This window comes from Massilia sp. S19_KUP03_FR1 (assembly GCF_036688685.1).
Lineage (GTDB): Bacteria > Pseudomonadota > Gammaproteobacteria > Burkholderiales > Burkholderiaceae_D > JALYUM01.
In genome coordinates this window covers 171,547-226,304 of record NZ_JAQQPS010000010.1, presented here as the reverse complement: position 1 = coordinate 226,304, position 54,758 = coordinate 171,547, and the positions used below count along the sequence as shown (strand labels likewise).

Annotated in this window: 48 protein-coding genes and 3 pseudogenes (1 of these 51 running past the window's edge); 25 read left to right on the top strand and 26 right to left on the bottom strand. The window is 63.1% G+C overall.

Annotated features, from left to right (window positions below; all coding sequences use genetic code 11):
• Positions 1-731 precede the first annotated feature (731 nt).
• A pseudogene (locus V6M87_RS13385) lies at positions 732-1,186 on the bottom strand (IS6 family transposase); the annotation flags it as partial.
• Between the two features lie 379 nt (positions 1,187-1,565).
• Here V6M87_RS13385 and V6M87_RS13380 point away from each other — a divergent pair.
• Both V6M87_RS13380 and galK read left to right on the top strand, forming a co-directional pair.
• Positions 1,566-2,624: a UDP-glucose--hexose-1-phosphate uridylyltransferase gene (locus tag V6M87_RS13380; protein ID WP_332877124.1), complete on the top strand. Its 1,059-nt coding sequence runs from the start codon at positions 1,566-1,568 to the stop codon at positions 2,622-2,624.
• Between the two features lie 2 nt (positions 2,625-2,626).
• Positions 2,627-3,787 (top strand): galactokinase, encoded by a 1,161-nt coding sequence (gene galK, locus V6M87_RS13375; RefSeq protein ID WP_332877123.1) that lies wholly within the window; start codon positions 2,627-2,629, stop codon positions 3,785-3,787.
• 446 nt (positions 3,788-4,233) lie between these two features.
• Here the strand turns inward: galK and V6M87_RS13370 are convergent, their stop codons facing one another.
• Positions 4,234-4,425 (bottom strand): hypothetical protein, encoded by a 192-nt coding sequence (locus V6M87_RS13370; RefSeq protein WP_332877122.1) that lies wholly within the window; start codon positions 4,423-4,425, stop codon positions 4,234-4,236.
• A gap of 229 nt (positions 4,426-4,654) precedes the next feature.
• Between V6M87_RS13370 and V6M87_RS13365 the strand changes: the two genes are divergently transcribed.
• The 14 genes from V6M87_RS13365 (at position 4,655) to V6M87_RS13300 (ending at position 21,984) form a co-directional block, all read left to right on the top strand.
• A complete protein-coding gene (locus V6M87_RS13365) occupies positions 4,655-5,437 on the top strand; it encodes a hypothetical protein (protein WP_332877121.1) in 783 nt (260 codons plus the stop codon).
• 47 nt (positions 5,438-5,484) lie between these two features.
• Entirely contained in the window at positions 5,485-5,712 is a 228-nt protein-coding gene (locus tag V6M87_RS13360; RefSeq protein WP_332877120.1) for a hypothetical protein, read from the top strand.
• A gap of 66 nt (positions 5,713-5,778) precedes the next feature.
• Positions 5,779-6,606, top strand: a complete 828-nt coding sequence (locus V6M87_RS13355) for a hypothetical protein (protein WP_332877119.1) — start codon at positions 5,779-5,781, stop codon at positions 6,604-6,606.
• An 18-nt stretch (positions 6,607-6,624) separates the two neighbouring features.
• Entirely contained in the window at positions 6,625-7,707 is a 1,083-nt protein-coding gene (locus V6M87_RS13350) for a hypothetical protein (RefSeq protein WP_332877118.1), read from the top strand.
• Positions 7,704-10,139: a hypothetical protein gene (locus V6M87_RS13345; protein WP_332877117.1), complete on the top strand. Its 2,436-nt coding sequence runs from the start codon at positions 7,704-7,706 to the stop codon at positions 10,137-10,139. The genes V6M87_RS13350 and V6M87_RS13345 overlap by 4 nt, the downstream gene beginning before the upstream one ends.
• A 272-nt stretch (positions 10,140-10,411) precedes the next feature.
• Entirely contained in the window at positions 10,412-11,545 is a 1,134-nt protein-coding gene (locus V6M87_RS13340) for an alkene reductase (RefSeq protein ID WP_332877116.1), read from the top strand.
• Complete coding sequence (locus V6M87_RS13335; protein ID WP_332877115.1) at positions 11,542-12,405, top strand: oxidoreductase; 864 nt, start codon at positions 11,542-11,544, stop codon at positions 12,403-12,405. The genes V6M87_RS13340 and V6M87_RS13335 overlap by 4 nt, the downstream gene beginning before the upstream one ends.
• 353 nt (positions 12,406-12,758) lie before the next feature.
• Positions 12,759-13,613 (top strand): Crp/Fnr family transcriptional regulator, encoded by an 855-nt coding sequence (locus tag V6M87_RS13330; protein ID WP_332877114.1) that lies wholly within the window; start codon positions 12,759-12,761, stop codon positions 13,611-13,613.
• Positions 13,614-13,694: 81 nt separating this feature from the next.
• On the top strand, positions 13,695-16,301 hold the full coding sequence (gene clpB, locus V6M87_RS13325) for an ATP-dependent chaperone ClpB (protein WP_332877113.1): 2,607 nt from the start codon (positions 13,695-13,697) through the stop codon (positions 16,299-16,301).
• Positions 16,291-17,952 (top strand): L,D-transpeptidase family protein, encoded by a 1,662-nt coding sequence (locus V6M87_RS13320; RefSeq protein ID WP_332877112.1) that lies wholly within the window; start codon positions 16,291-16,293, stop codon positions 17,950-17,952. Before clpB ends, V6M87_RS13320 begins: the two co-directional genes overlap by 11 nt.
• 27 nt (positions 17,953-17,979) lie before the next feature.
• Positions 17,980-18,345, top strand: coding sequence for a PepSY domain-containing protein (locus tag V6M87_RS13315; RefSeq protein WP_332877111.1), 366 nt, complete (start codon positions 17,980-17,982; stop codon positions 18,343-18,345).
• A complete protein-coding gene (locus tag V6M87_RS13310) occupies positions 18,342-18,812 on the top strand; it encodes a DUF2271 domain-containing protein (RefSeq protein WP_332877110.1) in 471 nt (156 codons plus the stop codon). The genes V6M87_RS13315 and V6M87_RS13310 overlap by 4 nt, the downstream gene beginning before the upstream one ends.
• A 12-nt stretch (positions 18,813-18,824) precedes the next feature.
• The gene (locus V6M87_RS13305) at positions 18,825-21,044 is read left to right on the top strand and encodes a PepSY domain-containing protein (RefSeq protein WP_332877109.1); all 2,220 of its coding nucleotides are present in this window, start codon (positions 18,825-18,827) and stop codon (positions 21,042-21,044) included.
• Complete coding sequence (locus V6M87_RS13300) at positions 21,028-21,984, top strand: FAD:protein FMN transferase (protein WP_332877108.1); 957 nt, start codon at positions 21,028-21,030, stop codon at positions 21,982-21,984. Before V6M87_RS13305 ends, V6M87_RS13300 begins: the two co-directional genes overlap by 17 nt.
• A gap of 12 nt (positions 21,985-21,996) precedes the next feature.
• Here the strand turns inward: V6M87_RS13300 and V6M87_RS13295 are convergent, their stop codons facing one another.
• The 8 genes and pseudogenes from V6M87_RS13295 to V6M87_RS13260 form a co-directional block, all read right to left on the bottom strand.
• Positions 21,997-24,564 (bottom strand): cation-translocating P-type ATPase, encoded by a 2,568-nt coding sequence (locus V6M87_RS13295; RefSeq protein WP_332877106.1) that lies wholly within the window; start codon positions 24,562-24,564, stop codon positions 21,997-21,999.
• A complete protein-coding gene (locus V6M87_RS13290) occupies positions 24,561-25,538 on the bottom strand; it encodes a cation diffusion facilitator family transporter (RefSeq protein WP_332877105.1) in 978 nt (325 codons plus the stop codon). The genes V6M87_RS13295 and V6M87_RS13290 overlap by 4 nt, the downstream gene beginning before the upstream one ends.
• A gap of 130 nt (positions 25,539-25,668) precedes the next feature.
• On the bottom strand, positions 25,669-26,430 hold the full coding sequence (locus V6M87_RS13285; RefSeq protein ID WP_332877104.1) for an MBL fold metallo-hydrolase: 762 nt from the start codon (positions 26,428-26,430) through the stop codon (positions 25,669-25,671).
• Between the two features lie 83 nt (positions 26,431-26,513).
• A complete protein-coding gene (locus tag V6M87_RS13280; RefSeq protein ID WP_442920587.1) occupies positions 26,514-27,215 on the bottom strand; it encodes an NAD(P)H-binding protein in 702 nt (233 codons plus the stop codon).
• A gap of 22 nt (positions 27,216-27,237) precedes the next feature.
• Positions 27,238-27,360: pseudogene (locus V6M87_RS13275) on the bottom strand (IS3-like element ISPsy37 family transposase); the annotation flags it as partial.
• 157 nt (positions 27,361-27,517) lie between these two features.
• The gene (locus V6M87_RS13270) at positions 27,518-28,957 is read right to left on the bottom strand and encodes a hypothetical protein (RefSeq protein WP_332877103.1); all 1,440 of its coding nucleotides are present in this window, start codon (positions 28,955-28,957) and stop codon (positions 27,518-27,520) included.
• Between the two features lie 157 nt (positions 28,958-29,114).
• The gene (locus V6M87_RS13265; RefSeq protein ID WP_332877102.1) at positions 29,115-29,543 is read right to left on the bottom strand and encodes a hypothetical protein; all 429 of its coding nucleotides are present in this window, start codon (positions 29,541-29,543) and stop codon (positions 29,115-29,117) included.
• A 276-nt stretch (positions 29,544-29,819) separates the two neighbouring features.
• A pseudogene (locus tag V6M87_RS13260) lies at positions 29,820-29,951 on the bottom strand (IS5/IS1182 family transposase); the annotation flags it as partial.
• A 331-nt stretch (positions 29,952-30,282) separates the two neighbouring features.
• On the opposite strand from V6M87_RS13260, the gene V6M87_RS13255 reads away from it, so the two are divergent.
• Complete coding sequence (locus tag V6M87_RS13255) at positions 30,283-30,726, top strand: hypothetical protein (RefSeq protein ID WP_332877101.1); 444 nt, start codon at positions 30,283-30,285, stop codon at positions 30,724-30,726.
• A gap of 32 nt (positions 30,727-30,758) precedes the next feature.
• Here the strand turns inward: V6M87_RS13255 and guaA are convergent, their stop codons facing one another.
• Together guaA and guaB are read right to left on the bottom strand one after the other, a co-directional pair.
• Complete coding sequence (gene guaA / locus V6M87_RS13250) at positions 30,759-32,369, bottom strand: glutamine-hydrolyzing GMP synthase (protein ID WP_332877100.1); 1,611 nt, start codon at positions 32,367-32,369, stop codon at positions 30,759-30,761.
• A gap of 57 nt (positions 32,370-32,426) precedes the next feature.
• Positions 32,427-33,887, bottom strand: coding sequence for an IMP dehydrogenase (gene guaB / locus V6M87_RS13245; protein ID WP_332877099.1), 1,461 nt, complete (start codon positions 33,885-33,887; stop codon positions 32,427-32,429).
• Between the two features lie 240 nt (positions 33,888-34,127).
• Between guaB and V6M87_RS13240 the strand changes: the two genes are divergently transcribed.
• Both V6M87_RS13240 and V6M87_RS13235 read left to right on the top strand, forming a co-directional pair.
• On the top strand, positions 34,128-35,018 hold the full coding sequence (locus V6M87_RS13240; RefSeq protein WP_332877098.1) for a PilZ domain-containing protein: 891 nt from the start codon (positions 34,128-34,130) through the stop codon (positions 35,016-35,018).
• A 39-nt stretch (positions 35,019-35,057) separates the two neighbouring features.
• Positions 35,058-35,537: a DUF4124 domain-containing protein gene (locus V6M87_RS13235; protein ID WP_332877097.1), complete on the top strand. Its 480-nt coding sequence runs from the start codon at positions 35,058-35,060 to the stop codon at positions 35,535-35,537.
• 11 nt (positions 35,538-35,548) lie between these two features.
• Here the strand turns inward: V6M87_RS13235 and V6M87_RS13230 are convergent, their stop codons facing one another.
• Entirely contained in the window at positions 35,549-35,848 is a 300-nt protein-coding gene (locus V6M87_RS13230) for an RnfH family protein (RefSeq protein ID WP_332877096.1), read from the bottom strand.
• Positions 35,841-36,272 (bottom strand): type II toxin-antitoxin system RatA family toxin, encoded by a 432-nt coding sequence (locus V6M87_RS13225; RefSeq protein ID WP_332877095.1) that lies wholly within the window; start codon positions 36,270-36,272, stop codon positions 35,841-35,843. Before V6M87_RS13225 ends, V6M87_RS13230 begins: the two co-directional genes overlap by 8 nt.
• A 112-nt stretch (positions 36,273-36,384) precedes the next feature.
• Between V6M87_RS13225 and smpB the strand changes: the two genes are divergently transcribed.
• Positions 36,385-36,834: an SsrA-binding protein SmpB gene (gene smpB, locus V6M87_RS13220; protein WP_332877094.1), complete on the top strand. Its 450-nt coding sequence runs from the start codon at positions 36,385-36,387 to the stop codon at positions 36,832-36,834.
• Here smpB and V6M87_RS13215 read toward each other — a convergent pair whose 3' ends face one another.
• Positions 36,835-38,010 carry a multidrug effflux MFS transporter gene (locus tag V6M87_RS13215; protein WP_332877093.1) on the bottom strand — a complete coding sequence of 392 codons (1,176 nt, stop codon included), beginning with the start codon at positions 38,008-38,010 and terminating at the stop codon, positions 36,835-36,837.
• A 183-nt stretch (positions 38,011-38,193) separates the two neighbouring features.
• Between V6M87_RS13215 and V6M87_RS13210 the strand changes: the two genes are divergently transcribed.
• Positions 38,194-38,586, top strand: a complete 393-nt coding sequence (locus V6M87_RS13210; protein ID WP_332877092.1) for a VOC family protein — start codon at positions 38,194-38,196, stop codon at positions 38,584-38,586.
• Here V6M87_RS13210 and lepB read toward each other — a convergent pair whose 3' ends face one another.
• The 3 genes from lepB to V6M87_RS13195 form a co-directional block, all read right to left on the bottom strand.
• Entirely contained in the window at positions 38,587-39,264 is a 678-nt protein-coding gene (lepB, locus tag V6M87_RS13205; protein WP_332877091.1) for a signal peptidase I, read from the bottom strand. It abuts the gene before it with no gap.
• Between the two features lie 70 nt (positions 39,265-39,334).
• The gene (locus V6M87_RS13200) at positions 39,335-39,505 is read right to left on the bottom strand and encodes a hypothetical protein (protein WP_332877090.1); all 171 of its coding nucleotides are present in this window, start codon (positions 39,503-39,505) and stop codon (positions 39,335-39,337) included.
• Positions 39,502-40,635: a PepSY-associated TM helix domain-containing protein gene (locus V6M87_RS13195; RefSeq protein ID WP_332877089.1), complete on the bottom strand. Its 1,134-nt coding sequence runs from the start codon at positions 40,633-40,635 to the stop codon at positions 39,502-39,504. Before V6M87_RS13195 ends, V6M87_RS13200 begins: the two co-directional genes overlap by 4 nt.
• A 113-nt stretch (positions 40,636-40,748) precedes the next feature.
• Here V6M87_RS13195 and V6M87_RS13190 point away from each other — a divergent pair, with 113 nt between their 5' ends.
• Positions 40,749-42,950, top strand: coding sequence for a TonB-dependent receptor (locus V6M87_RS13190; protein WP_332877088.1), 2,202 nt, complete (start codon positions 40,749-40,751; stop codon positions 42,948-42,950).
• Between the two features lie 54 nt (positions 42,951-43,004).
• On the opposite strand, the gene V6M87_RS13185 is transcribed toward V6M87_RS13190, so the two are convergent.
• The 5 genes from V6M87_RS13185 to ppsA form a co-directional block, all read right to left on the bottom strand.
• A complete protein-coding gene (locus V6M87_RS13185; protein WP_332877087.1) occupies positions 43,005-43,592 on the bottom strand; it encodes a hypothetical protein in 588 nt (195 codons plus the stop codon).
• Between the two features lie 105 nt (positions 43,593-43,697).
• Complete coding sequence (locus V6M87_RS13180) at positions 43,698-44,096, bottom strand: hypothetical protein (protein ID WP_332877086.1); 399 nt, start codon at positions 44,094-44,096, stop codon at positions 43,698-43,700.
• A gap of 20 nt (positions 44,097-44,116) precedes the next feature.
• Complete coding sequence (locus V6M87_RS13175) at positions 44,117-45,037, bottom strand: SPFH domain-containing protein (protein ID WP_332877085.1); 921 nt, start codon at positions 45,035-45,037, stop codon at positions 44,117-44,119.
• Between the two features lie 30 nt (positions 45,038-45,067).
• A complete protein-coding gene (locus tag V6M87_RS13170) occupies positions 45,068-45,490 on the bottom strand; it encodes an NfeD family protein (RefSeq protein ID WP_332877084.1) in 423 nt (140 codons plus the stop codon).
• A gap of 162 nt (positions 45,491-45,652) precedes the next feature.
• Complete coding sequence (gene ppsA, locus V6M87_RS13165; protein ID WP_332877083.1) at positions 45,653-48,100, bottom strand: phosphoenolpyruvate synthase; 2,448 nt, start codon at positions 48,098-48,100, stop codon at positions 45,653-45,655.
• A 187-nt stretch (positions 48,101-48,287) separates the two neighbouring features.
• Here ppsA and ppsR point away from each other — a divergent pair, with 187 nt between their 5' ends.
• The gene (ppsR, locus tag V6M87_RS13160) at positions 48,288-49,136 is read left to right on the top strand and encodes a posphoenolpyruvate synthetase regulatory kinase/phosphorylase PpsR (RefSeq protein WP_332877082.1); all 849 of its coding nucleotides are present in this window, start codon (positions 48,288-48,290) and stop codon (positions 49,134-49,136) included.
• Between the two features lie 41 nt (positions 49,137-49,177).
• Here ppsR and V6M87_RS13155 read toward each other — a convergent pair whose 3' ends face one another.
• Positions 49,178-50,338: a multidrug effflux MFS transporter gene (locus tag V6M87_RS13155; RefSeq protein WP_332877081.1), complete on the bottom strand. Its 1,161-nt coding sequence runs from the start codon at positions 50,336-50,338 to the stop codon at positions 49,178-49,180.
• Between the two features lie 38 nt (positions 50,339-50,376).
• Entirely contained in the window at positions 50,377-50,844 is a 468-nt protein-coding gene (locus V6M87_RS13150; RefSeq protein WP_332877080.1) for a hypothetical protein, read from the bottom strand.
• 90 nt (positions 50,845-50,934) lie between these two features.
• On the opposite strand from V6M87_RS13150, the gene pdxR reads away from it, so the two are divergent.
• A complete protein-coding gene (gene pdxR / locus V6M87_RS13145; RefSeq protein ID WP_332877079.1) occupies positions 50,935-52,458 on the top strand; it encodes a MocR-like pyridoxine biosynthesis transcription factor PdxR in 1,524 nt (507 codons plus the stop codon).
• A gap of 83 nt (positions 52,459-52,541) precedes the next feature.
• Here pdxR and V6M87_RS13140 read toward each other — a convergent pair whose 3' ends face one another.
• Positions 52,542-53,561 (bottom strand): LacI family DNA-binding transcriptional regulator, encoded by a 1,020-nt coding sequence (locus V6M87_RS13140; protein ID WP_332877078.1) that lies wholly within the window; start codon positions 53,559-53,561, stop codon positions 52,542-52,544.
• 323 nt (positions 53,562-53,884) lie between these two features.
• Here V6M87_RS13140 and V6M87_RS13135 point away from each other — a divergent pair, with 323 nt between their 5' ends.
• Positions 53,885-54,758 carry the beginning of a TonB-dependent receptor gene (locus V6M87_RS13135; protein ID WP_332877077.1) on the top strand. The gene runs 1,565 nt beyond the window's last position, so the window shows 874 of its 2,439 coding nt (coding positions 1-874); its start codon is at positions 53,885-53,887; the stop codon falls past the right edge of the window.

The following is a 54,758-nucleotide window of genomic DNA, read 5'->3' as shown; positions in this document are numbered from 1 at the left end:
TCAAGCGCTCAAGGAGTGGCAGCATAAGAAACCAGAGTTATTCGTCAAACGCGTTTATGACCAGGCGAGACTTGACACTTAAGCGGCGGTAGTTTTCTCCTAAAAGTGTAAGCTGACAACTAGCCTGACACAGGGGGCCGCTTACCTGTCCGGCCCACCCGCGTTTGCCAATGCGACAGAAGCGTTCCGGGTGTGTGTCTCGCACATTGCCGACTTTACAAATTTGTCAGATCAGTTATGATTCAGTTGGATGTATCATCAAATCAATTTTTCGGGGTTTTGTATATGAACAAGCCGTGGTTTGTTCCAAAGAAGTTCGGCTTTGGCTGGACGCCCGTAAGCTGGCAAGGCTGGGTTGTCACGTTTGTCTTGGCGTTTACATTTGTAGGTTCCTTCGTTTTTCTCTCCTGAACTTACTTAGAGAAGCACGCCGTCCACGCCTTTAACCCACCTCGTTATACACAAGTCCGCACCGCCGCCCGGCCGGCGTGAAAACATGTTTATATTCGGGGACTTAACGCGTCCCTTGTAAACTTGCCGCGATTCAGGTTTGCTCTCGCCTTTTGCGTGGACGAATTTGCGACAGTACCGAGACAGAATCTGGACAACTCGACCTGGGCGATGCGCGGTGCTGTCGCGTTGTAGATCAAACCGCGGACTTCCCCTGAACGGCAATGTGCCGCTTAAACTGGACGGACCATTCCTGCCAACGCAGAACATTGTTCGGCGAATTACATTTCATCGGCGCCGTCGACTGCGAACTGGCCCTTGCGAATCATGTGGATCAAATCGATGCGGGCGAGCATCGGCCTGGTCACCCGCTTGATGGCGCGATGGTCCTGATCGACGATATTGTTGAGATATTTGACTTGGCGCACCACGATCGGCACGGCTCGGCCGGCGTTGATCGCATCGATCGCCGCCTTATCCGGATCGCCGTTCTCTGCCACGGCCTTGTCGAAGAATCGCTGCGCCGCGGCCATGCCGCGCTTCGCCGTCAGCAGGAAACGACGGTCTTGCCTTGCTTGTCGACGGCGCGGTAGGGGTGTTTCCAGACGCCCTTGATCTTGATGTACCTCTCGTCCATGCGCCAGCTGCCGCCCACCGGGCGTTTGTGTTTCCGGGCCATCTTCTCGATGAGCGGCAGGAAACGAATCGCCCACCGGTTGATCGATGAATCGTCGACCGGCCCGCAGGCGTTCGCTAATGCGTCAGGCGGCACTTGCCGGGCAGTCGCAACGGTGAGGCTGTCGTCGCAGTAAAGCGAACACGCCGTTTTCAGGTCAGGCGCGGCCGCCTGCACGCGGCCGTTTGGCAGTACACACAGCAACAATAAGGCAGTACGGGCAAGCTCTGTGGCAGTTATGGAAACGCCGTTGGCGCCATGGCGTTGCCAGTCCAGGCAGACGCGGCGCCCCGGCACAAGTAATATAGCGGGCCGGCGCACTATTCCGCCCAAACAATCAGTGCCTTGAGCGTTTTGGGAAATCGCCGGCGCCAGGCCGTGATCCGTGCAAAGATCCGGCCGCGGCCAGCCCCTTTTGCTTATCGCCGACAAGGAAACCATGTTCGACCCATCGGAACACCCCCATCGCCGCCACAACCCGCTCATGGATGAGTGGGTACTGGTGTCGCCCCACCGCAGCAAGCGCCCCTGGCAAGGCCAGCAGGAAGCCGTCGACCGCACCGTGCAGCCCGCGCACGACCCGGCCTGCTATCTGTGCGCCGGCAACACACGCGTCAACGGTGAACAAAATCCCGCGTATGCCGGAACCTATGTGTTCACCAACGACTTCGCCGCGCTGACCCCCGACGCGCCCACTACGCCCATCGCGCCGCCCGACGCCGATCCTTTGTTCCGCGCCATGGGCGTGCATGGGACCAGCCGCGTGATCTGTTTTTCTCCCGACCACAGCAAATCGCTGGCGCTGCTCGAGCTGCCGGCGCTGGAAGGTGTCATCGACACCTGGTGCGACCAGGCGGCCGAACTCGGTGCGACGCACCGCTGGGTGCAGGTATTCGAAAACAAGGGTGCCGCGATGGGTTGCTCCAACCCGCATCCGCACGGACAAGTCTGGGCCACCAGTTTTCTGCCCGACCTGCCCGCCACGGAAGACGCGTGCCAGCGCGCGTACTTTGCCGCCCATGGCACATCGCTCCTGCTCGACTATGCCGAACGCGAAGCGCAGTCCGGCGAGCGCGTCGTGATCCAGACCGCGTACTGGCTGGCGGTGGTTCCGTACTGGGCCGCCTGGCCGTTCGAGACCTTGCTGCTGCCGCGTTTCCCGGTGCAGCGCCTGGAACAGCTGACCGATGTCCAGCGCGCCGACCTGGCGCTGGCCCTGCATGGCCTGACGGTCCGTTACGACAACCTGTTCCAGTGCGCCTTTCCGTATTCGATGGGCTGGCACGGCGCCCCGTATGGATCCGATGACGCCGCGCCGTGGCAACTGCATGCCCATTTCTACCCCCCCCTGCTGCGCTCGGCGTCGGTGCGCAAATTCATGGTGGGCTTCGAAATGCTGGCCGAAACCCAGCGCGACCTGACCCCCGAGCAGGCGGCGGCGCAACTGCGCGCGACCGGCGACGTACACTACCTTCACACCCCCTCTACCGGCAATTGAACATGACGCAATCCCCTATGGCCCGCGCGGCCACCCAATTCGAGGCCGCGTTCGGCGCCGCCCCATCCATCCAGGTCCAGGCACCCGGCCGGGTCAACCTGATCGGCGAACACACCGATTACAACGACGGCCTGGTGCTACCGTGCGCGATCAATTTCGGCACGGCGATCGTGGCCCGCCGGCGCGATGACCGCACGGTGCGCGTGATTGCCGCCGACTACGACGACGCTGCCGACACCTATTCACTGGACGCGCCGATTGCGCGCCTCGAAGCGCCCATGTGGGCCAACTACGTGCGCGGCGTGATCGACGACATGGTGCGGCGCGGCCTGCCCGTGTGCGGCATGGACATGGTCATCGCCGGCGACGTGCCGCAGGGTGCCGGCCTGTCCTCGTCGGCCTCGCTGTCGGTTGCCGTGTGCACGCTGTTCGCGACCCTGCCGGGCTTCGGGCACCTGACGCCGATCGACCTGGCGCTGGCCGCCCAGCGCGCCGAAAACGACTTCGTCGGCTGCAAGTGCGGCAACATGGACCAGATCAGTTCTGCGGCCGGCGTCGCCGGCCACGCCTTGATGATCGACTGCCGCTCGCTGGACGTGACGCCGGTGCCGATCCCATCGAACGTCGCCATCATGATTTTTAATTCCCAGGTCACGCGCGGACTGGTCGACAGTGAATACAACACCCGGCGCCTGCAGTGCGAAGCGGCCGCGCGTCACTTCGGCGTGCCGGCCCTGCGCGACGTCGACCTGGCCATGCTCGAAGCGCGCGGCGCCGAGCTCGATCCGGTGGTGCTGCGGCGCGCCCGTCACATCGTCACGGACAGCGCCCGGGTTGCCGACGCTGCAGTGGCGTTGGCGGCCGGCGATCTGGCCCGCATGGGCGAACTCATGGCTGCCTCGCATGCATCGATGCGCGACGATTTCGAGATCACCGTGCCGGCCGTCGACGAGCTGGTGGCCATCGTCAAGGCGGCGATCGGATTGCAGGGCGGCGTGCGCATGACCGGTGGCGGTTTCGGTGGCTGCGTGGTGGCACTGGTGCCCCATGCGCTGGTCGATGCAGCCCGTGCGGCGGTGGCGCAGCATTACCGCGCGCCGAACGGCGAGCAGGCAACGGTGTACGTCTGCAGCGCTGCCGCCGGCGCCGGCGCCTGCCCGTAACGCCACAGGCAGGCTTCCAGGCCGCATCCGGCCGGCGCGCATGCGGCCACGTCAAGATGCGCTGCCTGGTCGTGCTGTTCAAGCCGGGCTGGCGCATCGTGCGCGCCGGCTACGTCCTGCATGTCAGGCCCGCGCGGCGGGTCAGATGGCCGGTGTGACGGTCAGCAGCAGGGCGGCCGCCATGTTGACAGACAAGGCGACGTCGCCTTGCCGGTCCACCCGCGCCACCACGACACGAAACGCGGAGGTACTTCGGATTTCCAGGACAGTTAATCAGGCACACGAAACGCTGCGTCGACGGCGCCAGGCGTTTGGTAGTCCAATGTTTGATACGGGACAACGGTACTTGTGCAGCTTCCCGTGTCGATGACAGCTTGCAGCGCGGATGCCAGCACACCGTCGACCGGCCCCGTATAGACAAGCGCGTTCCGCGCGGGTTCAGGGCGCTAGATCCCGCGCAACTTGCTACCGCTGCCGGACTTTTCTCGTGCCACGAGAGGCCTCGTCGCATACATCTGGAATTCGCGCACGGCCAATGAAAACCAGCGTGCTGCCGCTGCACTACCGTCGGGGTCAAACAACACATTGAACCCGAAGCTGATCAGGTCTGCTTTCGCTGCAGTAAGTTGGTCGCTCATGGCAGACGACGGACAGGCTGTTCAGAGCAGGCGCCGCGCACAATACCGTCATCGCGCCACCGTAAAATCTTAACGATAAAATTTATACCAAAAGTAAATATATTTTTGTAATCGTTCAAAAAATACAACATCGGGTATCAGCGCGGTCCGCGCGCAGATAAGATGAGTGGCAAGCTGCAAAACGATCTGTCCCGGCCCAGAACCCAAGCAAGTGAAAACAGCTGCAAACATGACACTTTCGACCACGCCCGCAGCAACGCCGAGCCCATTTCAGGCGCTCCTTGACGAAGTGCGCAGCGACGACACGCTGCTTGAACATCTGCAGAATGACGATGAGGCGGCGTACGGTCCTTTTCAAGACGATGAAGACGAGAAATCGAAAACGGTCACTCCTCCCATCTCGAACGCCGCCATCGATCTCATCGTCACCTTCGAAGTGAGCAGCCGCGAAGTCTACAAACGCAAATACCGACATCCGATCTGGCCGCGCGGCCGCTCCGGGATCACCATTGGCATCGGCTACGACGTCGGCTACGTCACGCAGGCCGTGCTTGCGCGCGACTGGTCGAAAGTTCTGACGCAGGCGGACCTGAACGCGCTCAACCAGGCCTGCGGCGTGACCGGCGCCAGCGCCAGCGCGCTGGTGCAGCCGCTTGCCCATATCGACATTCCCTACAGCGACGCATTCAAGGTATTCACCGATGTCTCGGTCGTGAGCTATACGGGTCTGACCACGCGTTCGCTGGCCAACACTGAAGCCCTGCACCCCGACAGCCTGGGCGCGCTGGTCTCACTGGTCTATAACCGCGGCGCGTCGTTCCAGCGCGAGGGCGAGCGCTATCGAGAGATGCGCGCCATTCGCGCCGCCATGCAGGCGCAGGATTTCGCCGCCATTCCCGCCCAGATCCGAAGCATGAAACGGATCTGGGCGGGCGAGCCCGATTCGGCGGGCCTTGTCAAACGGCGCGAGCTGGAAGCGCGCTTGTTCGAACGGGGACTGGTGCAGGGCTGAGTGATCGCTTCATTTCTGCGCATTGCACAGCATTCGCGAGGATATCGATGAACGACGTGGACTTGGTGGTGCCGGTCATGCTGCTGGCAGGGGCACTGGGCGGCAAGTTCTCATCGCGCGCCATCCGTTCCCTGTCCGACCGCATCGGCTGGGGTGGATCGAAGCCCCCAGCGAGCTATCGCTGGTGCGACCGTGTATCGGCCACGCGCAGTGCTGGCGGCGCGCCAGCGGACTCAAGGGAATGCGGTCTGGCCAGGCGCCGGTCTTGTATATAGAATGGAACGACCTTCAAATATGCGGGCCGCGCGATGGATAAAGGACTGTCTGCCGTAAGAAGCCGGATGGCCGGCGCCCTGCTTTCCATGGCGCTTGCGATGTCCGCTTGTATCACTGCCGGCGCATCTTCCGACCTTCCACCGGTGGTGGTAGGCCTTCCTTCCTTGATCGAGCATCCCAGCCGTTTCGTTTCGCAACCCGTCTGCGTGCTTTTCTATGTCGGCGCGCCTGTCGCCAGCATCATAAACGCGACCTCGACCGGCTTCAACGGCGCTCACCTGGCGCTGGGCAAGACTGGCGAGCAGGTGAACTGCGACGGCGTTTCTAAGGCGGGCCGGGCTGTGATTGCTTTTCAAACCCGCCCCGGCACGTGGCAGCCCTTGTGGCTGGCGCTGCCGGATGCCGCCTTTCCCGATGCGTCGGCGGGCACCAATGGCAAGCTGTTGTTGTTACGACACGACTTGCCCCCGTTCGAGGTTGCAATTTCAATCCGGCGAGAGGAATATGGAACCGTATGGCGGGCAATCTCGTGGTTCTTCGGGATTGCCCTGCCGGCGCTGGTCACGGCCGGCCTGGGTCTGATGGTCTACCGGGCGCAGAAGTTCTTCGATGTGCGTAGCGGCGAGCAGGCGTCATTGGACCGGTTGCGCAGGGATGAGAACGGCCAGTTGCGTAAGTTCTTTGCGGAGACGTTCAAGCACATCGTGGCCCTCCAGGACAATCATCAGTTCACCTCGATGATGGCGCACGAACTGACGCAGAGCCGCATTCTCTTCGACTTGCCCGGGCGGACACGTGATCCGTTGCTGGTCGCGCTGCGCGAAGCCGATCGCGAACGTGTGAAGAGCCTGCTGAAAGCGGCGTTTCCCGATTTCGAGCAGTTCATTATCTGACTACCGGAGCGTGCGAACATGCCCGAGGTATGCGAAACCGTATGGTCACTACGGACCGATCCGTTCTATCCGCAGATCGATGTGGACGGCAACTGTATCCGTGCCGAGGCGGTGGACACGGACCTGCGGCCCCACGTCGACGAGCGCGTGCTACCGCTGTACTTCGACGTATACGATTGGAGCAGGAGCAATATCGGCACGCTGTCGGAACAGCCGATACTGGCCGGCTTTCCTACGCCGCGTACGCTGTCGAGCAAGGGCCTGATGGTGTTGATCTCCGGGCCCAGCGAGACGGGACGGGACTCGCTGGCCAACCTGGTGTTGCACCGCATCGCCAAGACAACGGCCAGCCGCAAGGCGGTGGTTGCGGAACTGGAGCTGCATGGCTACGACAAGAGCGCCAACGTCGCGGCCGTTGCCAACCGCATCATTTCAAAGATCGAATACGGCGAGCCTTCTATCGCCGAAGCGGATAAGGTCGCAGCAAGGATGCGGACGGCGTTCGATCAATTCGTTCCGAAGCAGCCGCTCGCCGTTCGGGACATCTCGTACACCGGCCTGTTCGAGACATTCCGCGACATTCTCGCGGCGATCGACATAACCCTTGTCGTCATGATCCGTGATGGCGGCGACCATCGCAGCTGGGCCAGCATCCACGATTCAGTAAAGAGCTGCTGCTCGTACGTGATTGTGATGACGGCGAAGGGAGCCGACGCGGACGTCTGCTATAACACGATGCTGAGTAGCCGGCTACACGTGGCATGGATCCGCTCAAAGCCGCTGGATCTGGACCGCGCGAAGGAGTATGTCCGGCACCGCGTGGCGGCCGAGCGGCTAGCGACCGCGCCACAAGGGGATCCCCTATTTCCTTTCGCAGCGGATGCAATCGACGCGTTGTACCAACCCGGCAGCACCGCGCAGCCGGGAACCCGATTGGATCACACGATCAGCGCCTTGCGCAAGACGTGCGGGTTGGCGTTCGCCGAGCGGCTGCGCGCCGTACCGGCCGGTGCCGCCATTGCGGATCCGCTGGCCTTGCGCATCGACCGAGACGACATCATCCGCGCTCGCCAGAAACTGAACCTGGGGTGGAAGCCATGAGCGAAGACCATGCCATCCGCAATCCGTTTCCCTCCGAAGCCGTCGCCAGCTACGGCGTCACGCGCTCGACCTGCACATCGCTACCATACATGCGCGAGCTGCAGGGCGAGCTGATCCAATACCTGAAGGACTACCAGGCGGAGCCGGAACGTGCCGGCATGGCCATCGGGGTGCGCGGGGTGTACGGGTCGGGCAAGACCCACGTGCTGTCGTGGCTTGCGGCGCTGATGAGCGAGACGCGCACGATCCGCGGCACCGTGGCATACGGCATCTGCAACACAAACCGCTTCGCCGACCTGTGCTACCAGCTCACGCAGTCCTTCGGCCGCGGACTCGTCATCGAGCTTATCCAGCTGGCGCTGCTGAACCTCGCGCGCACCAAGGTGCAGTCGCTGAAGGTAACGGAGGAGCTAATTTACCGGCTGGGCACGATCGACGGCCTGCAGGCGTTGCAGGAAGAAGGCAACATCGACCTGGAACAGCTGCGCCAGCAACTGCTGATGAAGCTCCAGACGAACGCCAAGTATAGCGACATTCCCCGCGTGCTTTTGGACGTGACGGATCCGCTGTTCGGCGACGATGCGCATCGCTGGCTGATGGGGGATGATGTCGTCAACCTGGCACGGCTTGGCGTGTCGGCCGGGCTCCACGGCGCTGGCGACGACGGCAACGCCGAGCGCTCATCGGAAGGGGATACGCGGGCGATCGCCGCGCTGGAGTCCATCGCCGCGCTGCACCGGATTGCTGGCGTGCCGCTGGTGGTGCTGGTCGATCAGTTGCAGGTACTGCTCGGCCAGCCCTACTACCTCAGCTATGACAATGCGAATGCGTTGCTGAACCAGTTCGTCGAACAGCTTAAGCGTCAGTCGACCATGGTGGTAGTGGCCGGGACGCACGAGGCATGGCAGTCGTTGAAGCCGGACGTGCCGGCCCGCTTCAAGCAGCGTGAGCAGATCGTGGTGGGGGTCCTGCCGTTGGCGGAAACACAGTTGCTACTCGATGCCTATACGGCGGAGCTGCCGCTGTGGCAGCGCTTCGGCACCGATGCGATCGCCGTGCTGCACGAACTGTCGGGGGGACTCCCGCGTGAAATCCTGCGTATTGCCCACCATGCTTTCGAGACAGCACGGGGCGAACTGGCCCGTCTTGATGGCAGCGAGATCCTGGAAAGCGCACGCACGGCCGGCACGATCGCCGACCGGGCAAGGAAGGCGCTGGCCATTGCTGATGCTCTTTTCCCGGAGTATGGCACGCTGTCACGCGAGGTCTTGGTTGCCGGTCAGCTGGTCGATCGCCTGCTGTTGAGTAAGGGAGGCGTCGTCATCGCGGCGCTGGTGCTCGTCAAGGCAACCGATTCGCTGGACGAGATCGATTCGGCGCGGCGCGTGCTCGAGATACAGCAGTACCGCCATGTGCACTGGTCCCAAGCGAAATTGCTGATCGTATCGGTGGGGTATGCAAGCGACGACGCATTCCCGCTGCTCGGCCTGTCAACGCCTGCCATCCGCTTTGCCGAGAAGACGTTTGAAAGTGAGCTGCGGGCTCGGCTGCTAGCAATACACGGCGGTGATACCGCATGGCCTGTCATGGCAGAGGACCAGCGTGCGGCACCGCAGCCTGCGCCAGCGCTGTTCCCGTTCTCGCTGCCCGCCGGGGAGACCGTGCCTTCGCCGGACGTCGACGAGAGGATCAGCGGCATCACCGCGCGCCTGCAGGAGCTGGAACAAATGCGCGATGCGGAGCACCAGCGCATCCAGGAGCGTTTCAGCACGCAGGCCGATGCGTTGTCCGCGCCAACGATCCGCGACCGGCAGATGAGCACGCGCCGCGAAGTGCTGGACGCGCTCGATGCGCTGCTCGATGCCCTGCTCCGGCATGACACCGATGCGGAGCGGCACCTGATCCGCACGATCCTGATCGCCAACGAGACGTCCCTGCACAATGCCGGTGTGGAAGACATCGGCGATCTTTATATCGAATTGCTGATGGTAGACCGCCAGCGCCCGGATAACCAATCCACGTCTAGCGAACGAGGCTATCTGGTCAGCCACATGCGCCGCAGCCTGCGCAACAAGTCCACGTCCCCAAGCTTGGTGAGCGACCAGCGCCTGGTGTTTCTGGCGCTCGGTGCTCTGGCGGTCGCGTTCCTCGTCTCCGGCTACTTCTCCAGCACCTGGGTCGCCGCCCGGTTTTCGGGCTCGCGGGCAGAATCGACGCTGTTGCTTCTGCCATACCCGGTGGATTTCATTTCCACGATACCGTTCGTCATCCTCTCCATCGCAGTTGCCCTGGCCTATGCTCACGTCATGTACTTGGCCAGTACGTGGCGCGAGCGGCGCATCTACCGCGAGCATGTTGCGCGCGTGCGGGATAGGTACGGGCCGTCCGGAGCCGTCTCCACAATGGCGGAACGCTATCCACAATCAAAATGAGGTTGGCGCGCCAGTTTGCCGTGCTTCGACATTTACATAGTGTCGATCACGTGATTTATGCTATTGCCTGCGCCGATGTGGCTTTCGTCACGTGCACATTACCTGGCATGACCTTGCCGCCCTTCGCGGTCACGGTGAGGTCGCTGCTATCGATTCAAAGCGCCCGGCTAGCGCTTAAGCGCGCATCCACACAGTCCTGCCGGGATGCGCCCGATAAGGTTGGTTCAGGCCAGTTCCAGGTCACCCATCCATCCTCACCGGACAGCGCAACCATGCAAACCCACACCCCCCCACCAGCTTCTGCCAGCGACCTGTTTCTACCAGTTCAATTCGGCGCCTGTCATCTGCGCAACCGCATCGTCATGGCGCCCCTGACGCGTAGCCGCGCCGAAGCCGATGGCGTGCCCGGCAAGTACGCCGCCGACTATTATCGCCAGCGCGCCACAGCCGGCCTGATCATCGCAGAAGCCGCCCAGATTTCGGCCCAGGGCAAAGGCTACGCGGGCACGCCAGGCATTTACAACAGCGCCCATGTCAAGGCCTGGGCAACCGTCACGCGTGCCGTGCACGCAGCCGGCGGGCGCATTTTCCTGCAACTGTGGCACGTCGGACGGATCTCTCACCCATCCTTGCAGCCACACGGAGAATTACCCGTCGCCCCGTCCGCCATCCAGCCCGCCGGTCAGGCCTTTACCGAAAACGGCTTTCAGCCCTTTGTCACGCCACGAGAATTGACGCTGGACGAAATCGCCGGGGTCGTCGAGCAATACCGCAGCGCCGCAGAGCGAGCCCTCGACGCCGGCTTCGACGGCGTGGAAATCCATGCCGCCAACGGCTACCTGCTCGACCAGTTCTTGCGCGACAGTACCAACCACCGGACCGACGCTTATGGCGGCGCGCTGGAAAACCGCAGCCGCCTGTTGATGGAAGTAACGGCCGCCGTGACCGGTGTCTGGGGCAGCAACCGGGTCGGGGTACGACTCTCGCCCCTCAGCCCGATGAACGACATCAGCGACAGCAACCCGCAGGCGCTGTTTACCCACGTGGTACAGCAACTGAACCTCTTCAAACTGTTATATCTGCACGTGATCGAGGGCGTTACCGGCGGTCCACGCGACGTCGAACATGGTTTCGACCTGCAGTCCCTGCGGCGCCTGTTCAACGGCCTGTATATTGCCAACAACGGCTACGACCTGGCGCTGGCCGAGCAAAGGCGCGCCGCCGGCCAGCTCGACCTGGTGGCCTTCGGCCGCCCGTTCATCGCCAATCCCGATCTGGTGCACCGCCTGCAATCGCATGCGGCGCTGGCCACGTTCGACCAGGCCACGCTGTATGGCGGCGGCGAGCATGGCTACACGGATTATCCGGCCATGCCCACCAACATCGATGCCGAGGTGCCGGCATGAACCCCGGCCAGCCATCCACGCCAGCGCTGGCGCCGCCGGTCTGGCTGATCACGGGATGTTCATCCGGCTTCGGCCTTGAACTGGCGACCCAGGCGCTCGCGCGCGGCCACCAGGTTGCCGTCACGGCCCGCAACGTCGACCAGATCCGCGCACTGGCCGGCCATTCGCGTGCCATGATCTTGCCGCTGGACGTGACCGATGCGGCCCAGGTCGACGCGGCCGTCAGCGCGACCATGAACCGCTTCGGGAAGATCGACGTCCTGGTCAACAACGCCGGCATCGGTTACTTTGCCGCCGTCGAGGAAAGCGAACCGGCCGCCATTGCCAGGCTGTTCGATATCAACGTCTTTGGCATGGGCCGCATGATCCGCGCCGTGCTGCCCGGCATGCGCCAGCGCCGCACCGGCTGCATCGTCAACATGTCCTCGGCCGGCGGTCTGCGCGCCATGCCCGCCCTTGGTTACTACTGCGCGACCAAGTTCGCCGTGGAAGGCCTGTCCGGCGCCTTGCGCGAAGAACTCAAGCCATTGGGCATCGACGTGATGGTGGTCGAGCCGAGCGGCTTTCGGACCGACTGGGCCGGGCGCTCGGCCGGCGAGAGCAAGACGCAGATCGCCGACTACGCCGCCACCGCCGGCGCCACGCGTGTGGCCTTGCGCGCGGTGTCGGGCCGCCAGCGCGGGGACCCGGCGCGCGCTGCCGGCGCCATGCTCGATGCGATCGCCGCGGGCCACCCGCCTGCCCATCTATTGCTGGGCAATGATGCTTTCGATGGCGCCATGGCGCAACTCGATGCGTTGCGTGCGCAATTTGCCGCGGTTGAAACGATTGCCCGCGCAGCCGATTTCCCTGCGCGCTAAGCCGCCGGTCGCGCCCGAATCGAAGGTCGTGTATCCAGATCGACAGGCGTGCCACGACGCAGCGCAGGCGTCCCAGCGCGCAATGCATACACCGGAAATCTGCACATCCCCGTTTTTGATCCACATCAACGTTTTTTGACTTGGGTTTTTGTACACTCGCGGCCATCGATGCAGGAACGATGTCATCCTGGAAATCAATTATCTATGCCGCATCAAGGAGAACGCAAAAAACTGGCCCTTACGCAGCAATACCTGCCGGCGTCCTGCGCATGCCGACCCGGCAGGCCCGGACCACAAAAAATCACTGCGCTCACTTCCCTGCGCAGCCTGCGTACTCACAAGGCGTTCACATCATGCTCAATCCCCTCGATCCACTCAAAAACCGTTTGCTGGCCGAACTCGACCGGGAGGAATTTCACCGCCTGTCGCCGTTCCTGGAACTGATCTCGCTGGCCCACGGCGACGTGCTGTACCAGGCCAATGGCAAGATGCCGTACGTGTACTTCCCGGTCACGGCCACCATCTCGATCGATTACCTGCTTGAAGACGGCGGCACCTCGGAAATTACCCGGATCGGCAACGAAGGCATGCTGGGCGTCTCGCTGTTCATGGGCGGCCAACGCTCGGCCGGACGCGCCGCCGTGCAGGCGGCAGGCTACGCGTTCCGACTCAGTTCGGCACGCCTGATGGAAGAGTTTTATCACAAGGGGCCCCTGCTGCGCCTGCTGTTGCGCTATACGCAGTCGCGCCTGCTGCAGGTGTCGCAACTGGCGGCGTGCAACAGTCACCACAGCACCAAGCAACGGCTATGCCGCTATCTGCTGCAAATGCTCGACCGTTCTTCGTGCAACGAGATGGCCGTCACCCAGGAAGAAATCGGCGCCATCATCGGCGTGCGCCGGGAGGGCGTCACCGACGCCGCCCGCTGGCTGCAGCAGCTTGGCGCCATCAGCTGGCGCCGCGGGCATGTCACGATTCACAGCCGCACTGCCCTGCTCGAGCACGTGTGCGAATGTTACGACGTGGTTTGCCACGCGACCGCGCAATTGCTGCCCGAACTCGCGCCAGCACCCGTGGCCATGAAAAACGCCTGGCGCACCAGCGGCGCGCTGCCGCCGTTTCATTTTAGCGGCGATGTTACCCGTGCGCAGCCGCGCGAGGATGCACAGGACGCCGAAGAGAGGCAGTCGGAACTCGCCTTTGCATAGGCGCGCCACACTTATTCTGCACCACACCAGCCTGTCCCTGGCAGGCCGCAAACAATCTTGCACGATCACCGGAGTGACCCCATGCGACACGAAAAAATGACCACCAAACTGCAGGAAGCGCTGTCCGATGCGCAAAGCCTGGCCGTAGGCAACGAGAACCAGTACATCGAGCCGCTCCACCTGCTCACTGCCCTGCTGAACCAGGACGACGGCGGCGCCCGCTCCTTGCTGGCGCGCGCGGGTGTCAATCTCGGCGCCATGACGAGTGCACTGAAAAGCGCCATCGAGCGCCTGCCCAAGGTGTCTGGCAGCGGCGGCGAAACCCAGGCTGGACGCGAACTGATGTCGATGCTGAACCTGGCCGACAAGGAAGCCCAGAAACGTGGCGACCAGTTCGTGTCAAGCGAGATGGTCCTGGTGGCGCTCACCGAGGACAAGTCCGACTGCGGCCGGCTGGCGCGCGAGGCGGGCCTGTCGCGCAAATCGATCGACAGCGCGATCGACGCCGTGCGCGGCGGCGAGGCGGTCGGGTCGGCGGACGCCGAAGGCCAGCGCGAAGCGCTCAAAAAATACACGCTGGACCTGACCGAACGGGCGCGCCAGGGCAAGCTCGACCCGGTGATTGGACGCGACGAAGAAATCCGCCGCACCATCCAGATCCTGCAGCGGCGCACCAAGAACAACCCGGTGCTGATCGGCGAGCCGGGCGTGGGCAAGACCGCCATCGTCGAAGGCCTGGCGCAGCGCATCGTCAATGGCGAGGTGCCCGATACGCTCAAGGGCAAGCGCGTGCTCTCGCTCGACATGGCAGCTCTGGTGGCCGGCGCCAAGTTCCGCGGCGAATTCGAAGAGCGCCTGAAAAGCGTGCTCAAGGAACTGGCGCTGGACGAAGGCGGCACCATCGTCTTCATCGACGAGTTGCACACCATGGTCGGCGCCGGCAAGGGCGAAGGCGCGATGGACGCCGGCAACATGCTGAAACCGGCGCTGGCGCGCGGCGAACTCCATTGCGTCGGCGCCACCACGCTCGACGAGTACCGCAAGTACATCGAAAAAGACGCTGCGCTCGAGCGCCGCTTCCAGAAAGTACTGGTCGACGAACCGAGCGTGGAAGACACCATCGCGATCCTGCGCGGGCTGCAGGAAAAGTACGAGCTGCACCACAAGGTCGAGATCACCGATGCCGCCATCATCGCCGCAGCCGAGCTGTCGCACCGCTACATCACCGACCGCTTCCTGCCCGACAAGGCAATTGACCTGATCGACGAGGCGGCCGCCAAGATCAAGATCGAAATCGATTCGAAGCCGGAAGTGATGGACCGGCTCGACCGCCGCATCATCCAGCTGAAGATCGAAAAGGAAGCGGTCAGGAAGGAGAAGGATGAAGCGTCGCAGCGCCGGCTCGGCCTGATCGATGACGAGATCGCCCGCCTCGGCCGCGAATACAACGACTTCGAGGAAATCCTCAAGGCCGAAAAGGCGGTCGTGCAGGGCACCACCCACATCAAGGAAGAAATCGAGCGGCTGCGCCACCAGATGGACCAGGCGACGCGCGCGAGCAACTGGCAGAAAGTGTCGGAACTCCAGTACGGCAAGCTGCCCGAACTCGAGGCCCAACTGAAGAAGGAAGAAGACGCCAGCACGCTCGAAACGGCCGGCGCCCGGCCGAAATTGCTGCGCACCCAGGTTGGCGCCGAGGAAATCGCCGAAGTGGTCTCGCGGGCGACTGGCATCCCGGTGTCGCGCATGCTGCAGGGCGAGCGCGACAAGCTGCTGCATATCGAGGATCGCCTGCATGAGCGCGTGGTCGGGCAGGACGAGGCCATCGTGGCCGTGGCCGACGCGATCCGCCGTTCCCGCGCGGGCCTGAGTGACCCGAACCGGCCGTACGGCTCGTTCATGTTCCTGGGCCCCACCGGTGTCGGCAAGACCGAACTGTGCAAGGCGCTGGCATCGTTCCTGTTCGATTCCGAGGACGCCATGATTCGCCTCGATATGAGCGAATTCATGGAGAAGCATTCAGTATCGCGCCTGATCGGCGCGCCACCGGGCTATGTGGGTTACGACGAAGGCGGCTACCTGACCGAAGCGGTGCGGCGCCGCCCGTACAGCGTGATCCTGTTCGACGAAATCGAAAAAGCCCACCAGGACGTCTTCAACGTGCTGCTGCAAGTGCTCGACGACGGCCGCATGACGGACGGCCAGGGCCGCACCGTCGACTTCAAGAACACGGTGATCGTGATGACCTCCAACCTCGGCTCGCACCTGATACAGTCGATGACGACCGACGATCCGGCGCTCGTCAAGCTTGCCGTGATGGGTGAAGTGCGCAACCATTTCCGGCCCGAGTTCATCAACCGCATCGACGAGATCGTGGTGTTCCACGCGCTCGACCAGAACAACATCGGCGCCATCGCCACCATCCAGCTGCGCCAGCTCGAAGGCCGGCTGGCCAAGATGGACATGGCGCTGACGGTATCGAGCGCAGCGCTGCACAAGATCGCCGAAGCCGGCTACGATCCGGTGTATGGCGCGCGGCCACTCAAGCGCGCGATCCAGCAGGAGATCGAAAATCCGCTCTCGAAGCTGATTCTGTCGGGCCGGTTTGGCGTCAACGACACCATCGCAGTCGATCTCGAAGACGGCAAGCTGGTGTTCGGCGAACCCGTGCGCGCCCATGCTGCGTGAACGCGCGTGGGGACGCCGGGGCGTGCTTGCCGTCCTGCTGCTCGCGGCGCAGTGGGCCTGGTGCCAACCGGCGCCCGAGCGCATCCGCTTGCTCGCGCACAACGCTACGCAGGACACGCCCGACCCCAGCGCGCCTTATGATGAGCGCGACTGGCTGAGCCGCTTCTACAGCGAGCGCGGCTATACAAGCGCCTGGACCGCCGCAACCACGGCCCAGGCGCTCGACCTGCTCGGACGGGCGAGTGAGCACGGCCTGCCGGTCAGCGCCGACGACGTGCGCCTGGTTGCCGTGCGCATGCACGCAAACGGCGGCGCGACGGTGGACGACGCGCCCGACCAGGATGCAGCGCTGACCCTGGTCATGCTGCGCTACCTGGCCGACCTGCAGGTCGGCCAGGTCCGCTCGGCGTTTGCGCCGGCACGCACGGTCGATCCGGTCACGCTGCTGGGGATCGCCCTGCGCAACCAGGACCTGGCCGGCGCGGTCGATGCAGCCGCGCCGCACCTGGCGCTGTATGGCCGGCTCAAGGCCTTGCTGGCGACCTACCGCACGCTGGCCCTGGCGCCCGCGGCGCCACTGGCAACAGTGGCGTCCGGCGCCGCGCTGTCGCCCGGCGCCGCGTATGCCGGTGCGCCTGCGCTCGCTGCGCGCCTGGCGCTGCTCGGCGACCTGGCGCCGGCACTGGTCGACGCGCCGGGCGACACGCAGCCCGGCATCTACAGCGCGACGCTGGCGCTGGCCGTGACGCGCTTCCAGGAACGGCATGGACTGCCCGCCGACGGCAAACTGGGACGCCAGACCGTGGCGGCGCTGAACGTGCCGCTGGCGGCGCGCGTGCGCCAGATCGAACTGTCGCTCGAACGCCTGCGCTGGCTGCCCGACCTGTCCGGCGCACCGTTCATTGCGATCAACCTGCCGTCGTTTCGCCTGTGGGCCTTTACAAACGTCGATGCGGCGCCGCTGCTCGCTTCGCGCGTCATTGTCGGCAAGTCGGTGCGCACCCAGACACCGCTGTTCACCGGAACGCTGCGCTATATCGAGTTCAATCCGTACTGGAACGTCCCGCCCAGCATCCTGCGCAGCGAAATCCTGCCGGCGCTGCTGCGCGACCCGAACTACCTGGTCAAGAACGACATGGAAGTGGCGGGCAGCGGCGCGCAGAAGGTCGACGCCGCCACCCTGGCCGCACTGCGCGCAGGCACGCTTCGGGTACGCCAGCGGCCCGGCCCACGCAACGCGCTCGGCAACATCGAGTTTGGCCTGCCGAATGCGATGAATATCTACCTGCATTCCACCCCGGCGCGCACCTTGTTCGCGCGGGCCCGGCGCGACTTCAGCCACGGCTGCATCCGGGTGGAAGACACCGAGGCGCTGGCCAACTTCGTGCTGGGCGGCCAGCAGGGCTGGACCAGCGCAGCAGTGGCGGCGGCGCTGGCGCCCGGGCAGAGCCGGACGGTGGCGCTAAAAGCGACGATGCCGGTCATAATTTTTTACACCACGGCGATGGTTGACCACGACGGGCAAGCCATGTTTCCGGACGATGTCTACGGCTTCGACGCGGCGCTCGAACGCAGCCTCGAAGAACGCAACGCGCGGCGAAAGCGCGCAAGCACACAGACCAGTGCGCGTATGCAAACGATGCTGCCCTGATCCGTTTTTCTTACCAAGGAGCAGGTGATGACCCTGTTACGTACCCTCGTTGCGATGGCAGCACTGCTCGCCAGCAGCATGGCGTTCGCCGATACCGATTGCGCCGATCCGATCGACCAATGGAAGCCGCGTGAATTATTACGCCAGCAAGCCGAGCAGCGCGGCTGGACGGTGCAGCGCATCAAGGTCGACGATGGCTGTTACGAGGTCAGGGGAATCGACCGGATGGGTAACAAGGTCAAGGCCAAATTCGCCCCCGCTTCGCTGCGCATGCGCAGCATCGAGGTGGAATTCGGGCCGGCCGGCGACGCCTCGGACTATGTCGGGACGGGGCACTCGAAGTCTCACCGCGGGGACGCAAGCAGCCCTGCAAGCAAAGGAAATCTGCCATGAAAAACATCATCACCGGCGCCTGCATGGCAGGCGCGCTGGCGCTGCCCGCACTGGCCAACGCCCGCCCGGTCGTGCTCACCACCGCCTTGCAAAACTATGGCGGCAACGGCGCTTACCTGGCGTTCTATCTCACCGACGCCGCCGGCAACTACAAGAAGACCCTGTGGGTTGACGGCACCAAGGCGAAATATTACAAGCACCTGAGCAGCTGGGCGCGCGCCAGCGGCCTGGATGCGCGCGAATTCGACGGCATCAGCGGCGCCAGCGTCGGCAGCGGCAAGTCGCTCAAGGTGACGGTCGAGCTGGCCGACGCGCTGATCGACGCCGGCTACGAAATCCGGATCGACAGTGCAGCCGAAGACGGGCGCGACAATCCGGTCGATGCGCGCGCGCCGCTCACCAGGGCAGGCGCTGGCAAGCCGGTCAAGGGGCGCGGCTACGTCAAGTCGTTCAACTACGACCTGTAAGGGCGCGCCCGCATGTTACGCCAGTGGCATTCCCTGCCCGGCCTGATCAGCGCGCTGCTGGTCATGCTGCTTGGGATGACCGGCGCGATCCTGTCGCTCGATCCCGCCCTCGACCGGCTCGGCACCAGCGCGCCGGCCGGGGTCAGCGTGGCCGAACTGGCGGGCCGGGTGGTGCAGCATTACCCCGCCGCCGAACAGATCCAGCGCACCCCGTCCGGCTCGCTCATCGTGTATTACAGCACCGACAGCGGCGCCAGGGCCGACCTCGTCGATCCCGCCAGCGGCAAAGCCATCGCCGCCTTTGTGCCATCGGCCTTCTCGCGCTGGGTCAAGCAACTGCACCGATCCCTGTTGCTCGACACCCCCGGCCGGGTTGCCGTCGGCATCACCGCACTGGCAATGCTGGTGCTGTGCATCTCGGGCCTGCTGTTGCTGGTCAAGCGCGTCGGTGGATGGCGGCAGATATACCGACCGCTGCACGGCAGCGCCAGCCAGCGCCTGCACGCCGCGGTCGGCCGGGTGGCCGCTGCCGGCCTGCTGTTGTCGGCGCTGACCGGCATGTATATGTCGGCGGCAACCTTCGGCCTGGTCGCCGACGGCATGCAGGCCGAACCCGATTTTCCCGCCACCACCTCGGGCGGGCCGCCAGCGCCGGTTGCACGCCTGCCGGCACTGATGGCGACCCGGCTCACCGACCTGCGCGAACTGGTGTTTCCGATCCCGGGCGACCGGTCCTCCGTGTACACCCTGCGGACGATGCAGGGCGACGCCTATGTCGACCAGGCCAGCGGTGCGCGGCTTGCCTATCGCGCCCACAGTGGCGTGCGCGAGGCGTATGAACTGGTGTACCAGCTGCACACCGGCCAGGGCCTGTGGTGGCTCGGCCTGGTGCTCGGCCTGTGCGCCCTGTGCGCGCCGTGGCTGGCGGTGACCGGCGTCACCGTCTGGTGGCGCCGGCAGCGCGCCAAACCGCGCATCGCCGGCAACAGCGCCGCCCAGCTGGCCGACACGGTGATCCTGGTCGGCAGCGAAAACAACAGCACCTGGGGCTTTGCCCGGGTTTTTCATGACGCCTTGCGCGCTGCCGGCCAGCGCGTCCACACGGCGCCGATGAACCAGTTCTCGTCGCGCTACAAAGCGGCCGCCAAACTGTTCGTGCTGACCTCGACCTATGGCGATGGCGCTGCCCCGGCGTCGGCCAGCCAGTTCCTCGACCTGCTCGATCGGGTCCCGGCCAATCCGGCGCGCCAGTTTGCAGTCCTCGGTTTTGGCGACAGCCAGTTCGCGCAATTTTGCCAGTTCGCCCGGGACGTCGATGCGGCGCTGCTTTCGCACGGGTGGCAGCCCATGCTTGCGCTGGCCACGATCGACCGCCAGTCGACGCAGCAATTCGCGCAGTGGGGCAACGCCGTCGGCGAACGGCTGGGCATCGAACTGCGACTCGAACACACGCCGGTCCATCCGCGCACGTTTTTGCTGCGCCTGGAAGAACGCATCGACTACGGCGCGCAAGAGCAGCAACCGACCGTGGTGTTGCGCTTTGGCGCCGCCCCGGCGCAGGTATCGGGGCTCTGGTTCCAGCGTCTGTTGCGGCGCCGGCGCCTGCCGCGCTTCGAAGCGGGCGACCTGGCGGGCGTCATCGCGCCAGGCAGCCCGATGCCGCGCTTTTATTCGCTGGCCAGCGGTGCGCGCGACGGCATCCTCGAAATCTGCGTGCGCAGGCAGCCCGGCGGCCTCTGTTCAACCTACCTGCACGGACTGCAACCGGGCGACCTCATCGAGGCCTTCATCCATCCCAACCCCGCCTTCCGGCCGGCATCCGGCAAGGCGCCCGTGATCCTGATCGGCGCCGGCACCGGGATCGGGCCGCTGGCCGGCTTCATCCGCAACAACACCGGCAAACACCCGATGTACCTGTACTGGGGCGGGCGCGACCCGGCATCCGATTTCCTGTACCAGCCTGAACTGCGCAACTACCTCGCCGACCGCCGCCTCACGCAACTCCACACCGCGTTTTCGCGCGTGGAAAACGGTACACATGTCCAGAACCGGCTGACCGACGACGCCGAGCACATGCGCACACTGATCGCCGACGGCGGCCAGGTGCTGGTGTGCGGCAGCAGCGCGATGGCGGCCGGCGTCAGGGCGGCGCTCGACACCATCCTGGCGCCGCTCAAGCTGAACGTCGCTACCCTGCGCACCTGCGGGAGATACCGTGAAGACGTGTTCTGAACCGGCGAGCGCCCTGCGCCGCTACAGTCTGAATGGCGCGACGATGGGTGGGCGCTACAGCGCGGTGTTTTACGCTCCGGATGGCATCGACGCGCCAGCCATCGGCGCGAGCCTGTTTGCAGCGGTCGACCGGGTCGACCGGCAAATGTCGACCTGGAATCCGGCGTCCGACCTGTGCCGCTTAAATGCCGCGCCCGAACATGCCTGGCTTGCGGTACCGGCGGAATTGGCCGAAGTGCTCGACACCGGCGTGCGGATCGGCCTGCAGTCGATGGGCGCCTTCGACATCGGCGTCGGCGCGCTGGTGGCACGCTGGGGCTTCGGCCCGGCGCAGCAGCGCGACACGCTGCCTGCAAGCCCGCACTGCCCGGCCGGCGCCAGCCTCGACATCGACCGGGCCGGTGGCCGCGTGCGCAAGCGTGCACCGGTCGCGCTTGACCTGTCCGGTATCGCCAAAGGCTATGGCGTCGACCGGCTCGCGGATTGCCTCGATGGCTGGGGCGTGACCCGCTACCTGGTCGGCATCGACGGCGAAATGCGCGCGCGCGGCTGCAAGAGCAACGGCGAGGCGTGGGCCGTCGCGCTCGAAAAACCGGTGTATGGCGTACGCGAGGTAGCTGGCGTGATCGAACTCCAGGACGCGGCGATTGCCACCTCCGGCGACTACCCGCGCTGGGTGGATATTGCCGGCACACGCTATGCGCACACGATGCATCCGACCCTGCAGCAACCCGTGTCGAACCGGCTGGCCGCGGTCACCGTGCTGGCCTCGACCTGCATGCTGGCCGACGCGTGGGCGACGGCGCTGCTGGTGCTCGGTGAGCGCGACGGCCTCGCACTGGCGCGCGAACGCGGCATGAATGCCTTGTTCGTGCTGCGCGACGGCGACCGGCTGCAGGAAATCCTGGTGCTCGGCGGCGCGCTGTCCGAACCGAACTAATGCACGCTGTTCTTACGTCTGCTCTGGGCGCGCAGCCGCTGTGCGGGCAAAGCGCTTGACTGTTTCGAACCAGAGCACGCTAAGCACGCTGGCGCAGACCCCGATCGATGCCAGGGTCGCGCCAGGCAGCGCAAAAACGAACAGCGCTCGCAACGGCGCAATGCCAAGCACCAGCGCCAGCAACATCAGCGCGCCTGCCACGATGAAAATAAAGGTCGGATTGGCGCTGTCCCTCCGGCGCCAGGTCGATTGCGACCATGCGCGGTTCACGTAGATCAGGCCAAGGTTAGCCAGCACCAGCGAACCGAACATGGTGGCGCGGATGGCATCGTCGGGCGCGGCCAGCGCGCGCCCGACGGCGCTCAGGCCGACCAGCGCGAGCAGCAGCCCACTGCCCTGCCACAGGCCGCGCAGCAGCACCGCGCGGTCGAACAGGCGCGCATCCGGTCGGCGCGGCGCGGCCTGCATGGCATCGGCTTCGAGCGGCTCGGCTTCGAACACCACCGAGCAGGCCGGATCGATGATCAGTTGCAGGAACAGCACGTGGACCGGCATCAGCAGCATCGGCCAGCCGAACAGGACCGGCAGGATCGACAGGCCGACAATCGGCACGTGCGCCGCCACCACGAAGACGATCGCCTTGCGCAAGTTGGCAAACAGGCGGCGCCCATGGCGCACGGCAGTGAGCAGCGAGCCGAAGTCGTCGTTGAGCAAGACCAGCGCCGACGACTCGCGCGCCACGTCGGTGCCGCGCGCGCCCATGGCGACACCGATGTCGGCCGCCTTCAGCGCCGGCGCGTCGTTGACGCCGTCGCCGGTCATCGCCACGACATCGCCGCGGGCGCGAAAGGCCTGCACCAGACGCAGCTTCTGGGCCGGCTGGACCCGACAAAACAGCACGCTATCGGCCAGCCGCCGTGCCAGTTCGGCGTCGTCCATGGCATCGAGTTCGACGCCGGTGATGGCCGCACCGGCGGCAAGTCCGGCCTGGCGCGCGATCGATAGCGCGGTGGCCGGGTGGTCGCCGGTGATCATGACGACACGAATCCCCGCCTGCCGGCATTCGGCAATCGCGGCCGGCACGTCTGGGCGCACCGGATCTTCCAGCGCAATCAGTCCGAGGAACTGAAAATCGAAATCGTGCTGGTTACCGGGCAGCGTGGCGGCGTCGAACACCGCCATGGCCACGCCCAGCACGCGCAGGCCCTGCGCGGCCATGCGCTCGACCTGCTGCGCGATCGCGGCGCTGCGCGCGGGCTCGAGATGGCACAGGTCGATGATCGCCTCCGGCGCGCCTTTTGCGGCGATCATCTTGGCGCGCTGGTCGGGCGATTGCCAGACGCGCGACATGGCCAGCATCGCCTTGGTCAGCGGATAGTCGCTCAGCAGTGTCCAGTCGCGATGCAGGTGCTCGGTGTGTGCCAGCAGCGCCGCGCCGGCCGCGCCGATGGCAGACTCCATCGGGTCGAATGCGCGCCGATGGCTGGCCAGCACCGCATACTCGAGCACACCGTGCAGCGCCTCCGCGAGCGGCGCGTCGCCGGCAGTGCCGGCATCGTAGGCCGCCGCTTCGGTCCAGAGCGCGCGCACGACCATGCGGTTCATGGTCAGGGTACCGGTCTTGTCGACGCACAGCACGGTGGTGGCGCCGAGCAGCTCGATGGCCGGAATGCGCCGCGCCAGCACCTGTTCGCGCGCCAGCCGCCACGCACCCAGGCCAAGAAAAATGGTGAGAATCACCGGCAGTTCTTCGGGCAGGATCGCCATCGCGAACGTGAGTCCGGCCAGCAGTCCATGCAACCAGTCGCCGCGCAGGTACCAGTAGGTGGCGGCCAGGGCAGCCGCCATGGCCAGCCCCACCAGCGCCACCCGTTTTACCACGCGCCGGGTCTCTTGCTGGATCGGTGTCGGTTCGGTGCGGATGGCGGCAAGCGATGCCCCGATTCGTCCGAGCGCACTGCGCGCGCCGGTGGCGATGACCTCGCCGCGCGCGTTTCCCTGCGTGACCAGGGTGCCCGAATAGACCTGGGATGCCGGATCGATGCTGCGCGCCTTGGCCGGGTCAGCAGCGGCCGCAGCGGCGAATTTTGCCACCGTGGCCGATTCGCCGGTGAGCATCGATTCGTCCAGCGCCAGGTTGGAGGATTCGAGCAGGCGCAGGTCGGCCGGCACCCGGTTGCCCTCGGAAATAAGAACGATGTCGCCGCATACCAGTGCGCTTGCAGCGGTGGTGTGCACGGCGCCGTCGCGCACGGTCAGCGCCGTCGGGCTGGACAGGTCGCGCAAGGCCGCCAGCGCATTCTCGGCGCGCCGCTGTTGGGAAAACGTGATGCCCATGACCACGAATACAAAGCCAAGCAGCATCAGCGCCTCGCCGCGATCGCCCAGCAGCAGGTAGATCGTGCCGCACGCCACCAGCAGCAGGAACATCGGCTCGGTGACCACCTCGGCGAGCAGCCGCAGCAGCGTGCGTTGCTGCGAGACGGGCAAGGCATTCGGGCCATCCTGCAGCACGCGGCGGGCGGCCTCGGCTTCGCTCAAGCCGCTAGCGGCGGCCCCAGCGCCCCCGGCGGCAGTCATGTTCCAGCGTCGCTGCGTGCGGCAGGCGCGCCTGCGCTGGCATGATCGAGGTCGGGCCGGTGCCAGGGATCGACATGGGTCATCAGCGACAAGACGCGATGGCGCGCCATCACATTGCGGCGCGCCGCCACCGCAATGTCGTGCCCCGCCTCGACCGGGATGGTGGCATCGACTTCGATGTGGGCATCGACCACGATCATGTCGCCCATCTTGCGGGTGCGCACATCGTGCACGCCCATCACCCCCGGGGTTGCGGCGAGCGTGCTGGTGATCGCTGCCACTTCCTGCTCGTCGATACCGCGGTCCATCAAGGCGTGCAGCGCATCCCAGGCAAAGCCCCAGCCCATTTTTGCGATCATCAGGCCGACGATCAGCGCGGCGATCGGGTCGAGCAGCGGATAACCGGCCAGGTTGCCGGCGATACCGATCCCGACGACAAGCGAGGATGCCGCATCCGAACGGGCGTGCCAGGCGTTCGCGACCAGCATGCTCGACTTGACGCGGGTGGCGATCTTCAGCATGTAGCGAAACAAGATTTCTTTGGCCACCAGGGCCACTGCAGCGACCGCCAACGCCGCCGCATGGACCACGGGGATGCTGTCCGGGTTCTCGAGCTTGCCGATGGCCGACCATGCCATCCCGGCCCCGACGGCCAGCAGCAAGGCGCCAACCACCAGCGAGGCCGCGTTTTCGAAGCGCTGGTGGCCGTAGGGATGGTCGGCATCGGCCTCCTTGGCGCCGTGATGGCTGGCAAAAAGGACGACAAAATCGGCGACCAGGTCGGACAGCGAATGGATGCCGTCGGCGATCAGGCCTTGCGATCTGGCGAGCACGCCGACAGTGATCTGCAAGCTGCTCAGCAAAATGTTGACGACCACGCTGGTCCACGTGCTGCGCGCTGCCGCGGCGCTGCGCCCGGCAACAATACTTTCGCTATCTTCGGACTCGTCGATCGGTTGGTGCAGGTCGCTCAAGGGTGTCTCCAATGTCCGGCCCGGGCCGGACCACGCTGGTTCAGTCTAGCATGCGCGTTTGTGGTCATTCGACATGGGCTGCTGGCGTCCTGGGGCCGGTCGATGTTTCACCCCACGTCATGCGGCAGCGTCAATCATATTTGCTTTGAATCGGGCAGCCAGGAATGTAATTGCGATTCTTCACTTCACGTTCACAACGTTCGCGGGCCCGCTTGGTACCGGCCTGCAGCAATTGTTCCGCCTGGGCTTTAATCAGCACATCGGGATGGGCCTTCCAGACTGCGTGAACCGGTGAAATTTTCTGTACGTCCAGTTTGTAGTATGCGGTGACGTCGCGAAAGGTGTCGGGCCAGTTCTGCCATTCATACGCTGCGGTGACCAGGTCGCCTTCCATCATCACCTTCTGTTCAGGCGCGTAAGCAAATATGACGTCGGCCATGTGGCCGTTACTGCGCCCCCAATACAGATCGAGCGTCTGTGTGCTGTCCTGCAGGCGCAGATGATCACCCATCACATGCGTCTTGAACGGCTGGGGGGAACGAGCAAGATCGTCCGGATAATCGGGTGCAGCGCGGCTGATTGTTTCGTGAAATTGCGCAAGCGTCGTCGGGCGCTGGATGACGGGAATGCCTTGCGCAACCGCCTGGCGCAGTCCCAGGGTGTGGTCGAAATGGTTGTGGCTGGCTACCAGATAACGAATCGGCTTGCCACGACCCAGCTTGCGAGCAAAAGCGAGGGTGGCTTTCGCCTCGTCCGGCAGCACAGCCAGTTCGAACAGAACCAGGTGATCGCCACATTCCACCACCGTGGTACCGTTATTGATGCGCCAGATACCGTGCCCCACCGGCACCGATGTCAGTTCACGCACTGGATTTGAAGGCGGCTCGGCCATCTGTACCTGCGGCAAGCCGAAAACCAAGGCCAATGGCAGTGGGTCTAGTCATCGCGACAGTGGCGATGCTGTCAACCGTCGCATCATGACCATGACCATGACCGCGATCTTATTGCGGCCATCAATTCGAGAACTACAGCGGCGAGTTCCGCCGGCAGTGCCATGGCACTGCGCCTGTGGAAGGGAAGGCGCTGGCTTTGCAAACAATCGCAAAGCGAAACCGGCCCCGTTGAAGCAGGAATCCAACGGCAAAAAAACCTAGCTTCGGTTAGGTTTGCATAAGTTTGGAGGAACGGAATTCCTGGCTTCACCAGGCCCTGTGAGAACCAGCTGTTACCGACATTCGGGCCGAAAAAATCGCCCGAGCGCACGATCAAGGTACGCACCCCGGTCGCGGCGGACGCCTGCATGCGCGCCTCCATCTCGACCCGGATGGCAGCCTTGCGCGTGCGCGGATTCTGTGGCGCATCCTCTTCGATGAGCGGGAAAACATCTGGCCCGAAGTTGTGGACCGTGCCGGGCAGCAAAATGCGTGCGCCGCTCAGGCGTGCCGCGGCAATCGTGTTATCGAGCATCGGCAGCACCAGTGCATCCCAGTTGCGGTAGCCGGGCGGGTTCACCGCATGCACGATCAGCGCCACGCCTTGCGCTGCGCTGATGACGTCCTGCTGGTTCATCGCATCGCCGACGCACCACTGCAGGCCATCTTCTTTTTCTGCAACACTTTGCGGGGCACGATGCATGGCCTGCACGCGCCAGCCGCGCGCCAGCAGAACGCGCGCCACTTCGCCGTTGATGGAACTGAGTATCCCAGCAATTACCTTTACGGCTCATGCTGCAGACAAAGCCGTTTTCCCACAAGAGTTTCTGGCACAGCGCGCTGGCATACTGGCTGCACCGATCGGAATGAACGATCAGTCCTGCTGCCGGTCAGTGCTGCTGGATACGCAACTGGTCTGTCGTCAAAGAAGTGCATCTCAACCCCAACGTTATGATCGTCGAAACCAAAGCGCCAGCAACTAATTCGCCTGCATTTAGAAAAGCAGCCTAACAGCCGCTAACGCGACAACCAGCTTGACAACCACCGCTAGTGAGGCAGGTCGTACGGCGTCATCTGTTCTGGCACAGGAGCGCTTTTCGAGAGGCGTTGCGGTATGACACCGTGGCGAACGATGATCAGATCGGCATCACGCTTCGACTGCATCCCATTGCCGTGGTCGATTTCCACGGCATGCCTCTTGCCGAGGCAGGTGGCAGCACTGGTGCAGATGTGTCCGACCGGGGCAATCGAATACAAGGTGCTTGAAGGGAATACCTCGATGCGACCGGGCACGAGGCGCTCAGCTAGCGAGCAGAGCAAAACACTCAGGTAGCGGTTCAGCGCGTAAGCATAGCCCGGTGTGGCGTCGCGCATTAACCAGGTAATTTGCAGCGGCGAACTCGGGTCGAGCAGTTCAGGCCGGAACAGATTTTGCGCAACATGCGTGGCGACGTTGAGTGGCCAGCCGTGCACCATCTTGTCAATCGCCTGCTTAAATGTGTCGTGCCACTTCTGCAAGGTGTGCGGTACACCATGGCGGCTCGGTGCCCAGCCAAATGCACGTCGTGCCGTTTCTTCGGCGCTCATCATTATGTTCAACATGCCATCGGTTGGCAGGATGCTGGATGTCGGCGAGGGGTTTCTGCTGTCAGCCACTTCCAGCAATTCGTAGAGAAGGCGCCCAAACAGGGAGGTTGACGCGCGCTGAAGATCCTGCATGCCCCCGTCGCCTGCACCGGAAATTACGATCTTGTTGACCCCCGCCGGTAGCGGCTGGTACGCATCGATACCATCGCTGTCGGTCCAGAATTCCGGACCAACATAGCCCTGCCACATGCCCAGCAAGGGTATCTCGCTGACCTGCTCCTTGCCGTAACCCATGCATGACAAGCGGGCGCCGAACTGCCTGGTCTGCATGGCCGCCGCCCCTGGCAGCCAGTTCCCGTGGACTTCAAGGAAAAGGTTCGCGGAAAGATCGGACTCGACCAGCGCACGGGCATCCAGCCCCTGCAGCAATGTCACCGTGCCATAGCCGTTGCGGCCGTTGCGGGTCTTGAGGAAATTGTCCCATTGCTTGGTGAAAGCCGAGGCGAGCGAAGCGCCGGACATGGCCGCAGTTTGCGGCAATGGAATAGTGCCGACCATGGGAAAGCGCGCCGTTTTCCAGTGTCCGTGCGGCCAGTCGTACTCGGTCGGATCGATCCGCCGCAGCCAGGAAGCCGAAATACTGGGAAACACGTTCGTGGTCAGTTCCACCACGGTGACATCGACATGGCGCGCCGCAGCCAGCATCGCCGCATTCATGCCGGCGGCCCCCGCCCCGAAAATTAGCAGGGGGGAACCGGCACCGATCAAGGATTCGGCGCAGAGGGCATTGACCATCAGGGTTGACCGAAGCAATTGGTCACGGACACTGCCGGTTCGCAGACCAGTCAGGTCGTAACAGCGTGGAGAAACCCGGTGAAGCGCCATAATCTGGTTGGACACAATGCATCCTCTTGAAAGCGCCTGACGGAGCCACCACGGCGATCGTGTCGACCCTCGGTCTAGCGAACCATACAGTCAAACGACAAGCCACAACTTCCCTGCAACAGAGTCGGGCAGCGCCATTCGCCGCTGGGACGTCGATCCGCTCGTGTCTACGCTAGCCAGCCACGGACGCATCCAGCGCGATACGATCGAGGTCAGCGAGGCTGCGGTCCATCAATTCCATCATGTGCAGATATTCGTGCAGTAATGCATAAGCGCTTTTAGACAAGTCTAAATACTTGCTGCGGTGCATAGTGATACCTGCCGCCAGCAAGTGTGGCGGCACAGGTCCGAAAATTTTGGCAGCGAGTGGCCGGGAGAGTACCAGCACGCCGCTTGGCGTGTTGTCCATGCGCATGCGCGAAGCCAAATCCGCCTCTGCCGACTCGAAACGATCGGCATCCTCCACGAGCGCAAGCCACAGGCCGTCCACCCCCATCAGCGTGGTGCCAAGCTCGCCCTCAAGGTGCTGTGTCTGCAGCTTGACGGCAATAGGATCAAAAAGGTCAAGTGGCATGCAACGCTCCGGGTTGTTGACGTTCATAACGTGCCCTCGGCCCGAGTATCCCACTTTTCACAGACGACTGCACCTTGTATTCGCGTGTCAACACGGTCTCCTGCAGGAGCGTGGTCGTTCTGCCCGCATGCGCGCGTTACCGCGTCGGCATCGTAACTTAAAATGAACCGACAGCTGATCAACACCGACGTCTTTACCCTCCTTCAATGACGAAAGGTGGGTGAATTTGACAGGCGCGCGATCTGCACCCTGTCCAGGTCGGTCACTGAAGATGCGATCTATGACAGCCAGGCTCCCCACCTACAGGCGCAGCAAGCCCGCCAGGCCGATTGGCGGACGACCCGCGCCCTCGACCTTCGGATAGAACGGTTCGACCAGCTTGTGCAGCTTGCCCCGCGGCGTAACGCTCTCGATCTCGGCGAGGAAACGGTCGCGCGCATGATCTTTTTCTTAGGGACGCGCCGAACAATGAATGATTTCGGTGCAGACGATGCACGCAATGTGGACGCGTTTCTCGGATGCCTGAATTTTCATTTTCAAGCATCCAATCCGAAGATTCTTGCTACTTTTTCTACATTTTTCAGTGCGCTCGGCGTTGCCGGGCGGTTTCGCCTGCGCCAGCGTCAAGATATGCCCCAGCACATCCGCTGCGGCTCGGTTATACCACTCCCTTGGCGAATTCAACCGTCCAGACTTTACGAGAACGACCGTGAACAATTTCAACCCAATTGCCAGGGCAGCCCAGCTGATCAGACAGGCAGATGGGATGCTGATCAGCGCCGATGCGGGCATTAACGTCGGTTACGGATTGCCCGGCTTTCGCGGAGACGAAGGATTCTGGCGCACCTGTCCGCCGCTCGCAGAGGCACGCGTGAAGTTCGCCGATATCGCGAGCCCCGCGGAAGCGAGCGACTGCAGCGATACGCCCGCGCCTTGCAACAGGCTGGACGACAGGTCGGTTGCAACCGGCGCATCGTTCACCGGCAGCACGGTAAGACGCAAGGCTGCGCTGTTGGAGAACAGTGCACCGTCACCCAACCTGCATTGCATCGTGTCGTTACCGTTGCATTTTGCCGCCGGAGTGTGGCGGAAGCAGCCGTCCGCTTGCAGCACAAGCGTGCGTGTTTGGGCAACGCGAACATCACCCAAACCTGCGAACCAAAAAAATCTCGTTGAGAATGCCTTCAGCTTCACCAACGAGAAAAATTAGTGCTTAAAAATCAAACACTTAAAGCGAGCTCGTCACTCCCACTCGATCGTCGCCGGCGGTTTCCCCGAAATGTCATATACGACGCGGTTAATCCCCCGCACTTCGTTGATGATCCGGTTCGACACATTGCCCAGCAAGGCGTGCGGCAAGTGCGCCCACTGCGCCGTCATGAAGTCCAGCGTCTGCACCGCGCGCAGGGCAACAACCCATTCATAGGTCCGGCCGTCCCCCATCACGCCCACCGATTTCACGGGCAGAAACACGGCAAACGCTTGGCTGGTCGCTTCGTACCAGTTGGCCGGCGCATCGCCCGCATCGATCCCCTGCACCGCCGGCAAGTCGCACGGCGTGTTACGCAGTTCTTCGATGAAAATGGCATCGGCGCGGCGCAGCAGATCCGCGTACTCTTTCTTGACTTCGCCAAGAATGCGCACACCCAGGCCCGGGCCCGGAAACGGGTGGCGATACACCATGTCGTGCGGCAGGCCGAGCGCGACGCCCAGTTTGCGCACTTCATCCTTGAACAATTCGCGCAAGGGTTCCAGCAGCGACAGTTTCAAGGTGTCCGGCAAACCGCCAACGTTGTGATGGCTCTTGATGGTCTGACCCTTTTTGCCTTTGCCAGCGCTTTCGATGACGTCCGGATAAATCGTGCCCTGCGCCAGCCACTTTGCATTCGGCAGCTTGCTTGACTCGACCTGGAACACTTCGACGAATTCGCGGCCGATGATCTTGCGCTTGGATTCCGGATCGGTCACGCCGGCCAGGTGGCCGAGGAACTGCTCTTCGGCATCGACGCGGATGACTTTCACGCCCAGGTTCTTGGCGAACATGTCCATCACCATCTTGCCTTCGTCCAGGCGCAGCAGACCGTGGTCGACGAACACGCAGGTCAGCTGGTCGCCAATCGCGCGGTGGATCAGTGCGGCAGCGACACTCGAATCGACGCCGCCTGACAGGCCCAGGATGACTTCATCTGTGCCCACTTGCGCGCGGATTTTCTCGACCGCTTCGGAAATATAATCCGGCATGTTCCACTCGGCTTTGCAGCCGCAGATTTCATGCACGAAGCGGCCAATCATGGCCTTGCCCTGCGCCGTGTGCGTCACTTCCGGGTGGAATTGCACGCCGTAGAAACGGCGCTCTTCGTCGGCCATCGCGGCGATCGGGCAACTTGGCGTATTGCCCATCAATTTGAAGCCAGGTGGCATGTCGAGCACTTTGTCGCCGTGGCTCATCCAGACGCGCAGCATGCCGTGGCCTTCATCGGTGACGAAGTCGTTGATGCCGTTCAGCAGCGCTGTGTGGCCGCGTGCGCGCACTTCGGCGTAACCGAATTCACGCACGCTGCCGTTTTCCACTTTGCCACCGAGCTGGGCAGCCATGGTTTGCATGCCGTAGCAGATGCCGAGGACCGGCACGCCCAACTCGAACACGGCGTCCGGCGCGCGCGGCGCGTCGCCTTCCAGCGTGGAACTGTGACTGCCCGACAGGATCACGCCGGCAGCGCCGTAGTTGCGCACGAATTCGTCGCTGACATCATGGGGAAACACTTCGGAAAACACGCCGGAATCGCGCACGCGGCGGGCGATCAGCTGGGTAACCTGGGAACCGAAATCGAGGATGAGAATTTTTGAGTGCATGGCTGGATTTTCTTAAAGTACATAAGCAAACGGCGCTTTTCAGCGCCGCTTCGAAGATTATTCCGAACGGTAGTTCGGCGCTTCCTTGGTGATCTGCACATCGTGCACGTGCGACTCGCGCATGCCCGCCGACGTGATCTCGACGAACTCCGCTTTTTCGCGCAATTCATCGATGGTGGCGCAACCGCAATAACCCATCGACTGACGCACGCCGCCAACCAGTTGATAGATAATCGCCAGCACGCTGCCTTTGTAAGCAACGCGGCCTTCGATACCTTCCGGCACGAATTTGTCGGCTTTCGACGATGCTTCCTGGAAGTAGCGGTCAGCCGAACCTTCGGCCATCGCGCCCAGGCTGCCCATGCCGCGATACGATTTGTAGCTGCGGCCCTGGTACAAAATGACTTCGCCCGGCGCTTCTTCGGTACCGGCAAACATCGAACCCATCATGACGGTGGAGGCGCCTGCCGCCAGGGCTTTCGAAATGTCGCCCGAGAAGCGGATGCCGCCGTCGGCGATACACGGCACGCCCGTGCCTTCGAGTTCCTTGGCCACGTTCGAAATGGCGGTGATTTGCGGCACGCCGACACCGGCGACGATGCGGGTGGTGCAGATCGAGCCAGGGCCGATGCCGACCTTGACGGCGTCTGCGCCGTGTTCGACCAGGGCGCGCGCAGCGGCAGCGGTGGCGATATTGCCGCCAATGACGTCCACTTGCGGATAGCGTTCCTTGATCCACTTCACGCGGTCAAGAATGCCCTGCGAGTGGCCGTGGGCGGTATCAACCACCAGCACGTCCACGCCGGCGGCAACGAGCAGCTCGATGCGTTCTTCATCGCGGGCGCTCACGCCCACGGCCGCGCCGACCAGCAATTTACCCTGTGCATCTTTGGATGCGAACGGGTGGTCGTGCGACTTCATGATGTCTTTCACGGTGATCAGGCCGCGCAATTCGAAATTGTCGTCCACCACCAACACGCGCTCGAGGCGGTGCTTGTTCATCAGGCGCTTGGCCTCGACGGTGTCGGCATCGTCCTTGACGAATACCAGTTTTTCACGCGGGGTCATCTTGGCCGAGGCTTCGGCGTCAAGGTCTTCTTCGAAGCGCAAATCGCGGTTGGTGATGATGCCGACCACGGTTTTGCCTTCGACGACCGGGAAACCACTGATGCCATGCTGCTGCGACAGTGCCAGCACGTCACGGATTTTCATGGTCGGCGGCACGGTGATCGGGTCGCGCAGCACGCCGGCTTCGAAACGCTTGACGCGCGCTACCTCACGGGCCTGGTCCTTGGGGCTGAGGTTCTTGTGCACGATGCCGATGCCGCCCTCCTGCGCCATGGCGATGGCCAGCTGGGCCTCGGTCACGGTGTCCATCGCGGCAGAGAGCAGCGGAATGTTCAGCGTGATGTTACGCGTCAGTTTGGTACGAAGGGAAGTGTTGGCTGGAAGTACATTTGAATAAGCCGGGACGAGCAGCACATCATCGAACGTGAGTGCTTTCTGAAGTAGACGCATAGCATTTTCCTATAGGCGCAAAAGCAAATTATACAGACTTTCGGCCTTGCCGTCCCGCCTAGCGTATTTCTCTGAAGAATGGCGCACTGCTGCGCTCGACGGCAGCGGTAATTGCCGACCAACAATTGGCGTTGACTAAATAAACAATTTTGTCAGGGGAAATTGCGCTATATTTAGCGAACTTTCGCAGACGGTATGCGTCGACGCATTCCTTGCACTCAAAAATCTCGCCTATACCCTATGTCAAAGCAACAATTCGTCCACCTCTCGGAGAGCGACCTGAAGGTCGGCACCAAGCTGCCCTGGGCGATCTACCTGCGTTCTGGTGAATTGTTGGCGCCGACCGGGTTTCCCATTGCCGACGAAGAAGTGCGGCGCCGCCTGATGCTGGCCGTGCCCGTGCGCGCTGCCACCACCTCCGACAACCGGCGCGACATCGTGCTGGCCGAGGGCGGAGCGGAATCGGAGCCGGAGGCGCACAACCCGGACCCCTTGAAACACCTGCGCCACAACACCGAGGGCGTGATCCTGACCTTCCAGTTGCCGAACGATTTCGAGCCGCGCAAGGTCAACGTCGAGTATTTCGGGCGCATTCCCATGCAGTCGGTGATCGTGTCCGCCCCGCCGCTGGGGTCGGGCGCCCAGGGCTGGAACAACTTCGAAGGCATGCCGGTCACCGTGCAGATCATCCTGGGGCGCAGCATCTGCCTGTTCAAGACCACCGTGCTGCGCTACTCGCCCCTGCCCAGCGCGCACCTGTTCCTGCGCTCGCCGCAGGACGCCGTGACCAAGTCGTTTCGCCAGGCCCTGCGCGTCGACGCGCACATTCCGGCATCGATTACCATGCCCGATGGCTACACCGTCCCGGCGCTGATCACCGACCTGTCCGGTGGCGGCTGTGCCCTCGCCTCCGGTTTTATCCTGGGCCAGGCGGGCACCCGGCTGAAGATGGCGTTTCGCGTCAAACTGTCGGACAAACTGCGCGTCATCACCGTGCCCTGCACGATCCGCTCGATCAAGGGCAAGCTGTCGCAGCAAATGCGCTACGGAATCGAGTTCGACGAAGAAGTCGACGAACCGACCGTGCTGGCCCTCAAATCTTTCGTCTACGAGCACCTGGCAGAACGCTAGGATTCGCGGGCACCGTTGCGACCTTCACCCTCTCACTTCATGCGAAACCACACCACCAAAGCCATCCTGCTCGGCGCGATGCTGATCGTCAGCGCCATCGCCCACGCCCAATATGCCTGGCTCGATGAAAAAGGCGTGCGCCAGTACTCCGACCAGCCGCCACCGACCAACACGCCGGCAGCGAAAATTTTGAAAATGCCGCACGGGATGGCGCAGCCCAAGGCGGAACCCAAGGCGGAACCCGCCGCGCCGGCCTCGGCTGCCAAGCCAGCGCCCACCCTCGCCGAACGCGAGGCGGACTACAAAAAGCGCCACGCGGAGTCAAGCGAGAGTGACAAGAAAGCGGCGGCAGAGAAGAAAACGGCGGACAACAAGCGCGCCAGTTGCGAGGCCGCTGCGCAGAACAAGGCGCAGCTTGACACCGGCCGCCGCCTGCGCGCCGAAGGCAACGTCATGACGGAAGAAGACAAGGCCAAGGAACAGGCGCGCATCGCGACCATCCTCAAAGACTGCAAATAGCGCGCGTTCGCTTAACCGGTCTGCGCGCTCTTGTGTGCGGCGCGGCGCCGGCGCGACTCTTTCGGGTCGGCCACCAGCGGACGGTAAATCTCGATGCGGTCGAGCGGCCGCACGAGCGTGTCGAGCGGCTTCTTTTTGCCGTAGATGCCGACCGGGCAAACGGCCAGGTCGATTTCCGGCAGGTCCGCCAGCACGCCGCTGGCGGCGATCGCCTGCGCGATCGTGTTACCAGGCACGACCTGCACCGGCCGCAGCAGCGCCTGCCCCGGCGTGGCCCAGGCCACGATCACGTCGAAGGCCGCGTCACCCATAGACCGTATCGGCGCGCTTGCAGAACGAGTCGACCATGCTGTTGGCGATCATGCCGAACACCGGGCCGACCAGCTGCTCCAGGATGATGCTGGAGAATTCGTAATGCATGTCGAAATCGATCTTGCAGGCATCGGCACGCAAGGATTTGAAACTCCACACCGCTTCGAGCACCTTGAACGGGCCATCGACCAGGTGCATCTTCATCTGCACCGGGCGCACATTGCGGTTCTCGGTGGTGAAGCTTTGTTTGACGCCATGGAAATTGATGCCGATCTGCGCGACCAGCTTGTCGCCGTCGCGCTCGATGACTTTCACCGCGTTGCACCAAGGTAAAAACTTGGGGTAATCCTCGACCTTGGCGACCAGGTCGAACATCTGTTCTGCGCTGTAACCGAGTAAGACTGATTTATGCACGACTGCCATTGTTGAACCGTTTGCTTAGTTTGTTATGATGCTGTTTAGTTTGTCGTTGCGTGCAGCGTTTGCGAACGCGACAACAGTAGTTTAACCGACCGGCAGAATTTAGCGATTTTTCATGAGCATTGTTGATAACAGAAAAGCCTTCCACGACTACTTCATCGAGGACCGCTGGGAAGCGGGCGTCGTGCTTGAAGGTTGGGAAGTGAAAGCCATCCGCGAATCGCGGGTGCAGATCAAGGAAGCGTATGTCGTCGTGCGCGGCGACGAACTGTTCCTGTTCGGCGCCCACGTCAGCTCGCTGCCGACCGCCTCGTCGTTCTCCCATCCGGAAGCCGTGCGCACCCGCAAGCTGCTGCTGCACCGCGCCGAGCTCGATAAACTGATCGGCAAGGTCGAGCGTTCCGGGTTTACCCTGGTGCCGCTGAACCTGCACTTCAAGGGCGGCCGCGTGAAATGCGAAATTGGGCTGGCCAAAGGTAAAAAGCAGCACGACAAGCGCTCCACCGAGAAAGACCGCGACGCCAAGCGCGAAGTCGACTCGGCGATGAAGTCGAACCGCCGCTAATTACGCTTGTTTTACACGCGTGCTGGCCTGCCAGCACGCGAAACTCAGCGCCAGCCCCACCGTCACGCCGCACGCCAGCTTGAACGCGCTATCGAACAACAGCGGCGCCACCAGTCCCGATACCAGCGCAAACGACATCATCTGGATGAACCCCAGCATCGATGACGCCAGACCCCGGTTGTCCGGAAACAGCGCCAGCGCGCCGACCTGGATTGCCGGCATCGCCACCGCCAGACCGAAGGTGTAGACCATCAGCGGCAGCACGGCCCACGGAATGGCGGGCGTAAACAGCGCGGTGTAGCCGACATTAAGCACGCAGGCGAGCGCCATCACGCCAAAACCCAGCCACTTCATGCGGACCGGCGCGACGGTCGCGGCGCGCTTGCCGGCCCAGGCCGAACCAATCACCATGCCGCTGATGAGCGGAACGAACATCCAGCCAAACGCGGTTTCCGGCAAGTGCAGGATCTGCATGACGAAATTCGCGGCCGAGCCGATGTACAGCGACAGCCCACCGAAGGCCATGCCAATCGCCAGCGAGAGCAGCACGAAGCGCGGATGGCCCAGCACCTTGATGTAATTGCGCGCGATGCTGCCCGGGTGAAAGGCGTGGCGTTTTGCCGCGGGCAAACTTTCCGGCAACAGCTTCCAGCACAGCAGGATCATCAGGGCGCCGAACGCGGTGAGAAAGATGAACGTCGAGCGCCAGCCGAAGGCCACCTGCAGCCAGCCGCCAAGGATGGGGGCAATGGCCGGCGCCAGGCCGAACACCATCATGATATGTGACATGATTTTTTGCGCCTGCGCGCCCTCGAAGCGGTCCTGCACAATGGCCTGGCCGACCACCGAGCCGGCACCGGCCGCCAGGCCCTGCAGCGCGCGGCAGGCCAGCAGCACGCCGAAGCTGGGTGCAAACGCCGCGCCGGCCGAGGCCAGCGTGTAGACCGTCAACGCCACCAGGATCACGGGACGGCGGCCGAACGAGTCGGACAGCGTGCCGTAAAACAGCATCATGAAGGCAAAGGTGAACAGGAAAACGGAGAGGGTTTGCTGGACGGCGATGGGGCCGACGGCGAAGGCGCGGCCGATGTCCGGCATGGAAGGTAAATAGGTGTCGATGGCCAGGGCCCCGACCATGCCGAGGCAGGCCAGTATGACGGTGAGCATTCTTTGCATCTTGTTGCGCCTTCTTGTCTAAACCCGGCACAACGGAACTACGCACGATGCGGCAATCTGCGTCCGGCCCGCGATTGTACCGAATTGTTGCACTGCGCACACTTCAAGGCCCCATTTTTATGGCCCCATTTTCGCGCCGCCGGGCTACCATGCCAGTTCTACCAACCCAGCACGGAGACCAGGATGTTCAACCACATCATGATCGGCTCGAATGACATCGACCGCTCGCAACAATTTTACGACGCCGTCCTCGGCCTGCTCGGCGCCGGCGAGCCGGTACGCAACATCGGGCCATCCGGCCACACCCGCCTGTTTTACCGGCACGACGGCAACAGCTTCGCGATCAGCGAACCGATCGACGGCGAAGCGGCGACCGTCGCGAATGGCGCGACCATCGGTTTCAAATGCGCTTCGCCGGAACAAGTACAACAGTTCCACGACACGGCTGTCGCACTGGGCGGCCAATCGATCGAGGCGCCGCCAGGTCCGCGCGAATCGCCTTTCGGCGCCCTCTGGCTGGCCTACGTGCGCGACCCGGACGGCAACAAGCTGTGCGCGCTGTACCGCCCTAAATAATTACTCCAGGCGCATTCCGAAGCGCTCCGTGCGCGGTGCCCAGTTGCCCTGGTAGTCGGCCGATACCAGCACCCGCACCGCGCGCCCGACCAGCAAGTGGCGCGGCACCAGGCCGATGTAGCGCGAGTCGGCGCTGTTGTCGCGGTTATCCCCCAGCATCATGAACTGGTCGGCCGGAATGGTGATTGGCGCGAAGTTGCTTCGTGCCTGCAGCTGCGGCATCACCTGGATGCGGTGGCCGCGCCCGTCGACGGTTTCATGCAGGCGATAAGCCTCGGCCACGCCGCCGGGAAGTTTCTCGGTGGCCTGGTCGAGGACCTGGTATTGCGCCGCCTTGCCGTTGATGACCAGCTGCTCGTTGCGCATTTCCACAACGTCGCCCGGTACTGCCACGATGCGTTTGATGAGGCGGGTGCCGTCCTTAGGCGAGGCAAACGTGACGACGTCGCCGCGCACCGGGTCGCCCAGGTGCGAGACGACGATATCGGTCAGCGGCAGTTTCAGGTCGAACGCGAGGCGATTGACGAATACCACGTCGCCTTCCAACAAGTTCGGGTGCATCGACGACGAGGGGATCGGATTCCAGTCTGCCACGGCGGTGCGGAACACGCCGAACAAACACAGGAACAAAATAAACCCTTTGTTTTCCCGAAACAGCCTGCTACTGATATTGCGCATGGCGACTCCCCTTAAATAGTTGTAATAACCAGTTATAAGGGATTCGCGGCGGCCGAGGCTTAGGACTGGCTTACGGCCGGCGCAGGCTGTAATACCCGCCCACCGCCACCACGGCACCGAGCGTCAGCGCGGACAGCGCATCCCAGACGCCGTCGCCGACCAGCGCGCTGACGAGGCCGACGATGGTCAGCATGCCGAGCACGACCGGCGCGGTCCAGATGGGGCCGAAGGGCTGCATCATGCCGCCTCGCGCGCGCGCTGTTCGGCCGGCTTCGCAGCGGCTGCCCTGCCACGTTTCAGCCACAAATATAAACCCGTGATCAGCACCACGATGGTGGCGAGGTCGAGCAAGGCCCACAACAGTTTCAGGGCTTGCCCGCCGTAGTCGCCGAAGTGCAGCGGCTGCGACACCAGCAGCGCAGCCAGGTACCACGGCAGGTCGCCGCTGGCCGACACCACGCCGGTCTGGGCATCGATCAGAATCGGCTTGGGCAGGCGCGAGGTCAGCGGCGAATCGCCATGCATGAAGACGCCGTAATGGTGCGGCGTGGCGAACGGCGTGCCGGGGAAGGCGACGAAGCCGACTTCCATGCCGGGCGCCGTGTTCTGCGCGGTGGTGATGGCCTGCTGCATCGACGCCAGTTTGGTGACTGGCGGCAGGCCGGCGTACGGCTTCGTCATCTCGGCCAGTTCCGTGTTTTGCCAAACCTTCAGCAGCAGGTCGGCCCAGGTATTGATCATGCCGGTGCTGCCGACCACCAGCGCCCACACCAGCGTGACGATGCCCAGCACATTGTGCAGGTCGAGCCAGCGCACGCGGCGGCTGCGTTCGTGACGGACCGTGCCGAATTGCAGCTTGCGCATGAAGGGCGCGTACAGCACCACGCCGGAGACCAGGGCGACGATCAGCAGCAAGCCCATCAAGCCGAGGAACAGCTTGCCCCACAGGCCGGCGTACAGGTCGACGTGCAGGTGGAACATCAGGGACATGAAGGGACCACCCTCGACCGGCGGCTCCGGCAGCAGCTGGGCGGTGCGGGCATCGACCAGCAGCGGCTTGTAGTTTTCGTCAGTCGGCGAATCGCCCAGCGTCAGGGCCCACATGCCCGGCTCGTCCTTGTCCTGCGACAGGTACATCATCATCTTGCCGGGATACGCGGCCATGCCGCTGGCAATCACCTTGTCGATATCGGCACGGGGGGTGTCATCCGGCATCACGGGGGCGGCTACGTCATTGCCCAGCGCGTGCACGATTTCGTGGTGGTAGATCAGTGGCAGGCCGGTGATGCACAGCAGCAGCATGAAAACGGTGCAAATCAAACTGCTCCACTTGTGGATCCAGGACCAGCGGCGCAGCGTGTTGGGTGTCATGACGGCATCGGACGATAGGTGAAGACCCAGATAATAATGGTTCTCATTTACGGCGGCAAGCTATTACGAATATAATGCGAACCATTCTCATTCAAAAATAACGTGCACACACAATGAAGCCTGTCCATTTTCGCCGCACTCCCCTCGCCCTCGCCGCTCTCCTGATGATGGCTGGCAGCGCCTTCGCGCAATCCGCCGACACCGAGGCCATGCCAACGGTGGTCGTGCGCGCCTCGGCCGACGCCTCGGCGCAAGGCTTGCCGGCGGCCTACGCCGGTGGCCAGGTGGCGCGCGGCGGGCGCCTCGGCTTGCTGGGCAATGTCGACATCATGGACACGCCGTTCAACAGCACCAACTACACCCAGGCCATCATCGCGGACCAGCAGGCCAGGAGCGTTGCCGACGTCGTCCAGAACGATCCGTCGGTACGCGTGGCGCGCGGTTTCGGCAATTACCAGGAACTGTACGTAATCCGCGGTTTTCCGCTGAACTCGGATGATCTGGCCTACAACGGCCTGTATGGCTTGCTGCCGCGCCAGTTTGTCGCGTCCGAACTGCTCGAGCGCGTCGAAGTGTTTCGTGGCGCGAACAGTTTCATCAACGGTGCCGCGGCGCCTGGCGGCGGCGGCAACGGCGGCGCCATCAACCTGCTGCCAAAGCGCGCGGCCAACACGCCGCTCACGCAAGTGACTGTCGGCGTCGAATCGGGCGGCCAGGCGTATGTCGCGACGGATATTTCGCGCCGCTTCGGCGAAGGCGATCGTTTCGGCGTGCGCGTGAATGCCGTGCGGCGCGATGGCGACACCGCCATCGACCGCGAATCGCGCCAACTCTCGGTGCTGGCGGTGGGCATGGATTACCGCGGCGACGGCTATCGCCTGTCGGCCGACGTTGGCTACCAGGACCACAAACTGAGCAACCCGCGTCCCAGCGTGACGCTGGGCTTCGGTGTGCCGATGATTGCCGCGCCGGATGCCAGCAGCAATTTCTCCCAGCCATGGGCATACTCGACCGAGCGCGACACCTTCGGCACGCTGCGCGGGGAAGTCAACCTGGCCAAAAACGTGGTGGCATGGGCGGCACTGGGTGCGCGCAGCGGCGACGAATTCAATGCACTCGGTTCACCGACGGTCAGCAATGGCGCGGGTGACGCCAGCATCTACCGCTTTGACAATGTGCGCAAAGATAAGGTGAGCACCGGCGAAGTGGGCATGCGCGGCACCTTCCGCACGGGAACCATCGGCCACACCTTGAGCGGCACCGCATCGGCCTACTCGTCCGAGTTCCGCAATGCCTATGCGATCAGCAATTTTGCCGGCGTGGCCACGAATATCTATCGCCCGGTCGATCGCCCTTCCCCGGACACCAGCTATTTCCCTGCCGGCAGCATGAGCAGCCCGCACGTCACCGCCAGCGCCGATCTGACCAGCTACGCCGTGGCCGACACGCTGGCCATGCTGGACGACAAGGTACTGCTGACGGTGGGGCTGCGCCACCAGCGCATTCGCTCGGACGGCTTTAACTACAACACGGGCGTGCGCGAATCGCATTACGACCAGACCGCCAACATGCCGGTGGCGGGGATTGTCTTCAAGCCCATGAAAGGCGTGTCGCTGTACGCCAACTACATCGAAGCGTTGCAGACTGGACCGGTCGCATCCGGCACCTACATCCGCGCCGATGGCACCAGCGCACCGATCGACAACGTCGGCGACGCGTTTGCGCCGTACAAGTCGGAACAGAAAGAAATCGGCATCAAGTATGACAGCGGCAAATTCGGCATCAGCGCTGCGCTGTTCACCACTGCGCAACCGGCCGCCTATATCGTCGGTCCCCGTTTCGACGTGTATGGCGAGCAGCGCAACCGCGGGCTGGAGTTATCGGTGTTCGGCATCCCGGTACAGGGCCTGCGCTTGTTGGGCGGCCTGACCCTGCTCGACGCAGAGCAAGTGACCACGGCCGGCGCGGTGAACCAGGGCAAGGATGCCATCGGCGTACCGAAAACCCAGCTGAACCTGGGCGGCGAGTGGGATGTGCCGAATCTGCCGGGCCTGAATCTGAATGCCCGCGTGCTGTACACCGCCACGCAGTTTGCCGACGGCGCCAACACGCAGAAGTTGCCCTCGTGGACCCGCCTCGATCTGGGCGTGAGCTACGCCATGAAGTTCGCCGAGCATGACGTGACCTGGCGAGCGCGCGTGGACAACGTGACCGACAAGAGCTACTGGGCCTCGTCCGGTGGCTACCCTGGCGCAGGCTACCTGGTGGTGGGCGCGCCGCGCACCTTGGTGGTCTCCGGCACGGTCAACTTCTGATAGACAAGTGACGCACGAAGCGCGGCCTGGCAGGCGGTCGCGCGACCCGTTGCATCACCGTGTTGGCGCTGTGGCACGGCGCCATTTGACGAATCGCCTGGTGAAATACAGCGCAACAACCGCCAGATAAATCAGACAGACCATCCCCATTTCCCAGCGTACCTGGGCGTCCCTGTCGATGTCTGCCTGGGTCGGCGGCTGCTGTGCAAAAACGGTTTTTTGGTTCAGTGCAACGCCAGTAAGAAACGGACCGCAAAACTCGGCGTGCACTGCCACTCCGATGGTTTCATGCGCAAGGATTTCGTATGGCCCCGAACATGATTGTTTGACACACTTTGCGAGCACATGTTCTTCACGATCGCCGATATCGATAAAAAATTTTGTCCCACTGTGAACAAGCCTGCCGTTCAACTGGGAATTCGACACCACGCCAGAAATGGCGCCAGGCATGCAGTGCGGGACCACCACGTCGTCTTGAAACAGAAAGGAGAGACCGGCCAGGGTAAAGACACAGGAGATAAACAGAATGCGTTCCGGCCATGTCGTCGCAGATTCAGGTTTTTTTGTGACCCGCCTCGGTTTTCGCCTGCTCATGTCGATCCCCAGGAATGGCCAGCGTTCAAGCCGTATCAGGCGCCCCATCGAACGCCGTCTTTTTATCCAGCGTCACATCTCAAACGCTGACAGTCGCCGGAAACGCAATCTCATCGAACAGGGCCCCCGGCCGGCCTGCGTCGCGTGGCAGGTTCATACCGTCGGCCCAAAATCCATCCCGAGCAATCCGGCAATCAGCGCCGTAAGCAGTGCCCCGGCCAAACCCGCCGACATCATCAGGCCGACAAAGCCAACAAAGCGCAGCAGCGCCCTGGCCTTGCCGCGCAGTGGCTGGCGACGCATCAGGTACCAGGGCACGGCGATGAAGGGTAACAAGATGATGCCGATATTACGGCCCAGTGAGCGGCGTCGGCCAGTTGCATCGCGGTCACGGCAATACCATAGAAAAATGCAAAAGCTGGACAGGAGGTTCAGTACCAGCAGTGCCGCCAACGGCGCAAACAGCTCGATCGACGTACTGAAGAAAAAGACGCCCAGCAGCGCATACCTGGCTTGCACGGCACTGACCGGTGGTGCCAGCGGCGGCGCCACCGCCGTGTCAATGGCTGCGCTTATTTCTGCACCTTGACGATCTGCATGGCGCTGGCGATCAGGCCACTCATATCGCTCAAGTTGGCCGGCACGATGATGGAATTGTTGGTCTTGGCCAGGTTGGCGAATGCATCCACGTATTCTTCGGCCACGCGCAGGTTGACGGCATCCTGCCCACCCGGCTCGCGAATCGCGGCGCCCACCTTGCGCAGTGCATCGGCGCTCGCTTCGGCCAGCGCGACGATGGCGGCGGCTTCACCGTGGGCGCGGTTGATCGACGCCTGCTTTTCGCCTTCCGAGCGGGCAATCGACGCTTCGCGCTCGCCGCTGGCGATGTTGATCTGTTCCTGGCGGCGCCCTTCAGACGCGGCGATCAGGGCGCGCTTTTCGCGCTCGGCGGTAATTTGCGCCTGCATCGCGTGCAGGATTTCTTTCGGCGGCGTCAAATCCTTGATTTCGTAGCGCAGCACTTTCACGCCCCAGTTCGCGGCCGACTCGTCGATGGCGTTGACGATGGTGGTGTTGATGTGGTCGCGCTCTTCGAAGGTCTTGTCGAGTTCCATCTTGCCGATCACGGAACGCAAGGTCGTCTGCGCCAGCTGCGTGATGGCCTGGATGTAATTCGACGAACCGTACGAGGCGCGCATCGGATCGGTGATCTGGAAGTACAGGATGCCGTCGACCTGCAACTGCGTGTTGTCGCGCGTGATGCAGACCTGCGGCGGCACGTCCAGCGGGATCTCCTTGAGGATGTGCTTGTAGGCGATGCGATCGATGAACGGCACCACGATGTTCAGGCCGGGCGCGAGCGTCGCATGGTATTTGCCGAGGCGCTCGACCACCCAGGCGTGCTGCTGCGGCACCACATTGATCGTCTTGAAGACGAACACCATGGCGATGACGAAAAAAACCAGTGCGACGGTACCGAAAGAAAATTCCATATAAAGCCTTTAAATGTAAGGATATTGCATTCAGGCGTTGGCCACGATCAGGCGACTGCCCTGCACTTCGACAATGCGAAAATCTCCTGCTGCCGGCTGCGCGCCGGGTCCCAGCTCGACATCCCACAGCGCGCCACGGTACATCACGCGCGCGTGGCCGTCGTGCCAGGTGTCCACGGCCAGTTGCTGGCCGATGTCCATATTCACGTTCTTGTCGCGCGCGGGATCGAGTCTGGGCGGGCGGCCCAGGCGGCTGCGGTGCAGCAGGCCGGTGGCAACGATGCCGACCACGGCCGCAACAATCGTCTGCATCGGCATCGTTGCGCCAAGCCACGCCGCCAGCGCGCCGAACGCGAGGCCCAGCGCCATCATCAATAAATAAAATGTGCCGGTAAATAGCTCCAGCACGATCAGTACGCCGGCTGCCGCCAGCCATACCATCCAGTCCGCCATGGTTGTCTCCTGTTTTGATATCGCCCGTTCAGAATACAAAAACCCCCGCCGCCTGCAAAGGCGACGAGGGTTGTTTACATTCAGCGCAAAAATGTTTGATGGCCAGGTTATCTCGTTTCCGATACTGCGAGTTTCACCCTATTTTTGCGCCTAGTCAATTGCTTAAATGCCGGCCAGCTTTTTCCAGGTATCGATGACCGAATCCGGGTTCAGCGACATCGACTCGATGCCCTGATCCACCAGCCACTGGGCAAAGTCAGGATTATCCGATGGGCCCTGGCCGCAGATGCCGATGTACTTGCCCTTTTTGAGGCAAGCGGCAATCGCCAGCGACAGCAAGGCTTTCACGGCCGGATCGCGCTCGTCGAAATCGGCTGCCAGCAAGGCCATACCGGAATCGCGGTCCAGGCCCAGGGTCAGCTGGGTCAGGTCGTTCGAACCGATCGAGAAACCGTCGAAGTGTTCCAGGAACTGCTCGGCCAGGATCGCGTTCGATGGCACTTCGCACATCATGATGACGCGCAGGCCATTTTCGCCGCGCTTCAGGCCGTTCTTGCCCAGCAGGCCGATGACTTTTTCAGCCTGGCCCAGGGTACGCACGAACGGCACCATGATCTCGACGTTGGTCAGGCCCATGTCGTTGCGCACACGCTTCATCGCTTCGCATTCCATTTCGAACGCTTCGGCGAAATCAGGCGACAGGTAGCGCGCCACGCCGCGGAAACCGAGCATCGGGTTTTCTTCGTCCGGCTCGTAACGCGAACCGCCGATCAGCTTCTTGTACTCGTTCGATTTGAAATCGGACAGGCGCACGATGACCGGTTTTGGCCAGAACGCAGCGGCAATGGTGGCAATGCCTTCGGCCAGTTTGTCGATATAAAACGCTTTCGGGGAGGCGTGGCCGCGCGCCACCGATTCCACGGCTTTCTTCAGGTCGGCATCGATATTCGGGTACTCGAGGATGGCCTTCGGGTGCACGCCGATATTGTTGTTGATGATGAATTCCAGGCGCGCCAGGCCCACACCGCCGTTCGGCACCGACTGGAAGTCGAAGGCCAGTTGCGGGTTGCCGACGTTGAGCATGATCTTCGTCTTGATGGCTGGCAGTTCACCCTGCTCGACTTCGGAAATTTCGGTTTCCAGCAAGCCGTCGTAGATCTTGCCCTCGTCGCCTTCGGCGCAGGAGACGGTGACAAAGGTGCCGTCCTTGAGGATTTCGGTGGCGTCGCCGCAACCGACCACGGCCGGCACGCCCAGTTCACGGGCGATGATCGCCGCGTGGCAGGTGCGGCCACCGCGGTTGGTGACAATCGCCGCGGCGCGCTTCATGACCGGTTCCCAGTTCGGGTCGGTCATGTCGGCAACCAGCACGTCGCCTGGTTGCACGCGCTCCATTTGCGACGGGTCGCTGATAACGCGCACGGGACCGGCGCCGATTTTCTGACCGATGGCGCGGCCCTGGACCAGCACGGTGCCGGTGCCTTTCATCTTGTAGCGCAGCTGGGCGTCGGTCGATTTCTGCTGCGACTTCACCGTTTCAGGACGCGCCTGCAGGATGAACAGCTTGCCGTCGCGACCGTCCTTGCCCCACTCGATGTCCATCGCGCGGCCATAGTGGTTCTCGATGATGACGGCATACTTGGCCAGCTGCACGACTTCTTCGTCGGTCAGCGAGTAACGGTTGCGCATTTCGATCGGCACATCGACAGTTTTCACGGAACGGCCGGCTTTGGCTTCGTTGGTGAATTCCATCTTGATCAGTTTCGAGCCGATGTTGCGGCGGATGACCGGCGATTTCCCCAGTTGCAGCATCGGTTTGTGCACGTAAAACTCGTCGGGATTGACGGCGCCCTGCACCACCGTTTCGCCAAGGCCATAGCTGGAGGTGATGAAGACGACGTCCTTGAAACCGGACTCGGTGTCGATGGTGAACATGACGCCGGCGGCGCCCACGTCCGAGCGCACCATGCGCTGCACGCCGGCCGACAGGGCCACTTCAGCGTGGGTAAAACCCTTATGGACGCGGTACGAGATGGCGCGGTCGTTGTACAGCGAGGCGAACACGTGCTTCATTGCCTCTAACACGTTGTCGATGCCGACCACGTTCAGGAACGACTCCTGCTGGCCAGCAAACGATGCATCCGGCAAGTCTTCGGCGGTGGCCGACGAGCGCACGGCGAACGACATTTCGACATCGGAATCGGCGACCAGGCGGGCGTAGAAACTGCGGATGTCTTCTTCCAGGCGCGGCTGGAATGGCGTTTCGACGATCCAGGTGCGGATCTCGGCGCCGGCGGCGGCCAGCGAGCGCACGTCGTCGATGTCGAGGCCTTCGAGGCGGGTGGCAATGCGGTCGCCCAGCGACGCGCCGCCATCGACGGCATGGTTGAGGAAATCACGGAACGCCAGCGCGGTGGTGGCGAAGCCGGTCGGCACCGACACGCCGGCGCCGGCGAGCTGGCTGATCATTTCACCGAGCGATGCGTTCTTGCCGCCGACCGATTCCACATCGGTCATGCGCAGGTTTTCGAACGCCGCGACGTAAGCCGTATCGACGCCAGGGGTGCGGCCCCCCGGCGTGTTGAATGCGCCATTTGACAGGTTAGTCATGGTAGTACCCTTACTTGAGATAGAAATCGGTGCTCCAGGCTTGGCGCGCGCGCGACGGGCGTTCTTGTTATTCTTGGCGTCGTACAGCACAATGCAAAACCGTTGCCGAGCATTCTACCGCGAGCGCTGCCGATTGCGAGCGCGCTTCGAGGCAATATTGCTAATATGAATGACCGAGTCCACACCGATGCCCATTGACCCCCGCTCCACCCTCCCGCCTGCCGTTCGCACCGTGTTTTTCGTTTCCGACGGCACCGGCATCACTGCCGAAACCTTCGGCCATGCCGTGCTGAGCCAGTTCGAGATGCGCTTCCGCCAGGTCCGCATTCCCTTCATCGACACGCTCGACAAGGCGCGCGATGCGGCGCGCCGCATCAACGAGGTGTACACCAGTTCGGGCCAGCGTCCGATCGTCTTCTCGACCCTGGTGAAACATGATTTATCGGGGGTGATCCGGGCCTCGAACAGCATGCACATGGACCTGTTCCAGACCTTCGTGGCGCCGCTGGAGATGGAACTGGGCGTGAAATCGACGCACACCATCGGGCGCATCCACAACGTGGTCGACAGCGAGGAATACAAGAACCGCATCGAAGCCATCAATTTCTCGCTGGCGCATGACGACGGCCAGTCGCACAAGAACCTGGCGGAGGCGGACGTGATCCTGGTCGGTGTGTCGCGTTCGGGCAAGACACCAACCAGCCTGTATCTCGCCATGCAATACGGCATCAAGGCGGCGAACTATCCCTTGATTCCGGAAGACTTCGAGCGCGGCAAGCTGCCCTCGTCGCTGCCGGGCTTCCGCGCGAAACTGTTCGGCCTCACGATCACCCCGGAGCGCCTGTCCGAAATCCGCCACGAACGGCGCGCCGGCAGCAAATACGCCTCCATCGAAAACTGCCGCTACGAAGTCAACGAAGCGGAATTGATGATGAAACGCGAAGGCATCCGCTCGCTGTCGTCGACAACCAAATCCATCGAAGAAATCTCGACAACGATCCTCCAGGAAATCAAACCCGACCGCCGCGAATACTGAACCAAACCAATCGCCCGACAATGCGCCGAATGCCGTGGCGCCTAGTGGGCCGCGACACCCGGCGCTACGTGCATGCGTACCCATACAGCGCCGAATGCGGCGCTGCACGCCATAGTGACGAAGACCATGGGCCTGGCGGTGCCGTCAGACAACCCGTTGGTGACAAAGCTGCATGCGGCTGTCATCGCCATCTGGATAAAGAAAAACAAACCGGACGCCGTTCCGGCAATGTCAGCGTAGGGTTGCAGGACGCGAAACTGGCAGGCCGGTATGGCCATCCCGACCGACAGCATGATCAGGAGGAAGGGGACGACAATTGCCGCCAGCGCCTGTGGATACACCGATGTTGACCACAGCAGAAGCGTTGCGCCGGCCATGTTCAGCGCAACCGCCCAGGAGATCAGACGGTCTGCCGCATGGCGGACCGAGAGGCGGCGGAACAGGTGCGAACCGATCACGTAGCCGGCCACCGTTAAGCCAAACACCAGCGCGTAGCCGGTCTCCGACAACTGCATGGTGCGCTGAAGCAGCACCGAGGACTCGGCGATAAAAGGGAAATAGGTGCAGTACACAAAGCTGATGGTCAAGGCGTAGCGCAGAAAATAGCGGTCGCCAAGCAGGCGGCAATACACCCGCCATGTGCTTTGCCGGTGGCGCAGCGCAGGCACCGGCGCACGCGTCTCCGGCAGGCAAAAAGCGATTGCGGCGAGCGAGACGGTCCCGAATAGTCCCAGCCCGATAAATACCCAGCGCCAACCGAGAACGGCATCAATCAGGCTGCCGATGAGGGGGGCAACGATGGGTGACAAGGCCATCCCCATGGAGATTTTGCTGAGCAAGCCCGCCTGGGTGGCGCGATCAAACTGATCACGCACGATCACGCGCCCGATTACCGTGCCGCAACACCCGCCGAGCGCCTGCAACATTCTCGCCGTCACCATGACGTCCGCGTTGCTGGCCGTCGCGCACACCGCTGTGGCCAGCAAGTACAGCACCGTTCCCCAAATCAGGACCGGGCGGCGGCCGATGCGGTCGCATACAGGGCCGCAGATGAGCATGGAAACGGCGTAGCCCACCATGTACAGGGTGAGCGTCAACTGCAGTTGCGCATCCGACGCGTGCAACGCATCGGCCATGGTGGGCAATGCCGGCAGATAGGCGTCGATGGTCACGCGGGGCAGGCAAACGATCAGCATGAGCATGGCCGTCCAGGCCCACGGCCGGAGGCTTTTTTCTGTCGTCATGGGATCAGTCCAAGTATCGAAGCGGTCGCCGCGCCGGTCGCCATCGCTGGTCGGTGCATGGCGAACGATGAGCGCATCTGGGCGGCGTCTTGCAGGCTCTGCCGCGCCTGTTCGATCACATCGTTCGTGGCAGACAGTACCCGCTGCCAGGGACGGACGGATGTTGCCGCGCCCGCTTCATGACATCGCCTGGCCACCCGCGTGTCGTCGCTAAGCAACAAGTCGCGCCAACTGCAGCCTGCTGTACGTCGTTCAAACCGCAGCAGGCGAAACACGGCGCGAAGCGAACTCTTGCGGGTGCCGTTCCGGCTCAACTGCATCTGGGCGGCTTTGATCAGGGATATGCTCTTGCACGCCGCTTGCTCCGGCTCGATCAGCGCCACCAACTTTTGCAGGAAGGCGACGCGGACGGCGCCAGCGCCGACTACCGCCATGGTGAATTTCTCATCGCTGAATATCGTCATGCCTGGTACCGGTCTTTGAATTGCTGCAAAGTCTATGCGCGGTGTGGTCTAATGTTATGGACCATTTAGCAGTTTTATTATTGGACCACTATGCGATGTGGGAAAAAGGAATCCGCTGTCGAGCTGCCCCAACCCGCTGCATTGCGGGCTGACAGTCGGGAACACGCCGTCAGCAAGCAGGAAATTGTCTATACGGCGATGCGGGATGCAATTTTGGGCCGGCTGATTCCTGCTGACACCCGCCTGCCCTCGACGCGCACCCTGGCGCAGCGCTGGGGCCTGTCGCGCGGCACTGTAGAAGCTGCGTATGACCGGCTCGGTGCGGAAGCTTACGTGACGCGCGTGCCGGGGTCAGGCACGCACGTCTGCGCAGTGGTGCCGGATCGCTACCTGATGGCGACCGGCACCGCGCCAGGCCATCGAGTTGCCGCATTGCCAGTCGCGGCGCGCCAGCACACACTGTCGACTGTGGTCAGCAATCGTGGCACGCTTGGCGAGGTCGGCGTGCAGGCCGGGCGGCCGTTCGTGGCCCGACTGCCCGATCCCGCCCTGTTTTCCCTGCCGTCGTGGGCGCGCCACATGGCCCGGTCGCTGCGTCGCGTCAATACCGACACGCTGTCCTCGGCCGATCCGCGCGGCCTGCCACAACTCAGGGAGCAGATCGCCGCCTATCTGCGCACCTACCGTGGCATTGTTTGCAGCACCGACGATATCGTCGTGTTGACCGGTATTCGCCATGCGCTGGACCTGCTGGCGCGCAGCGTTTTGCGCGCCGGCGACGCGGTCTGTGTGGAAGACCCCTGTTATCCCGCCGCGCGGCGAATTTTCGCTCAGGCCGGCGCCGTGGTCATTCCGGTACCAGTTGACCAGGAGGGGCTCGAATGCGCACGGCTGGAAGACCACCCGCAGGCGCGCCTGGTGTATGTGACCCCGGCGCACCAGTCACCCACTGGCGCGACGATGTCGGTCACGCGGCGACTGGAATTGATCGACTGGGCCGATCGAAACGGCGGCTGGATTATCGAAGACGATTACGACAGTGAATTCAACTATCTCAACGCGCCACTGGCCGCGCTGAAGTCACTCGACAATAGCGGCCGGGTAATCTACTGCGGCAGTTTTAACAAAAGCTTGTTTGCCGGTTTGCGGGTCGGCTTTGCGCTGGTCCCGGCCCAACTCAAGTGCCCCCTGCTGACCATGTGGCAAACGTCGGGACGCTCGGTTGGTGTGATGGAACAACTTACGCTGGCCTCGTGGATGCAGGACGGCGCCTTTATTCAGCACCTGCGTCTGACCCGCCGCGCCTACCAGGCACGGCGCGACATGCTACTGGCCGTGCTGGACGCGAATGCCCCGGGGTGCTACACGGTCAGTGGCCAGCATGCGGGATTTCACTTTGTGCTCTGGCTGCGCGCTGGTAGCGATGAGGCCAGTTTCTGCGCCCGTGCTGCCGCCGCCGGCCTATCCCTGCAAGGGCTACGCAGCCTGTGCGAGGACGTGAGGCTGGCGCCCGCGGTGATTGTGGGCTATGCCGCGCTGACCATGGCACAGGTGCGTTACGGTGCGCAGTTGCTGGCGCAGTTGCTGGTCCAGCCTGAGGGCGAGGCGCGCTAGGTGGCCAAAGGCGGCGCGCCGCGATGGCCAGCGCACTTTGCGGGCTGGCTGGACCGTTTCCGTGTCAACGATTTGATGTTAGCTTAGGCAATCCGGCGGACGGATTCACGGACGACCAGGGTGAGTTTCGGGACGTCGATGGCAATCGGCTGCTTGCCGATCATTGACAGGATCGCCTGGCCGAGGCAGCGGCCGACGTCGAACAAGGGCTGGCGCACCGTGGTCAATGGGGGCGTGGTGCACATCGAACTGTGCAGGTCGTCGAAGCCGACAATCGAGATGTCTTCCGGCACACGAATGCCGCGCCGATACAGCGCCAGCCGCGCGCCGTAGGCGGTCAGGTCATTGCCGGCGAAGATGGCGGAAAAGCGCGCGCCCGATTCGAGCAGCCGGTCGACCGCCAGCAAACCGCCCGATTCCAGGAAGTCGCCTTCCGTGATCAGGCGTTCGTCTTCGGCGATTTTGTGTTTGGCCAGGGTGTCACGGTAACCGGCCAGGCGCGCCTGCGCATCGGCGTGATCGGGCGGGCCGGCGATGAAGGCAATGTGGCGATGGCCCTGCACGATCAGGTACTCGACCGCCTCGCAGGCAGCACGGTAATTGTCGAGGCAAAAGCCGTACGCCTCGTCGCTCGACAGGGTGCGCCCGAACGCCACGATCGGCAAACGCCGCGCCAGCGCCAGGATCTGCTCGTCCTTCAGCTTGCCGGACAGAATGACAATCCCGTCCACCCGGCGCGCAATCAGCAATTCGATGCGCGCGGCTTCTTCATCGGCATGCCAGTGGCCCGAGACGATCAGCGGCGCGTAGCCACTGCCCTGCAACACGTCGTCGACACCCGCCATCGCTTCGGAAAAATAGCCCGATACCAGCGACTGGGTCAGGATGCCGATCGTGCGCGAGCTGCCGGTTTTCAGGTTTTGCGCCAGCACGTTCGGCTTGTAGTTCAGCCGCTCGATGACGCTTTCGATCGCTTCGCGCTTGTCGCTCGATACCTTTGCCGTGCCATTCAGAAAGCGCGACACCGTCGCCGCCGAGACCCCCGCCACGCGCGCCACCTCGTGGACTGTGACCATAGCCGGATTCGGGGAAGCTTTTTTCATGCGTCAGGCGCCAGGTGGGTGAACGGCACGGGCCGCAACTTGCCAGAGTATAACAGGAAACCGATTTCATAAAATATCCGGGCATGCAACAACGGCAACAATCCTTCGTTGCGGCCGCTTCACGCCCGGCGAGACCGCCATATGCATGTCGTGCCGATCACAACCAGCGCTTAAAAATAGTGTTTGACATTGGTTTCGAAACAACGATAGTATGAAATCGATTTCACAACGATGGAATCGCGTTGTAGCGCCGAAGCTGGCGCCGGCGCAGCGACTGCAAGCATCGCGATTGCATTCAACACCACAATAATTTTGGAGACAGCATGAAAACTTCCGCCCCACTGGGCCGGCGCCCCCGTACGCCTGTTCAATTCGCCATCCTCACCCTGCTGGCCGGCATGCAAGCCGCCTTCGCACAACCCGCGCCGGACGCTGCCGCACCCGCCCAGCAGGAAACCGCCGGCCAGTCGTCCGCCCGGAACAACGAGCCGAACGGTCCGATCGCGGAAGTGATCGTCACCGCCACCAAGCGCGCCACGCCGCTGCAAAAAACCCCGGTGGCCATTACCGCCCTGTCGGCCGCCAACCTGCAGGACAACCACGTGCAAACCCTGCTCGACGTGGTCAACCTGGTCCCCGGCTTCAACGCAACCGGCCAGGGCGACCATGGCGTCACCACCATGACCCTGCGCGGCATCGGCAACGACAGCGCCAAGACCGAATACGCCGACCCTGAAGTAGCGACCTTCGTCGACGGCATCTACTCGCCGCGTCCGGAAGGCGCCACCAGCCTGCTGTTCGACCTCGACGCCATCGAAGTGCTGCGCGGTCCGCAAGGCACGCTGTGGGGCCGCAACTCGTCGGTCGGCGCGGTCAACATCCAGACCGCGAAACCGGTCCTGAAAACATTGAGCGGCAGCGTCGAAGGCGGCCTCGGCGACTACCGCCGCATGGGTGCGCGCGGCGCCATCAACGTCCCGCTGGGCGACACCGCCGCCCTGCGCATCGCCGTCATCCATGAACAGCACGACGGTTACGTCGACTACCAGAAGCTGCCGATTCCATCGCAGGCGAGCCAGCGCGCCGCCTACATCGCCGGCGGCGGCAATCCTGCCACCTTCCAGCCGATCAACCCGAACCTGTTCGTCACGGGCGGCCCTAAATACAATAGCCAGGACCAGAGCGCGGTGCGCCTCT

What these genes read in the sequence shown, in the direction of transcription:
- V6M87_RS13380 (WP_332877124.1), top strand. Translation starts at nt 1,566, where the DNA reads ATGTTCGACCCATCGGAACACCCCCATCGCCGCCACAACCCGCTCATG.
- galK (WP_332877123.1), top strand. Translation starts at nt 2,627, where the DNA reads ATGACGCAATCCCCTATGGCCCGCGCGGCCACCCAATTCGAGGCCGCG.
- V6M87_RS13370 (WP_332877122.1), bottom strand. Translation starts at nt 4,425, where the DNA reads ATGAGCGACCAACTTACTGCAGCGAAAGCAGACCTGATCAGCTTCGGG.
- V6M87_RS13365 (WP_332877121.1), top strand. Translation starts at nt 4,655, where the DNA reads ATGACACTTTCGACCACGCCCGCAGCAACGCCGAGCCCATTTCAGGCG.
- V6M87_RS13360 (WP_332877120.1), top strand. Translation starts at nt 5,485, where the DNA reads ATGAACGACGTGGACTTGGTGGTGCCGGTCATGCTGCTGGCAGGGGCA.
- V6M87_RS13355 (WP_332877119.1), top strand. Translation starts at nt 5,779, where the DNA reads ATGGCCGGCGCCCTGCTTTCCATGGCGCTTGCGATGTCCGCTTGTATC.
- V6M87_RS13350 (WP_332877118.1), top strand. Translation starts at nt 6,625, where the DNA reads ATGCCCGAGGTATGCGAAACCGTATGGTCACTACGGACCGATCCGTTC.
- V6M87_RS13345 (WP_332877117.1), top strand. Translation starts at nt 7,704, where the DNA reads ATGAGCGAAGACCATGCCATCCGCAATCCGTTTCCCTCCGAAGCCGTC.
- V6M87_RS13340 (WP_332877116.1), top strand. Translation starts at nt 10,412, where the DNA reads ATGCAAACCCACACCCCCCCACCAGCTTCTGCCAGCGACCTGTTTCTA.
- V6M87_RS13335 (WP_332877115.1), top strand. Translation starts at nt 11,542, where the DNA reads ATGAACCCCGGCCAGCCATCCACGCCAGCGCTGGCGCCGCCGGTCTGG.
- V6M87_RS13330 (WP_332877114.1), top strand. Translation starts at nt 12,759, where the DNA reads ATGCTCAATCCCCTCGATCCACTCAAAAACCGTTTGCTGGCCGAACTC.
- clpB (WP_332877113.1), top strand. Translation starts at nt 13,695, where the DNA reads ATGCGACACGAAAAAATGACCACCAAACTGCAGGAAGCGCTGTCCGAT.
- V6M87_RS13320 (WP_332877112.1), top strand. Translation starts at nt 16,291, where the DNA reads ATGCTGCGTGAACGCGCGTGGGGACGCCGGGGCGTGCTTGCCGTCCTG.
- V6M87_RS13315 (WP_332877111.1), top strand. Translation starts at nt 17,980, where the DNA reads ATGACCCTGTTACGTACCCTCGTTGCGATGGCAGCACTGCTCGCCAGC.
- V6M87_RS13310 (WP_332877110.1), top strand. Translation starts at nt 18,342, where the DNA reads ATGAAAAACATCATCACCGGCGCCTGCATGGCAGGCGCGCTGGCGCTG.
- V6M87_RS13305 (WP_332877109.1), top strand. Translation starts at nt 18,825, where the DNA reads ATGTTACGCCAGTGGCATTCCCTGCCCGGCCTGATCAGCGCGCTGCTG.
- V6M87_RS13295 (WP_332877106.1), bottom strand. Translation starts at nt 24,564, where the DNA reads ATGACTGCCGCCGGGGGCGCTGGGGCCGCCGCTAGCGGCTTGAGCGAA.
- V6M87_RS13285 (WP_332877104.1), bottom strand. Translation starts at nt 26,430, where the DNA reads ATGGCCGAGCCGCCTTCAAATCCAGTGCGTGAACTGACATCGGTGCCG.
- V6M87_RS13265 (WP_332877102.1), bottom strand. Translation starts at nt 29,543, where the DNA reads ATGAACGTCAACAACCCGGAGCGTTGCATGCCACTTGACCTTTTTGAT.
- V6M87_RS13255 (WP_332877101.1), top strand. Translation starts at nt 30,283, where the DNA reads ATGCTGATCAGCGCCGATGCGGGCATTAACGTCGGTTACGGATTGCCC.
- guaA (WP_332877100.1), bottom strand. Translation starts at nt 32,369, where the DNA reads ATGCACTCAAAAATTCTCATCCTCGATTTCGGTTCCCAGGTTACCCAG.
- guaB (WP_332877099.1), bottom strand. Translation starts at nt 33,887, where the DNA reads ATGCGTCTACTTCAGAAAGCACTCACGTTCGATGATGTGCTGCTCGTC.
- V6M87_RS13240 (WP_332877098.1), top strand. Translation starts at nt 34,128, where the DNA reads ATGTCAAAGCAACAATTCGTCCACCTCTCGGAGAGCGACCTGAAGGTC.
- V6M87_RS13235 (WP_332877097.1), top strand. Translation starts at nt 35,058, where the DNA reads ATGCGAAACCACACCACCAAAGCCATCCTGCTCGGCGCGATGCTGATC.
- V6M87_RS13230 (WP_332877096.1), bottom strand. Translation starts at nt 35,848, where the DNA reads ATGGGTGACGCGGCCTTCGACGTGATCGTGGCCTGGGCCACGCCGGGG.
- V6M87_RS13225 (WP_332877095.1), bottom strand. Translation starts at nt 36,272, where the DNA reads ATGGCAGTCGTGCATAAATCAGTCTTACTCGGTTACAGCGCAGAACAG.
- smpB (WP_332877094.1), top strand. Translation starts at nt 36,385, where the DNA reads ATGAGCATTGTTGATAACAGAAAAGCCTTCCACGACTACTTCATCGAG.
- V6M87_RS13215 (WP_332877093.1), bottom strand. Translation starts at nt 38,010, where the DNA reads ATGCAAAGAATGCTCACCGTCATACTGGCCTGCCTCGGCATGGTCGGG.
- V6M87_RS13210 (WP_332877092.1), top strand. Translation starts at nt 38,194, where the DNA reads ATGTTCAACCACATCATGATCGGCTCGAATGACATCGACCGCTCGCAA.
- lepB (WP_332877091.1), bottom strand. Translation starts at nt 39,264, where the DNA reads ATGCGCAATATCAGTAGCAGGCTGTTTCGGGAAAACAAAGGGTTTATT.
- V6M87_RS13200 (WP_332877090.1), bottom strand. Translation starts at nt 39,505, where the DNA reads ATGATGCAGCCCTTCGGCCCCATCTGGACCGCGCCGGTCGTGCTCGGC.
- V6M87_RS13195 (WP_332877089.1), bottom strand. Translation starts at nt 40,635, where the DNA reads ATGACACCCAACACGCTGCGCCGCTGGTCCTGGATCCACAAGTGGAGC.
- V6M87_RS13190 (WP_332877088.1), top strand. Translation starts at nt 40,749, where the DNA reads ATGAAGCCTGTCCATTTTCGCCGCACTCCCCTCGCCCTCGCCGCTCTC.
- V6M87_RS13185 (WP_332877087.1), bottom strand. Translation starts at nt 43,592, where the DNA reads ATGGGGCGCCTGATACGGCTTGAACGCTGGCCATTCCTGGGGATCGAC.
- V6M87_RS13175 (WP_332877085.1), bottom strand. Translation starts at nt 45,037, where the DNA reads ATGGAATTTTCTTTCGGTACCGTCGCACTGGTTTTTTTCGTCATCGCC.
- V6M87_RS13170 (WP_332877084.1), bottom strand. Translation starts at nt 45,490, where the DNA reads ATGGCGGACTGGATGGTATGGCTGGCGGCAGCCGGCGTACTGATCGTG.
- ppsA (WP_332877083.1), bottom strand. Translation starts at nt 48,100, where the DNA reads ATGACTAACCTGTCAAATGGCGCATTCAACACGCCGGGGGGCCGCACC.
- ppsR (WP_332877082.1), top strand. Translation starts at nt 48,288, where the DNA reads ATGCCCATTGACCCCCGCTCCACCCTCCCGCCTGCCGTTCGCACCGTG.
- V6M87_RS13155 (WP_332877081.1), bottom strand. Translation starts at nt 50,338, where the DNA reads ATGCTCATGCTGATCGTTTGCCTGCCCCGCGTGACCATCGACGCCTAT.
- V6M87_RS13150 (WP_332877080.1), bottom strand. Translation starts at nt 50,844, where the DNA reads ATGACGATATTCAGCGATGAGAAATTCACCATGGCGGTAGTCGGCGCT.
- pdxR (WP_332877079.1), top strand. Translation starts at nt 50,935, where the DNA reads ATGCGATGTGGGAAAAAGGAATCCGCTGTCGAGCTGCCCCAACCCGCT.
- V6M87_RS13140 (WP_332877078.1), bottom strand. Translation starts at nt 53,561, where the DNA reads ATGAAAAAAGCTTCCCCGAATCCGGCTATGGTCACAGTCCACGAGGTG.